This window comes from Candidatus Poseidoniia archaeon (assembly GCA_030748895.1).
GTDB lineage: Archaea > Thermoplasmatota > Poseidoniia > MGIII > CG-Epi1 > UBA8886.
The window spans coordinates 1-42,336 of record JASMLC010000001.1; the positions used below are offsets into that span (position 1 = coordinate 1).

Below are 42,336 nucleotides of genomic sequence, written 5' to 3' on the forward strand. Positions count from 1 at the left end.
AGTCCAGTGACCTGCAGGTTCCCTCGCTCCAATAATTGCAGTGGTACCTCAAGGCGATGATTCCCCGAGTTAGAATCTGCTGGTGAAATATTCTCAGCTTGCAGGATGAGGGTGTGGCTGCCAAGTTCCTGATTTGCAGTCTCAAAGCTGAAATTGAGATCAAGGTTGGCGCCATTCTCCAGGATTAATCCCACTTTTCGTTCTAACAGTCCCTGCACGTTTTCCTCATCTATATAGAGAGCCAAGTTACACGTCGCATTACCGCCTAGGTTCTGCAAGACCACGTCCAACGTAGTGGCCTGTCCCTGAATCGGAGCTGTTGGATTTAGCTCAATATCATTTTCAGCCAGCATGACGTCTGCCTTTTCAGTAGTGACCTGAAAAGGTTGTCTGGCGTCTGTCAGGACATTGAAACCATCATCATGGTCATTACTCCCGTCAAGCAGCAGTATCAGGGTATCACTGCCGGCCTGGGACCCGGTGACGCTCCACTCCAGAATGCGGCTATTTCCTTCGCCTTCCCTCAAGTTGATGATATAGTCGGAAGGGTTATCTATCTCCAGGGTGTCATTCTCCGTACTGAGGATATAATCAACGCGCTCATATCGTGTATACTGGTCCCGAATACCCTCAGCATCGTTCCAGATTTCAGCCAGTATAGTTCCTTCCTCTCCTACTTCGAGTTCAGGTACCACAAGACTACTGACAACAATGTAGCCTTCGTATTCTTCATCATGGTGGCCGTTATGGCATGAATTATCACAAGATGTGCCTCCATGGGTCTGTTCCAGCCCCTCCACAGACAGACTAATCAGCGTAGCGTAGGCAAGTGCCAGAAACACCAGCGCGTGATTCCAGCCGCTGAAAGGAGGTCGGGTAAACTGTAGCAGCAGGGGGAATCTCATCATGGTCACAGAGTCACCATGCTTTTAGGGTTTTCTAAGAAGGCGGTAAAATCTTTACCGACTTTGTAGTTTGTTTACCATGTCGATGAAGGATATATTTCAGCATATTCAGTGACTTTTGCATCTAAAACGGTAATAGCTTACGTAACTTATAATGTAACGGTGACCTATTCAGGGCGACGGCGCAGTGCCATGACGGCAAAAGCTTATTTCTTTTTATTACTAACTTCTAATATTTCTTCTAAATCCAATTGCTTTAACTGTATGAAATCAAAAATCGGATTGAAAAACATTACTGTGATGCCAAGAACTATTAGTACGCTCACAGCACCTATTACAAAGAGATGAGATGAAAGATAATGGGATTCATTTATTATCCAATGCGTTGCTAAACTGGAAATAATAAGGAGTGGTACACCGTACAGAACTATTGCTGCAGCTAGCATCATATTGGATTGCATTCCCTTCTTTTCAGATAATATTAATTGATTATTTATTTCATCAAGTTTTTGAATGATCTCATCCAGTTTTTCATTCAATCCCACATGGTCACCCCAGCACTCTCATCCCTGGACATCCGGCTTCCGCATTTGGGGCAATCATAGTTTTCCTCCTCTCCCTTGTCATAGCGGTCTTTCTGGCCCCAGCCCCTGACATTGGTTCCACCACATTCTCTGCATTTTCCAATATCATCCTTCCATTCCTCTTTCTCGGTCTCGACGGTAATATCACCAATTTCCTTGCAATCATCGCAAGTCACAGTGATAGTCATAGCAAAGAATCCCGAGTCTGGCATACCGGAAACATGCGCTGAATAGCCACAATCACATTTGAAAGTAAAGTAAGCTCCCATATGGTCGCAGAGTCACCATGCTTTAAGGGTTTTCTAAGAGAAGCCGGATGAGGAAGCCTTCTGCAATGACTACGTGAGGCCCAGTTCTTCCTTCAGGGCATCGTCCGGTTGAAGGGCATTGCCCAGCTCCTTGTCCGCAAGTATCTCGTTCAGCGCCTTCTCGGCCATCTGCCCTGCCACTTTCTTCTCGATGATCTCGAGGATGTTGTCGTAGGTCAATGCGACGCCACGGCTGCGGGCCCAGCTCAGGCTGGGCCAGACGCAAGCAGGTCTGTCTCTATCTCGACCAGGGCGGAAACCCCGGCCTCAGTGGAAGCGCTGTCTGTCCTTAATTTCGGGCTTGCCTGAAACCGGCCCAGCTCACGCTGGGCAGCTCGCTTCAGGTAGCCGTTGTGCGAAAAAAGCGACTGTTTGACTCAGTAGTTGTCGCGGCGGGGTGCCCGTTCCTGAGCGGCGTCAACCTTCAAGGTGCGTCCGTCAGCTTCGCTGCCGTTGATGGCCTCGATTGCTGCACTCGCTTCTTCGGCGGTCGACATCTCGACAAAACCGAAGCCGCGGGAGCGGCCACTCATCCGGTCCATTATGACCTTGGCTGACTGCACTTCGCCGTGCTCCCCGAACAGCTGTCCGAGGTCTTCGTCCTTGAACGACCATGGTAGGTTGCCCACGTATATGTTTCTGCTCATTGTTCTATTGCCTGCCTCCTGGCAGGATGGCGGCGCAGGGAGCCTCCATTATAATACTTGGCGTTCCCCCGAATATTGGCTAGCGCGCCAGTGCGCGCGCGATAACAACACGCTGGATTTCCTGCGTTCCTTCGTAAATCTGGGTAATCTTGGCGTCGCGAAAAAAGCGCTCGACCGGGAAGTCGGTCGTGTAGCCGTAGCCGCCCAGCACCTGCACGGCGTGGTCGGCGACCCACATCGCGGTATCGCCGGCGGTCAGCTTGGCCATGCTCGCCTCGAGCGTGTGGCGCGGCGCGCCCTGCTCGTAGTGCTGCTGCTTGGCCCACGCGGCGCGGTAGACCAGCAGCCGCGCCGCTTCAGTGCGCGTCGCCATTTCGGCCAGGTAGTTGCCGATGGTCTGGTGCTGTGCAATCGGCTTTCCGAAGGTCTCGCGTTCCAGTGCATACTTCAGTGCCGCTTCGTAGGCGCCCTGGGCAATCCCCAGTGCCTGCGCGGCAATACCGATACGCGAGTTGTCGAGCGCGTTCATCGCAATCGCGAAGCCCTTGCCGACCTCGCCCAGCACGTTCTCCTTCGGGACACGGCAGTTGTCAAGCAGCAGCGTGGTGGTGTCGCTGGAGCGGATGCCCAGCTTGTTCTCCTTCTTGCCGACCGCGAAACCGTCGAAGTCTTTTTCGATGATGAAGGCGGTGACGCCGCCGTGCTTCTTCTTGCCGTAATCGGGATGGCCAACCACCTTTGCGAACAGCACAAAGACATCGGCGCAGGAGCCATTGGTGACCCACATTTTCTCGCCGTTCAGCACGTAGCAGTCGCCGTCATCAGTTGCCCTGGCGCTCATCGCGGCGGCGTCGGTTCCCGACCCCGCCTCGCTCAGCGAGTAGGCGCCCAGCGTCTCCCCGCTTGCGAGTTGCGGGAGATATTTCTCCTTCTGCGCCTCGCTACCGTGCAGCACGATAGTCAGCGAGCAGAGACCCACGTGCACCGCAACCATGACTCCCAGCGACGGGTCGACGCGCGACAGCTCCTCGACCACGATGGCCTCCGAGACATCGTCGAGCTTCTGCCCGCCATAAGCTTCGGGGATGGTCATCCCGACGAATCCCAGCTCCGCGAATTCCTTGAATTCCGCCACCGGCGGCTGCTGCGCCTTGTCGCGCTCCGCGGCGGTCGGCGCCGCGACGCTTTCGGCGAAGTCGCGCACCATGTCGCGAATCATCTGCTGCTCCTCGGTCGGTGCGAAGTCCATCAGCCCTCCATCAGCCGGATAATCGCCTCGGCCGGCTCGCCGTTGCATTCGCGCAGCGCCTCGAGCGCCGCCTCCTCGGAGACGCCGGCCTGCGCGGCGACCAGCGCCACGTCCTCGGCCGGGATTTGCGCCGCCGCGTCGCCCGCGTCCGCCGCAGTGCCGCTGCCGAGCGGCCGCTCCTGCGGCTCGCCGACGACCTGAAAAGATTTCTGCCCCATCATGTCCATCGCTGTCACGCTCGGCGCGTCAAAGTAGAGTTCCTTCTCCGGCGTGCGGATGATGACTTCGGTCGCGTCGATTTCCTCGGTCGATTGCTTCAGCTGCTTCTGCAGCTTCTTCATCATGCGCGGGTTCATGCGACCCATGCCGGGCATCATGCGGCCGACGAGGCCGGCGCGTGTTTAAGCGCTGTGGCGCCGCTCATAATTTGTAGCGCAGCACCGCCGCCGCGCCGCCCAGCCCCGCCAGGATTTCGCCGCCGTGGTGGTGCGGCGAGACCTCGATGACCTCGGTGCGCGCCTGCTCGGCCAGCGCCAGCAGCCGGCGGCCTTGCGGGGAACGTGTCTCGGGCGCCAGAATCAGTAGCCGCTCGCCGGCGCCCGCCTCCAGCGCCTCGCGCAGCTGCGCCGCGCCGTAGGTCGCCCGGTCGCGCGCGAGCGCGTCACTGAGCGCCGCGACCGCCTCCAGCTCGCGCTGCAGCTGCGCTTGCGCGGCCGCCTGCGGCAGCTTGCCGGTGCGGAGCGCTTCGTGGACGCCCGCCAGGCCACCCTGCCCTGCGGTGACGGCGGTCGCGCCGCCCCACTGCTCGGGCGCGTCGTCGCGCGCCTGCTTCAGCAAATCTTCTTTGAGGAAGCCGGGGCCGATGACAATCAGCGCCGCGGCCGTGGTCGCACCGCCGCTGCCGAGCGCGTCGGCGACGCTGGTGATAACGCGCGCGAAGAACGCCTTCTGGCTCTCGCCGCCGGTGCCCTTGCCGCCGGCGCGGTTCAGCGCCCGCAGCTCGCGGATGCCGTACGGCCTGACTTCAGCCAGCACAACCGAGTCGGCCTCTACCGCGACCGCCAGCGCGCGCACCGCGGGCTGCGCCGCCTCGCGCAGCCGCCGTTTGTGGTGCGGCGCCCATGCGGGTTTGCCGAGCGTCAGGTCGTCGCCCGGTCCCAGCAGCAGCGTGTGGTGCTGGCCGACGTCGCGCTTCGCCTCGGTAATCGGGCCGTGGCAGCGCAGCCGCTGGCCGAACGGCTGGTATTCGACCTTTTCGACCGCGAGCGTCAGCGTCATTTTCTGTTTGGCGCCGCGCCCGGGACGCAGCCGGTCCGCCTGCGTCGCCTCGCGCCGCTCGGTGGAGGCGCGGACGCGGTCGCCCGGCTCGAGCAGCAGGTCAAGGTGGTAGAGGTCGTCCTCGTGCTCGAGTCGCAACCGGACGGCGCCGTCGCGCCTGCGCTGGACGCGCATGCGCGCTATATCTGGACCGTGATGTCCAGATTCTCCGCCAGTTCCTTGTAACGGTTGCGGATGGTGACTTCGGTCACGCCGACGGTTTCGGCGATGCACTTCTGCGTCTTGCGTGAGTTGTAGAGCACCGACGCGACGTAAATCGAGGCCGCGGCGACGCCGGTCGGCCCGCGCCCCGAGGTGAGTTCAGCCTCGACCGCCTGATTCAGGATACGGATGGCGGCGTTCTCGACCCGCCCCGGCAGTTCCAGCTCGCGGCAGAAGCGGTTGATGTAGACGACCGGCGACGCCGGCCGGAGGTTCAGTTTCAGCTCGCGCGAGATGTAGCGGTAGGTGCGGCCGACCTCCTTCTTGTTGGCGCGCGACGCTGCGGTAATCTCGTTCAGCGTACGCGGCACCTCGCAGCGCCGGCAGGCGCCGTAGAGCGCAGCGGCGGCGACTCCTTCGACCGAGCGGCCACGGACTAGGTTCTGGTTAACCGCCCGCCGGTAGAGCATCGCGGCGTCCTCGCGCACCCGCCGGTGCAGTCCAATCTTGGAAGCGAGCCGGTTCAGTTCCTTGAGAGCCATCGCTAGGTTGCGGTCGGCCGAAGTCGAGGCGCGGGTGCGGTTCTGCCACTTGCGCATACGGAACAGCTGTGCGCGGTTACGGGTCGGGACGACGTTGCCGTGGGTGTCGCGGTTGCCCCAGCCGATGTCGGTCGAGAGCCCCTTGTCGTGTACCATCACCGTCATCGGCGCCCCGCCTCGCGAGCGTTTCTCGTTCTGCTCGGCGTCGAACGCGCGCCACTCCGGACCCTGGTCAATGAAGTTGTCATCGACCACAAGACCGCAGCCGCTGCAGGTCATTTCACCGCGATTATAGTCGCGGATGAGATGCTTCGAATCACACTCGGGACAGGCAGTAATTTCCTCAAGTTCAATCTTACTGTCAGATCCCTTGAGTACCATTAGCTCCCGTCATGTCGGCCGTCAATAAAAGCGCTCGCCCTCCGGCCGGCAAATCGTATAACCGGCCGGCCCGCCTGCGCGGCGTATGCCCACTCCGGAGGAGGACCCGCGTGGCTACGCCGAGCGGCGCGGCTGGAAAGTGCTCGAATCGCGCTGGGACGGCTCGGCGCACCTGCTGCTGGTCGAGGAGCGGCCCGACCTCGCTACAGCGTTCGAGGAGCTGCGGCTCGACCTGAAGGGAGAGCCGGGCGGGGTGCGGCTGCACCCGATGCTGCGCCGCGCCGGGGGGGAGCTGCTGCTGGTGCTGTTGCCGCAGACGCGGCGCAAAACTCGCTCCGAGCGCACCAACCTCTATCTGCTGCTGGCGACCATCTTCACCACCACCTGGGCCGGGACGCTCTTCTGGGCCGGCTACGCCGGGAGCTACGAGCTGCGGAGCGGCTGGGACCTGCTGCTCATCCTGCTCCACCCCGAGACGCTCTTCTACGGCTGGCTCACCTTTTCTCTGCCGCTGCTGACCATCCTTGGCATCCACGAGATGGGACACTACGTCTACGCACGCAAGCACAACCTCGACGCGTCGCTGCCCTTCTTCATCCCCATCCCGCCGCCGCTGCTGCTCGGGACCATGGGCGCCTTCATCGCCATCCGCGAGCCGATTCCCAACCGCCGGGCGCTGCTGGATGTCGGCGCCAGTGGCCCCATCGCGGGCTTCCTCGCCGCCCTGCCAATCACGCTGCTCGGCTTCTGGCTCACCGAGCAGGCGGCGCGCGAGGCGCCGGTCGACCCGGGTAACCTGATTTTCCTCGGCACCCCGCTGGCGTTCAACCTGCTCGCCACGCTCGCCGCGCAGTTCATGACGCTGAGCGATAACTACCTCATCCATCCGGTCGCGTTTGCTGGCTGGGCGGGGCTGCTGGTGACTGCGCTCAACCTGCTCCCGGCGGGACAGCTCGACGGTGGCCACATCGCGCGCGCACTGTTCGGCCCGCGCGCGCGATTACTCTCCTATCTCGCCATCGCGGTGATGCTCTTCATGGCGTTCTTCGGCGTGCCGGGCTACTCGGACCCATATTTCGGCTGGGCCATCTTCGCTGGGCTAGTCTATTTTCTCGGTGCCGAGCACCCGCCACCATCGGAGGAAATCACGCCGCTCGACACCCCACGTTGGTTCGCCGCCGGCTTCACCGGTGTAATGCTGCTGCTCTGCTTTGTCCCGTCGCCGCTGATGACTATCCCGTCGCCGTTCGGGCTGGAGATGGAGGCCGCCGAAGGGGAGCTGGAGTTTGCCGCTGGCGGTTCGAACTCGACCATCATCTGGGTCAATAACACTGGCGAGGTGCACGACAACTTGACGCTGGCACTGAAGCTACCGGTCAACTGGAGCGCGACGCTGGACGTGACGAACGTGACCTCCGGCACCGGATGGCTTAATCCTGACAACACCACTTTCAGCGACGTGGCGTGGCAGCCGGACCCGTTCAACTGGACGCTAAACCTGACCGCCGGCGCATCAGCACAGCTGCTACTTGAACTGGTTGCGCCGGCGAGCCTCAGCGAGCCGGCGCAGGCGCTGCTCGAAGCCGACAGCCGTAACGAGGCGATCTACACGCTGCGGCTATCGCTGCTGCCGGAGGCGGAGGCGTGATTCTGGAAGGCCGTATCTGGCATCCGCAGAACGGGCTGACCGAGGGATGCGTCGTCGTCGGCGACGACGGCAACATCGAACGTGTTGCGAAGACCATGGCCGGCCCGAAAGAGCGCGTTCGCGGGATGCTGCTGCCCGCCGGCTTCGACATGCATGTCCACTTCCGCGACCCCGGCTTCCCGCAGAAAGAGACTTGGGCCAGCGGCTCTGCAGCGGCTGCGTGCGGCGGAGTTACCGCCGTCGTCGACATGCCCAACACACAGCCGCCGACCGACTCGCCCGCCGCGTTCGCCGCGAAGGCGGAGCGCGCCGCGGCGGCGTCGGTGGTCGATTTCGGGCTGGGCGTCAGCGCGCGCCCGGGGATTTCGCGCGAAGCATGGTTCGGCAAACTGCCGGCCGCCTTCTGGAAGCTCTATCCCTACGGCAAGTCGTGGGATGATTATCGCGCGACCGCCAACGAGATCACCGCTGCCGGCGGGCGGCCGCTAGTGATTCACGGCGAACACCCATCGCACATCGACATGTCGCCGCCGCGCAAGCTGGCGGAGCACACCGCGCACCGCCGGCTGGCCGAGGCGGAATGCCTGGCGGGGATGCCGGCGTCGCCGCAGCTGCATGTCGCGCATCTCTCGACGGCGGATGGCCTGGCGGGGCTGCCTGCGGGCGCGACCGCGGAGGTCTGCCCGCACCACCTGCTGCTGAACCTTGACGCGTGCGATTCCATCGACTGCAAGGTTGACCCGCCGCTGCGGACGCCGCGCGACAACGCTGCGCTCTGGGCGGGCTTCCGCGACGGCCGCATTGCGGTGCTGGCGAGCGACCACGCGCCGCACCTGCCCGAGGAGAAGGCGTCCGACAATCCGCCGTCGGGGATTCCCGGCGTCGAGACGATGGTGCCGCTAATGCTGCAGCAAGTCGCCGCTGACCGGCTGGCGCTGGGGCGGCTGGTGAACGCGATGGCCGAAGCGCCCGCCGACCGGCTGGGTCTGGCGCGCGGCCGCATCGCGGCGGGGCAACCGGCCGACTTGATTGAGGTCGACCTGAAGGCGGCGCGCCCGGTCGCGCTCGAGCAACTCCATTCACGCGCCGGCTGGAGCCCCTACGAGGGGTGGGACGCCATCTTCCCGCAGCGGGTCTGGCGCCGCGGCGAGCTGGTGGCGGCCGACGGGGAACTGCAGGAAACGGGCGGCGGGCAGTTGCTCTTCACAGCACAACCTTAATACTCCGCGAACGGAGGGGCATGCGATGCGGCTACATCTTGCGCTGGCACTGCTGGCAGCCGGAGCGCTGCTGCTGCTGGCGCAGCCGGCGGAGGGTGCCAGCGCCGACGCCGAGACGCCGCTCTACCTGAAGCGAGACGGTCTCGGTAACACCTTCAAGCTCAACGCCAAGGAACCGCAGGAGAACCGGTTGGGGTGGTGGAGCTGCAGCGAAGAGCTGAACCAGCAGGGGACGTTCTACCCGCTCTCCACGTGGGAACAGGGCCTCGGTGGTCAGGTCGAACTGGGTGAAAGCTATACCTTCACAATCTGGGTGGAGTCGACGAACGTCCAGGAGATCACTATCCGCTCGACATTATACCTCTTCGTCGTCGATGAGGGAGGAAACGCTACCCGACACAACCTCTCACGCGAAGAAGTATCTGAGGAAGCTGAGGCATTCCCGCCAGGCACCACGCTCAACGGAAACTACACAGTTGGGCCCGATTCGGAGCTGTCCCTGGATTATGGTGACTACCATATCGTGCCAGCTTTCTCCACTATAGGAATCGAGCTGGAGACCTCGATTACCTGGGCACCCGACACAGAGAACCGCACAGTTTACATCAAGGCCGACAGCCCCGACTTCAACTCGCAAATCATGGTGCGCATGCAGCCGGTATTCCTCAACCCCGAGGTGTTTTTCAGCAACGACCGCACCGACGAGCCGGGCGAGGATTCGCTCTACATCAAGGCGAGCGTCGTCGACGCGCTCGGAGTCATCGACGACTCGGGCTCCGGTTCGGTGGCGGACCTCGACCTCGGGAGCTTCAGCCTCGAAATCGAGGGCGTTTCCGGTGGGGGCAACTTCAACGACTCGGTCCGCGTCCGCGACCAGCATCCCTTCGCCAAATACATCGAAGGGCGCTGGCAATACCAGCAGGACTCCGGCATCAGCTCCGGTACTTACCAGATTACGATTTCGGTGACTGACATGCGTGGCAACATCTGGGAGGAGTCGGTCTCCTACGACCTGACCGTCGACGAGTTCGCCATCGAGCTTGAGCACGAGGATGGCGGCGGCGGCACTTACGACCTGCAGCTGCCGCGTGGCGGCAAGGTGGAGTACCGCGTCAAGGTCTGGAACCGCGGCAACACCGCCGACAGCTTCGAAATCGAGGTTGACGACGGCTCGCTTCCCAGTGGCTGGGAGGCGACACTGCTGACGCCCGGCGAATTTGACCTGCCGGTCGACCAGTACGATTACGCGCGCGTCCGCATCGAGGCGCCCGACGGCGCCGCTGGCGGCAGCAGCGCGACCGCACGGCTGGAGGTAACATCGCTCAACGACGGCTCGGTCAGCGAGCGCATGGACCTGCGGGCGACGGTGCGCACCTACGGCGCCGCAATCAGCGGGCTCGACGCGCGAATTGCGATTGACCCCGAGGCGCTCGATATCGACGGCCTCTACCGCTTCCCGGTCGGCGTGCGCAATACAGGCAACGACCGCGACAGCTACGACGTCACCGCCATCATCGGTCGCGGCGACTGGACCGTACGCATCGAGGAGGGTGGGCAGGCAGTGAACACCATCACCGTCGACCGCAGTAAGACCAAGCAGCTGGAAATCGTGCTCAAGCCGGTCAATTTCGAGAACAGTATGGGCGACGAGGTCGACTTCCGCTTCAGCGCCGAGTCGGTCCCGCCCGGCGACGGCAGCGCGCTCTTCGAGGCGAAGCTGGTCGTCGAAATCCCCATCGAGCGCGTAATTGACCTGATGATAGTGGCCGTTGACCTGCAAGTCAACGGCCGTCCCTACGCGCAGCTCATGCCGGGCGACCTGCAGGCGGGCGCACCGGTGCAGTTCCAGCTCGTAGTCAAGAATCTGGGCGGCCGCGGTGCCGACCCCTTTAGTGTCAAGCTCTACGTCGCGGGTCGGGTCGAGGCGAGTTACAGTGTTGATATGGGCCTCGCCGGTTTCGGCGAAGCGCTGGTGCTGCTCGAGTGGAGCAAGCCGGCCGCCGGGCTGGCGACGCTGCGGATTACGGCCGACCCCGACCTCGCCATTGATGACGAGCGCAACCGCGCCGACAACAGCTTCTCGCTCTCGCTCGATATCGCCGCCGCCCCGTCGGGTAACGGCGACAGTAGTGGCGACAGCGACGGCTTCTCGATTCCCGGCTTCGGGCTGGCGGGCGCGCTGCTCTCGGCAGCTATCGTAGCGCGGCGCAGGCGGTAATTGTGGGCAACCTCGGCGAGAAGGGGTTCGCGCTGCTGACGGCGGTGCTGCTGCTCGCGAGCGTGGCTTACCTCACGCTGCAGGAAGAGCAGCGGCAGCTGCCGGTGGCGTACGTGCCGGTCTGGAGCCGCATTTACGAAGATTACAACACGACCGGTGACTGGGGCTACGTCCTCGAGCGGGGACCGTATGAGCTGCTCGCGACCGATAACGAGTGGGACTCAACGCACGAGTATATCTCGGTCGATCTGCCGCTCATCGAAGGGGGCGCGGCGACCGACCCGCAATGCCTGCTCAACCCCGATTCGGACAAGTGCCCGCGCATCTCGCTTGCTTACTGGCGACCCGATGTACCGGCCGGGGAGACGGTGCCTGTCATCGTCGAAATCGGCCCCTACTTCGGTGAGGAGGCGGTCAGTACTCCCGACATCACTGTGCCGGGAAGCTGGCTCGGGTACAATATCATCCAGAACCACCTGCCGCACGGCTTTGCCTTTGCGCAGGTTTCAGTCTTCGGCACCGGCGCGAGCAACCACTGCATGGACCTGATGGGATACTCTGAGCAGTTGGGGGTCGACGCGGCGGTGACGTGGCTCGGCTCGCAGGAGTGGAGCAACGGCAACGTCGGCATCATCGGCAAATCGTACGACGGCTCGACTCAGTGGCAGGCGGCGCAGTTCGGCAACCCGCACCTGAAGACCATCGTCCCCATCTCCGGGCTGATTGGCGTGCGCGAGCTGATGTGGCGCAACGGCTCATCCGAGGCACGGGCGCCGTTTATGCACAACGTGGTCTACGGCGGGTTCGGTACCGACGGCAACGACGAGGACCTGCAGAATGCCTGCCCCGACTACGTCGCGGGGCCAATCCACGGCGTCAACGGCTACGTCTTCGGGGGGACCGAGTTCCAGAACGCGCTGGTCGAGGGGTACTGGGAAGAGCGCTACTTCCTGCCCGAGGTGCTCGAGAATTACGAAGGCAGCGTCTACATTATCCACGGCTTCCACGACTGGAACGTCGACCCGCACATGGCGGTCCCGACGCTCAACACGCTCAAGGACCACGGCATCGAGGCGAAGCTTCTGATGGGGCAGTGGGACCACGATTACCCCGACCGCCCTACCTACCTACGGGACCGCAGCGACCCCGGCCGTGGCTCGGAAGCGTTCCCGCAGATGGTGCGCTACGACTGGATGCAGGACCTGCTCGAGTGGTTCACCTTCTACCTGCGTGAAGAGGGGCCAAAGCCGAACATGTGGACTGAAATCCAGGATAATCACGGGCAGTGGCGTGTCACCGACCGCTACCCGCAGGCGGGCGCCGAGCGGCGCGAGTTCGCGCTCGGCGACGCGCTGGCGCACGCGGGCGGCAGCCTGCAAGTATTCCCGGGCAGCCCGGACGTCGTCTTCGAGACCGAGCCGTTTGCAACGGAGTTCCGCTTCGGCGGGCAGCCGCAGCTGCATATCGACGCTACCCCGGAAGGCTCCGGGGGGCAGCTCTACGCGCTGCTCGAGGACTGCGACGGCGATAGCTGCATCCACGTCGGCCACGCCATCATGGACCTGCGCTTCTACGCCGGCGGGACCGACTACCACGTCATCGCGCCCGGCGTGACGCTTAACGCCAAGATGGAGTTCCTGGCGATGGACGTCGTAATCCCGCAGGGCCACACGCTGAAGCTTTCGCTGCGCTCAACCGGTGACGGCTACCTGCCAGCATCCACGTCGGCACCGGTCGCTATTGAACTCGGGGCCAGCAGCGTCCTGCGCGTCGACGTCGTCGACCCGGCCGCGGAGCACTACTTCCTGCCGCCGCAGTGCCGCCATCCTGCCTGTGTGGGCGAGTGAACGGCGGCGCAATGCGCAGTCTCGACGCGCGGTGGGCTTTATGCGCTGCCGGACTGGCGGGCTGATGCTAAAGCCATTGGCGGCCGCGTTCCTGTTCCTGCTCCCCGCGCTGGCGGGCTGTCTCGACAGCGACGAGGCGCGACCGCTCTCTGCCGACGACCTGCAGGTCGCGCCGCAGCTTCTGACCGGCGGCGAGTTTCAGCCGTTGGTGCTGACCGCGCGGCAGACGCTGGCGGTCTACATTCCTTACTTGCTGCTCAACCCGGCGACCGGCTACATCCAGAACTCGACCGTGGTCGACCTGGCGCTGGGCGAGACGGTGCAGTTGCAGGTGCTCGCGCCGCCGCGAATTGACTCGGCCTGGCTGTTCATCGGCGAGAGCGGCCGCCAGCACTGGCCGGCGCGCGACCCCGGTGAGAGCTGGGAGGCGTGGGTCGCGCGCGGGATGCCTGCGGCGACGATGGTCGAGCGCGTCCCGCAGGCGGCGGGGCTTGACGCGCTCAACGCATCGCGCGATAGCGGCGCCGGCCGCGTCGTCCCGCTGCGCGTCCCGGTCGTGCGGCCGCAGTCGCCCGCGTATGCGCTGGAAGAGGGCGGTCGCTTTGCGACCGGGGTCGTCGATGGACGCTCGGTCTTCAACACGATTCGCAAGATAACTGACGACACGCTGGCGCCCGACCCCTACGACGGGGCGGCGGGCTACCTGGACCGCTGGGCGGGGCAGGGTAACCACGCCTACGAGGACGCGGCGCAGTTCCTGATTCGCGAGCTTGAATCCTACGGGCTCGAGGTGCAGGCGCACCGCTTCGAGTTCACCGACATCTTTGGCAACCAGAACCCGGAGGCGTACAACATCTGCGGCTACCGCTACGGCACGCTCTACCCCGACGAGTGGCTCGTCTTCGGCGCGCATTTCGACGTCGCGCCGCCAACCAACGCCGGGCTGCTCGACCCACACGTCACCGGCAGCCGCAGCTACGGCACGCGCGTCGGCGCGTACGACAACACCGCCGGCACCAGCATGGTGCTGAACGTGGCCGAGGCGATGAGCGACTTCGCCAGCCGCCGCACGATGGTCTTCTGCCTCTGGTCGGGCGAGGAGGGGGGCAAGCGCGGCAGCGACTACTGGACCGAGCATTACGTCAAGGGCGACCGTCCCGAAGTCACCGTGACGAACTACGTCAACCTCGACATGGCGGGGGTCAACTGGCCCGGCGGAGGCGGCGCCCCGCACGGCGACCCGGACCCGCAGCCGGCGGAGTCCGGCTACCCCAAGGATACCGAAATCTGGCCACTACGGCTCTACATCGGGCCGTCGGAGGACTACGACGCGGTCAACCAGCCCGGCATGGTGCAGCTGGCGCGCTGGGTCGGCGCTGACGCCATCAACGTCTCGGCGCAGATGGACGTACTGGTCGGCAACGCGAGCGACGCCGCGTCAACCTGGAAATACGATGTCTGGCTGCGACAGGAGCGCCCCGAGGTTATCGTCTACGAAGACACCACGGCCCGCAGCGACCACGCTTCCTTCCAGGAAAATCTGGGCACCATCACCCTCGGCTACGGCGGGCTGGTTGACGGCTACTGGTGCTACCACCAGACCTGCGACACGCTCGAGGAGATGACCGAGTGGATGGATAACTCCGAACCGGCCCGCCCCTACGGCAACAACGCCACCGGAGAAGAAAACATCGTCAATTCGCTGGACATTATCACCTGGTGGGCGCTCTACATGTTCTTCCACCTTGACGAGAAGCCGGTGCTGAATACCTACCTTGACTGATGGCTCCGGGTTACCCTTTTAGCATCTCCCCGGGTGGCGCCGCCACCGGCCGTCCCCACAGGGGACGGCGAGGCATAATTGGGTGACGTAATGCTGGCAGGAATTCCCCGGGAACCGGAAGGCGAGACGCGCGTGGCGATGGTGCCCGACGTCGTCCCCAAGCTGGCGAAGCTGGGGTTCGAGGTCGTCGTCGAAAAGGGCGCCGGCGCGGCCGCCGGCTACGGCGACGACGCGTATGTTGCCAAGGGCGCGACGCTCGGCAGCGCCGCCGACGCGCTCGGCTGCGAGCTAGTCATCGCCATCAACGTGCCGGACTGGGGCGCGATGGCGGCGGGGCAGATGCTGGCGTGCATCGCCGACCCGTTCCGCGACACCGCGCGGGTCGGCGCGATGGCGGCGGCGGGGCTGACGCTCTTCAGCATGGACATGATTCCGCGCCGGCTCTCACGCGCGCAGTCGATGGACGTCAACTCGAGCCAGGACAATCTCGCCGGCTACAGGGCGGTGCTGCTCGGCGCCGCAGCAGTGGGCCGCATGATTCCGATGATGATGACCTCGGCCGGCACGGTCAAGCCGGCGAAGTATGTCGTGATGGGCGCTGGGGTTGCCGGGTTGCAGGCCATTGCGACCGCGAAGCGACTCGGCGCGGTGGTGTGGGCCAGCGACGTGCGGCTCGCCGCCAAGGAGCAGATTGAGTCGCTGGGCGGCAAGTTCATCCTCGTCGAGGGTATGGAGGACTTCGAGGACGAGTCGGGCTACGCGAAGCCGCTGACGCCCGAGTTCATCCAGAAGGTCAACGACACCGTCTGCGAAGTCGCGCGCGACGCCGACGTGGTGGTTACCACCGCGCGGCTCTTTGGCCGCGCGGCACCGATTACCGTCCCGGCCAGCGCGGTCGAGGCGATGAAACCGGGCGCGGTCGTCGTCGATATGAACACCGCCAGCGGCGGCAACTGTGACCTCTCCGAAGCCGGGAAGACGGTGGTGAAGCACGGCGTCACGATTATCGGCGAAGCCAACCTGCCCGGGACGGTGCCGCACACTGCGTCGCTGCTCTACGCCAATAACCTGACGAGCTTCGCCGCAGCGCTGGTCAGCGACGGGAAGCTGGCGCCGGATTTCGAGGACGAAATCCTGGTCGGAGCCCCGCAAGGCGATGCGTTCCACGTCCCCGGTATGGGCGGCGTGCTGGTCGCCCACGCTGGCGAAATCCACGCCGCGCAGTCGCGACTCCGCGAGGCGGCAGGATGATTGAGCTGACGCTGGCGGCGCTGGTCGCGGCGGTGACTGTTTTCGTGCTTGCCATCTTCTTGGGATTCGAGCTTATCAGCAAGGTGCCGCCGACACTGCACACCCCGCTCATGAGCGGCGCGAACGCGATTTCCGGCATCACGGTCGTCGGCGCGCTGCTGCTGAGCAACGTCGCACTCACCGACGGCAACGCGCCGCTGGCGGCGAAGCTGGCGTTCGTGGCGCTGGTGCTGGCGACGATTAACGCCGTCGGCGGATTTCTCGTGACGAACCGCATGCTGCAGATGATTGCCGGCCGGAGGCGCAAGTGATAGACGCCGCAATCTGGGACATCGGCTACCTTGTGGCGGCGCTGCTCTTTATTCTGGGGCTGAAGAAGCTGAGCCACCCGCGCACCGCACCGACGGGGAACCTCTACGGCGCGAGCGGGATGCTGCTCGCTGTTATTGTCACGCTAGCGCGTATAGAGGACTCTGGGACCGGTATCATCGGCTGGGAGCTCATCATCGGCGGGCTCGCGCTCGGCGCCGTCATCGGCACCTGGATGGCGCTGCGTGTCGAGATGACCGGCATGCCGGAGATGGTCGCACTCTTCAACGGCTTCGGCGGCGGTGCGTCGGCGCTGGTCGCGCTCTCGGAAGTGCTCAAGCGTATTGATGCCGGACCAGGCGGGGACCTCCTTGGCGGAATTCCGTCAGATGATACCACGCTCTGGGTACTCTGGATAGCGATTGGCCTTGCGGGGCTGGTCGGCTGGATTACGCTTTCCGGCAGCCTGGTCGCGATGATGAAGTTGAAGGGTGGATTCAGCCTGCCGGGCGGCAAATGGGTCAGGTTCCCGACCTGGGGACCGCCGTGGCTCAACGCCGTCAAGGTGCTGCTGCTCATTGCCTGCTTTGCATTCATCTGGCTCTCAATCCAGGAGCCAACCAACGCGCAGTGGATTTACGGGCTGATTGGCTGCGCATCGCTGCTCGGCATCCTGTTCGTGCTCCCCATCGGCGGCGCCGACATGCCGGTCGTCGTCAGCCTGCTCAATTCGCTCTCCGGCATCGCCGCCGCGTTCACCGGTTTCGTGCTGATGAACAACGTGCTGATTATCGCCGGCTCGATGGTCGGCGCGGCGGGGCTCATCCTGACTTTCATCATGTGCAAGGCGATGAATCGTGAGCTGCGCGACGTGCTCTTCAAGGCGTTCGGCGGCAGCGGCGACCGCGAAACGGTCACCCGCACGAAAGTCGGCAGCGACCCCGACGAAGTCGCGATGCTCTGCGACGGGATTTCCAAGTGTATCATCGTTCCCGGCTACGGGATGGCGGTCTCGCAGTGCCAGCACCAGGTGCGCGAGTTCGCCGAAATTCTCGAGGCGCGCAATTGCGAAGTAAAGTACGGCATCCACCCGGTCGCGGGGCGCATGCCGGGCCACATGAACGTGCTGCTGGCCGAGGCGAACGTGCCGTACGAGCAGCTAATCGAGCTGGAGCACATCAACTCCGAGTTCGCCGACACCGACGTTGTGCTGGTTGTCGGCGCCAACGACACCGTCAACCCCGCCGCGCGCAGCGGCGAGGGGCCGCTGGCAGGGATGCCCATCCTCGACGTCGACAAGGCGCGCGTGGTCGTGATGGTCAAGCGCTCGCTCTCGGTCGGCTACGCCGGCGTCGACAACGACCTGTTCTACGAGGACAATACGATGATGCTCTTCGGCGACGGCAAGGAAATGATGACGCAGCTGGTCCAGGCGATGAAGGAGCTATAGTTCCCGCAGCACGGTTCCCCGCTCTTCGTCCAGCACCAGTTCCCACACATGGGGCAGGTGGTCCTTGACGGACTCGATATGCGTCACCAGGATGACCTGTCCGACTGACCGTGCCATGCGCTCGAGCCCTTCCAGCACCCGCCGCTGCCGCAGCTCGTCCTGCGAGCCGAGCACCTCGTCGAGCACCACCAGCCCCATCTCGGTCCCGGCGCGCTCGGACAGCAGCTGCGAGATGCTCAACCGCAAGGCGAGGCTGAATGCATCAGCCTCGCCGCCCGAGAAGCGGTCGAGCGAGTGCGCCTCGACCCCGTCGAACACCTTCAGGCTGTAGTCGCTGCCGTCAATCTCGACCTGCGTGTAGCGCCCGTCGGTGAGCTGCGCCAGCCGGCGCGAAGTGTGCGCCGCCAGCGTCGGGGCGATGCGGCTGGTGATGTGGGAGCGGAAGCCTTTCAGCAATTGCTCGAGCAGCCCAAACCGCTCCAGCTCCGCCTCGGCGTCGCCGATTTGCGCCTGTGCGCGCTCGACTCGCTCCAGCTCGGCCTGCTTCGCCTCCAGCTTCCCGGCGTGCGCCTTCAGCTCCCCGCGATGCCGTTCGAGCGCCAGCTTCGCCTCCGACAGCGCGGCCGCCACCGCCTCGCGCTGCTGCCGCGCATTGGCGTGCGCCTGCGGGTCGAATTCCAGCTTCGTGAGCGCCGCGTGCGCCGCTTCCTGCTCGGTGCGGGCCGCCTGCTCTCCCGTCTGTAGCTCGGCCAGCTGCTGCTCCAGCTCGGGCTTGCGCGCCAGTACCTGCTCAAGGTCGCGCAGCCGCGCCAGCTGCGCCGCGTGCTCCGCTTCCGCGCCACGCAGCTTCTCTTCCTGCTTGCCGAGCGCCGCCCTGCGGCTGGCGGTCGCCTCGCGAGTTTGCGCCAGCGCTTCGAGCGCCGCGCGCGTTTCCCGCTGTTGCTGCTCGAGCGCCCCGATTTCGCCCGCGATGCGCTCCATCAGCGCCGCGCCATGCTCGCCGAGCGGCCGCTCACAGGTAGGGCATTCGCTCTCGGCGCCCAGTTCGTGAATCTCTCGCAGGTGTTTTTGTCCGTTCACCAGCTCGCGGCCGTTGGCCGCGAGCGCGGCATCCAGCTTCCCCTTCCCGGCGGCGAGTTCCTGTAGCTCTTTTTCGACCGCAGCCTGCTTTTCCCGCAGCGCCGCCAGCTTCCCGGGAGCGTCGCTGGCAGCGGTCGCCGTGCGGAGCTCAACGGCTTCCTTTTCTTTTTTATAGCTATTGTCAAGAGATTTCTGCGCATTCTGCAGCCGCTCTCCAGCCAGTTTCAGCGCACTCTGCGCCGCGTCGCGACGCTTCTCGGCAGCGCGATATTGCTCGGCGTTCGCCTCCGCCTGCTCCCACGCCTTGACCGCCTGCGCGTCCTGTTGCGTGGCCGTTCCCAGCGCGGTTTCCAGCGGCTCGCCCGCCTTACCGAGCGCTGCCGAGCGCTCCTGTAGCGCGGCCAGCTCCGCCGCGAGCCGCGGCTGGAGCGGCTCGCCGTTGCGCGCGACTAGCTGGCTGCGCAGTCCCTCGAGCCGGTTGCCCAGGTCGCGCTTCTGCTGCCGCGCTCGCTGGCCCGCTTCCCTGACGTCGGAAATCCGCAATAGCCGCTCAACCGCCTGTCGCCGCGGCTCGCTCGACATGCTGACGAACTTGTCCAGCTCGCCTTGACGCGTGAAAATCGAAGCGTAGAAAGTCTGGTAGTCCATCCGCAGCAGTCGCTCGGCGACGTAGTCGGCGACCTCGCGCGCACCTTCGGCCAGTAGCTCGTCACCGCGCGCCAGCTCGGCGGTCGTCGATGACGGCTTCAGCACCCGTTCGAGCCGGAATGCCTCGCCGCCAAGATCGAACTCCAGCCGCACCCGACAGGGGTCGCTGGCGCCGATGGTGGCGACCGCCTCCGCCCGCGTGCGCACCGCTGGTGTCCCGTAGAGCGCCCACGCGACCGCCTCGAGCAGCGACGACTTGCCGGCGCCGTTGTGGCCGACGATGCCGAGCACCCCGTCGGGGAACTCCACTTGCAGGCGACGGATGGAACGGTAGTTGCGGATGGCTAGTGAGCGCAGCCTCACTGGTTGCCCCCGAGCAGTTCTGCGGCGTGCTCCAGCAGCCAGTCGCGGTCGGCCGGCTTTTGCAGGGGCTGGCCAGTCAGGTAGTCGCGGAACTCCTCCAGCAGCGTTCCCAGTTCGGGCGCCGCCTGTAGTTCGACGGTCGTGTCGCTGAACTCGGGGTTTAGCGCGTAGTTGATGGCGCCGCCCGCAGCATGCAGCAGCGCCCGCCGGTCAACCGTCGCCCACTCCTCACGCGAGACGTTCCAGATGCGCTGCCGGACTACCTTGTCGTCGGGGGCGGTCGCCTCGAGTTGTGCGAGCAGCCGCTCGGTCAGCCCCTCCCCGCCACCGCCAGCAGCTATGTCCTGGCAGTCATAACTTAATGTAACGAATTGTCGGCACGCAATTTCGTGGTGCTCGACCTGCGGGCCGGGCAGCTCGACGATAGCGTAGCCTTTCGGCTCTTTTTCCTCGGAGAAGGAGAAGCGTTCGTTGGAGCCGCAATACCAGGTGTTGTGCCCCAGCGCGGTGAATTCGTGGTAATGCCCTAGTGCGACGTAGTCCCAGCCGCCCTGTAGCGTCGCGTCGGGGAGTGCCGCCTGGTTCAGCTCGCTGTTGCGGAACTCCTTGATTCCGGAAACGGCGCCATGCGTGACGAGCAGGTTCAGCTCCGCGTCGGGGTCTGGCCGTGCCTCGCCGACGCGCTCCGCCAGCTGGCCCGAGTGCGCCACGGCCGTAACGAGCAGGTCGCCGATGGCGACCTGCTCGGGCTTCCCCGCGAAGAGCGGGTGGATGTTGGGAATCCGCCGTAAAAGCCGGAAGACGTGGCCGGTCTCGCGCAGCCGCGGCGTCTCGTGGTTGCCGGCGACGATGATTGTCGGGAGCCCCGCTTGCGAGAGCCGGTGCAGCCCCCCGAGCGCACGGTCGATGGCGCGGTTGCTCGGCCGCACCCGGTCGAACAGGTCGCCGGCGTGGATGACCACGTCCGGTCTGGCGGCGATGGCCGCCTCAATCAGCCGGTCCCACGCCGCGTAAACATCGGCCTCACGCAGGTTCAGCCCCGCGTCGGGTTCGCCTTCGGGGACGTGGCGGCTGTAGGCACGGTATCCCAAGTGGGTGTCTGCGCAGTGGAAAATCTTCACGGAGGGGCGAGCGTCCCGGGTCTATTAGGAATTCCGGCGGGCTAACCCTATTACGCGCCGCTCGCTCGCGACCCGTGGCGACTATCGTACTCGTCGAGCCGCAGCATCCCGGCAACGTCGGCGCCGTCGCGCGAGTGATGGCCAATTTCGGCTGCCGCGAGCTATTGCTGGTCGGTGGCTGCGAGATTGACGACGACGCCATGGCGCGTGCCAAGGCGGGGCGACCACTGCTCGAATCCGCGCGGCGCGTCGATTCGCTCGCCGAAGCGCTGGCTGATGCGCCGCTCTCGGTCGCGACCAGCGGCATCGTCCCCGAAGGTGACAGTCGCTGGCAGCGCGAGCCGCACTCGGTCCGGGAGCTGCCCGACTTGCTCGACGGCCGTGAGCCGGCGCTGGTGTTCGGGCGCGAGAATCACGGGCTTGACCGCACCGAGCTGGCGCTCTGCGACCTGACCGTGCAGGTGCCGACCAGCCCGGAGTATCCGGTCCTGAACCTGTCGCACGCCGTCGGAATTCTGCTCTACGAACTGTTCAGTCGCGACGTCTTCCAGCGCCCCTATCGCCCCGACCTGATTCCCCGTCGGGAAGTGGACCTGCTGGTCGAGCGCATCATGGAGGCGGTGCGGGCAAGCCGCTTCGCCGAGCGGCGGCTGCCGCGCGCCGAGACGACACTGCGCCGCATCCTGGTGCGAGGCGAGATTGACGAATGGGACTACGAGACGCTGATGGGGATGTTCAAGGAGCTGCGGCCCCTGCGGAGGCGAACGTGAGCTACGTGATGGTGACCGGGCCGATGGGCGCCGGCAAGTCGACGCTGATGCGTTCGCTGCCGGAGCAGGCATCCTTCGCGCCCCCGCCCGGCGTGCCGGAGATGTTCCTTGACCATGCCTGTAGCTGTCGCACCCTGCAACTCTACGAAATCGACGAGCCGACCGCGCTGGGCGCGCGCTGGGCCGATTGGCTGCGCGCAGCCGACGCGTTCCTGCTGATAGCAACCGCGGCGGCGGGACCGGAGTCGGTCGCGCCGCTACTGGCGCACCTGCGCGGGACCTGTCCCGAAACGCCCTGCCTGCTTGTCGCCAGCCGCTGGCCGGACGGCAGCCGCGAAGCGTGGGAATTGCCGGGCGTCAGTGCGTTCGAAATGCTCGCACCGGGCACGGTCCTCGACGAGGACCGCGCCCTTGCGGAGCCGGCCGATATCGAGCGCATACTCGCCCGGCTGCACAGCTTACTGGAGGGCGAGTGAAGCCGGCGCAGCAGCAGCAGGTGCTCGAGCTGCTGCTGCGGCTGGCGCGCGAGAGCCTGGGCGAGCAGGATTTCGCGGCGCTCTTCGACGGGGAGCCGACGCGCATCAGCGAGGTCACGCTGGCGCTGCGCGACAACGAGCCGTTCCTGCGGCTGCTGCGAAGCCGGTTGGCAGCGGTTTCCCGCGTGGCCGGGGCGCTCGAGCTTCCCGGGGCCGGGCGGCTGGCGGAGTGGCTGGGCGACGACTGCGACCCCTGCCTGGTTGACCGTGCTGTTGAGGGCTACGACCTGCTCTACCGCATCCTGCTCGAGCTGGACGAGCTGCTGCTCTGGACCGGCTGGCCGCTGCTCGGGACGCTCCACGACCCGGCTGCCGCCCTGAAAGAATAAATCCTTTTATGGGGGTCGACTGCGCCGTCGAGGCGTATGAAAGAGAAGGCAGTCTACTCGTTCGGCGGCGGCAGTGCCGACGGCGACGCGACAATGAAGAACCTGCTCGGCGGCAAGGGAGCCAACCTGGCCGAGATGGCACAGCTGGGAATCCCGGTCCCGCCTGGCTTTACGATTACGACCGAGGTGTGCAACTGGTTCAACGACCACGACCGCACTTACCCCAAGGCGCTCGACAGCAGCGTACGCAAGGCGCTCGCTGCCGTCGAAGCGGAGCTCGGGCTGGAGTTCGGCGACCCCGCACAGCCACTGCTCGTCTCTGTGCGCTCCGGCGCCCGTGCGTCGATGCCGGGGATGATGGAGACGGTGCTCAACGTCGGGCTGAACGACGAGACGCGCGAAGGGCTGATTGCGGAGAGCGGCGACGCGCGCTTCGTCTACGACGCGCAGCGGCGGCTAATCCAGATGTATTCCGATGTGGTGATGGAAAAGGCGGCTGGAATCGAGCCGGCCGAAGGCGAAGGTATTCGGGCGCAGCTGGAGCACGAGCTGGAAAAGTTCAAGGAAAAGCGGGGCGTCACCGACGACACCGACCTTTCAGCAGACGACTTGAAGTTACTCGTAGTTACGTACCGGGCTAAAGTCCTGGAAGTCCTCGGGAAGGAGTTCCCGGAGGACCCGTGGGAGCAGCTCTGGGGCGCGATTACCGCTGTCTTCCTGTCGTGGAACGGCAAGCGCGCCATTGCCTACCGGAGTATCGAGGGACTGCCCGACGAGTGGGGCACCGCGGTCAACGTGCAGGCGATGGTTTTCGGCAACCTTGGCGAGGAATCGGCGACCGGCGTTGCGTTCACCCGCAACCCCGCCACCGGCGAGAACGCCTTCTACGGCGAGTGGCTGGCGCAGGCGCAGGGCGAGGACGTCGTCGCCGGCATCCGCACCCCCAATCCGCTCAACAGCCACAGCCGCACCGAGTATTCGGGCAATCTGCCCAGCCTGGAGGACGTGCATCCTGTCCCCTACGGCGAGCTGGATGAAATCCAGTGCTCGCTCGAGAAGCATTATCACGATATGCTCGACATCGAGTTCACCATCCAGTCCGGCCGCCTGTGGATGCTGCAGTGCCGCATCGGCAAGCGCAACGGCCCCGCCGCGGTGCGGATGGCGGCCGAGATGGAGCAGTCGGGGCAGATTTCGGCCGCAGAAGCGGTGATGCGCGTCACCCCGTCGCAACTCGACGAGCTGCTGCACCCTATCGTCGACCCCGATGCCGAGAAAGTGGCGACGCTGCTCGCGAGCGGCCTGCCGGCCGGCCCGGGCGGTGCGACCGGGCGCGTGGTATTCACCGCTGACGATGCGGTCGAGTGGGCCGGTCGCGGCGAGCAGGTGGTGCTGGTGCGCGAGGAGACTAACCCCGAGGATGTCGCCGGCATGCGCGCCGCCGTGGCAATCCTGACCGCGCGCGGCGGGATGACTTCGCACGCGGCGCTGGTCGCGCGCGGCTGGGGGATGTGCTGCATCGTCGGCGCAGGCGACCTGGAAATAGACGCCCCCGCTAGGCGATTCTCCGTCGGGGGCCACACCGTTGCGGAGGGCGATACAGTGACGCTCAACGGCACCGCCGGCAAGGTCTACGAGGGCGAACTGCCGCTAATCGAGACCGATGCTTCGAGCGAATACATGACTCATTTCCTTTCGCTCTGCGACCAGCATCGCAGGCTGAAGGTGCGCACCAACGCCGACACGCCGGCCGACGCGCAGCGCGCGCTCGATTTCGGCGCCGAAGGCATCGGGCTGTTCCGCATCGAGCACATGTTCTACGGCGAGGGCTCCGAGGAGCCACTGTTCCACCTGCGCAAGATGATTATGGCCGGCTCCCCGATGGAGCGGCAGGCGGCGCTCGACGAGCTCTACCCGCACATGAAGGGCGACATCCGCGAGACGCTGCGCGCGATGGCGGGGCTGCCGGTAACCATCCGGCTGATGGACCCGCCGCTGCACGAGTTCATCCCGCACGAGCCGCAGGGGCAGGCGCAACTCGCCGATGCTTTGGGCATCGACGGCGCCGAGCTGGCGCGACGCGCTGAGCAGCTACGCGAGACCAACCCGATGATGGGGCACCGTGGCGTGCGGCTGGGAGTTACCTACCCCGAAATCACCGAGCTGCAAGCGAAGGCCGTGCTGGTTGCTGCCGCGGAGCTGCAGGCCGAGGGTGTCGCGGCGCTGCCGGAAATCATGGTGCCGTTGACCGCGGCCGAGGCGGAATTCGTGCATCAGGACCGGCTCGTGCGGCGTGTCGCCGACGCGGTCGAGGCGGAGCACGGCTGCAAGCTGGATTACCTGGTGGGGACCATGATTGAAATCCCGCGCGCGACGCTTGTCGCCGGCAGGATTGCCGAGACCGCTGAGTTCTTTTCCTACGGCACCAACGACCTGACGCAGATGACCTTCGGCTTCAGCCGCGACGACAGCGGCGGCTTCCTGCCCGAGTACGTCGGCCAGGGCATCCTGCCCGCCGACCCGTTCGCGACGCTCGATGCAGGAGTCGGCGAACTGGTCACAATCGGTATCGAGCGCGGCCGCGCAACCCGCCCCGACCTGAAAATTGGCATCTGCGGCGAGCACGGAGGCGACCCCGCGTCGGTCGCCTTCTGCCACGCGGCCGGGATGGACTACGTCTCCTGCTCGCCGTTTCGCGTGCCGATTGCGAGGCTGGCGGCAGCGCAAGCGGTGTTGAATGGCTGAAGACACTTCCATCAGCGCGAAGCGGCTGCTCGAGTTCAGCGTCGGCCTGGGAATAGTGACGCTCGTCGCGACCTACGTTGTCGGCACGACTGGTGGGCGCGTAGCGCCTTTCATCCCGATTATTTCCGAAATGCCCTTCGCCGGACCGGAGTCCAGCTTCTACGGTCCCGGGCTCGCCATTAGCATCTTCTCGTTCATCCTGCTGGCGCAGGTGTTCCACCGCGTTTTCGCGCCGCAGGCCCAGGCGCTTGGAGGCAACTGGGAGTCGTGGAACGATATGGCGCGGGCACTGGCGACTTTCGGGGGCGTCTGTGGGATTATCACGGTCAACTTCCACTGGAACAGCTACGCCCTGTTGCACGGTGCTGCGGCGCTGCTGTTCTTCACTTCGTTCCTGCTCTGGAGCACCTTCGCCTGGCGGCTGCTTGAAAAGTCAGGTCGGAGCCACACCGTCAGGCGATACGCAGTCTTTGCGGGCTGGCTATTCTACCTGTTCATGCTAGTCTTCAGCGCGCTCGACAGCCAGGAACTGGTGGCGGACGGCGAGGGGTTCTTCTATCGTATGGAAAATCCACCAATGGTTGGCGATGAGCGGTCGCTCTACCTGAACCTGATGGCGCTCTGTGAGTGGAGCATGGTCTTTTCGTTCTACACTGGCGCACTGACCTTCCGGCGTGAGCTGGAAGGCGTGCGGCTCTAGCCGCTTCCCGCATCCAGTGCGATCGCGCGCGCGGTGAGCTCGCGGATACCGCTCTCGTCGATTTCCGCCCCCGGGAAGAGCTTGACGTGCCGCATTCCCTTTCCCGTTCCTTCGAGCAGTCCGCGTGGGTCATCCAGTCGGGCGCCAAAGAAGAAGAAGAGGTCCACGTGCTGGCTGAAGGCGCCCAGCCCACAGACGTTGCCGTTGCCGGACCAGTTGGGAGCACCCCACTTGATGCCTTCGCGCAAGCCGGGTGCTGCGGAGCGCAGCAGGTCGCACGCGCGCTCGCAGAGCGGCCGCAGCAATAGCTCAGCTTCTTTTATATATTCGTCGACGGTCGTTACTTTCTTGCAGCTCATCGCTTTGCAGGTGGCCGCGCGTGCCGGTTCTCCGGCCCCCGCGCTCGCACCCCTGACGAGCGCAGGCGGGCAGCGCGTAAAACCCTTATAGCGTGAGTGGCTCGCCCGGCCGTTGGGGAACGTCGACGAAGAGCTGCTGTACGCTATCCGGGCGATGGAGGTGCTGTTGCAGTCGGGTGTCGGCATCGCAGAGGCGATGAAGCACGTTGCCGATGAAGACTACGGCGACCTTTCGATCGAGTTCGGGCGAATTTTCAAGGCAGTTGACAGCGGTGCTGGTCTGGGCGAGGCAGTGCGGAATCAGATGCGCGCTACCTCGTCGGCAGGGCTGCGGCGCACGCTCTCGGTGCTGGCGATGTCCATTGAGCAGGACACCAACGTTATCGACCGGTTGCGCTCGATTGCTGACAAGGAATCCCGCTCGCGCCGCGTCGAGCTGCAGGCGTTCGTTGAATCCCTCAGCGCGGTCTCCGAGCAGTTCCTGATAATATCGGTGCTGGTGCCGATTATCGTCGTGATTATGGCTGTGATTGACGCGCTGGTTGGCGGCGCTGGCGGGGCGTTTGGCGGTAATATGCCGCGGATGCCACCCGCCTGCACGCCCATCCTGTTCCTGCTGGCGATGCTGGCGATTGCAGGGCTGATTGTGCGCACCCGCTCGCAGGAGCCGAAGATATGAGTCTGCACGAAATGCTGGACCCTTTCTTCGCTGGCATTGACGGGATTCCGTCAGCCATCGGGGCACTGGTCTGGACCGCGCTGGGTCTCTGGGCGGTCGGGAGCTACATCATTTATCTGCCGCTGAAGCGGCTCTTTGCCGAGCGTACCGAGCTCGAGAACGTTTGGCCCGAGGTGCTTGGGGAGCTGGCGGAGAACCTGCGCGCCGGGATGGGAGTTGAGTCGGCGCTTGACGCAGTTGCCAGCGCCCGCAGCGACCGCATGGGCGAGATGCTGCGGCAGGCGGTCACGGAGATGCATGACACTTCATTCACCGAGGCGATGCGGGACTTCGCAGAGCGCAGCCGTTCGCCGATGATTTCGCGCGTCGTGAGTATCCTCAACGTGGCGCTGGTCTCCTCGGGCAGCTTCTCGGAGACGCTCGAACTGCTCTCGGAGGAGTTCTGGGAAATATACCTGCTGCGCAAAGAACGCATCGCCAAGACCAAGGGCACTGCAGATTTCATCCTCTGGTCGGGCGCGCTCATCTGTCCTGCGCTGCTCGGCTTCATCGTCGCCGTCTTTGGCTCCGGGACCGTCGGTAGCTTCCAGCTTGTAATCGAACTCGGGAGCCTGAACCAGATGCTGTTGCTCTACGTAATGGTGCTCGGCGCCGCGGGAGTCCTGATGCAGTCGGTCATCCTGCAGACGATGCGCACCGCGCTGCTGCGCATCCCGCTCTACATGCTGCTTGCCAACACCACGCTTTTAGTAGCGCTGAAGCTGCCGGCAGAGTTCCTATGAGCCAGGGCAAGCTAATCGCAAAATATCCCAATGCCCACGTCATTGAGCAGGCGGGGCAGGACCTGCTGGTCTATCGCGTACTGAAACTGAACCGCTCAACCAGTTACGGGCCACTGCGACCGCTGCTCGAGGATGACAACCTGGAGGAAGTGATGTTCAACAACCCCTCCCGGCCGGTGATGGTCTACCATCGCCAGCACGGCATGTGCGTCACTAACATCAGCATGAGTGAGGAAGAGGCAGTAAAGGTAATCCAGAAAATCGCCGCCTACGTCGGGCGCAAGATTGGATTGGAAAACCTGCTTCTCGACGGGCGGCTGCCCGACGGCAGCCGCGTCAACGCCACGCTACCGCCCGCGTCGCCCGGTGGGCCGACACTCACGATTCGCAAGCAGACGCAGGACCCACTTACCTTCGTCGACCTGATAGGCTTCGGCACGCTGACGCCCCGGCTGGCGGCACTGTTGTGGATGTTCGTCGACGGGATGGGCGCCGCGCCGTGCAACATTCTGGTTTCAGGCGGCACCGCCTCTGGTAAGACCTCGACACTGAATGTGCTGGGGCTCTTCATCCCGTCACAGGTGCGGCTGATTACGATTGAGGATGTCTCCGAAATCCAGCTGCTCCATGAGCACCACGTCCAGCTGGAGACGGTCAATCCGGCCAAATCGGGTGACCCGGAACTGGACATGGACGCGCTGCTGAAGAATACGTTGCGCATGCGCCCCGACCGGCTGATTGTGGGCGAGGTGCGCGGCCCCGAGGCGCGCACGCTATTCACGGCGATGAATACTGGCCACGACGGCTGCATGGGCACGGTCCACGCCAACACCGCACAGGAGTCGGTGCAGCGGCTGGTTAACCCGCCGATGTCGGTGCCTCCCATCATGCTCAACGCGCTGCACCTGATTATCATGCAGAGCAAGCTCAACGTCGGCGGGCAACAGGTACGCCGCATCACCGAAGTTTCGGAGATGGCAGGCCTCGAGGGTGACAAGCCGCGGCTCAACACGATTTTCCGCTGGGACCAGGGCAAGGGACAACTGGTCGAGACCGGCGTCCCGAGCAAGCTGCGCGAGCGCATCGCAAAGGCAGCCGGCGTCTCGCCCGCCAAGTTCGACGAGATGGCGCGCAACCGGCAGAAAATCATCGAGACGCTGGTTGACCGCGGGATTTCCGACATCACGCAGGTCTCGCGCGTCGTGCAGAACTACTACCAGAAACTGGGCCGCTGATGGCGCGCACGTACGCTGAGGCGGGGGTCGATATCGACGCTAGTGACCGCGCTACCGCCGCGCTGGTGGCGCAACTCGGCAGCGCGACGCGCGAGGGCGACGGCGCCCCCGTCAAGCTGGAGAACGGCTTTGCAGGGCTGGTGCAGCTCGGCAACGGGGCGCTGGCAGTCTGCACCGACGGGGTCGGCACCAAGCTGATGCTGGCGCGCGAGCTGGGCAGCCTCGACACGGTCGGCATCGACTGTGTAGCGATGAACGTTAACGACCTTATCTGCGTCGGCGCCGAACCGCTCTCGTTCGTTGACTACGTCGCGCTCGAGGAGCCTGACGCGGAGCTGATGGCGCAGCTCGGCGCCGGCCTCGCCGAGGGGTGCCGGCAGGCCAACTGCACGCTCTCGGGCGGTGAGACCGCGGTGGTGCCGGAACTGGTGCGCGGTTTCGACCTGGCGGGAACGGCAGTCGGCTGGGTTTCGCACGAGACGATTATCGACGGCTCGCGCGTTGCCGTCGGCGACGCGCTCATCGGCCTCGCCTCTTCCGGGCCGCACTCGAACGGCTACACGCTCATCCGGCGGCTGTTCGATGGCGACCCCGAAATCGGTGCGCAGTTGGTGGCGCCGACGCGCATCTACGTCCGTTCGGTGCTGGCGCTGCTGGCGGCGGTGGAAGTGCACGCGCTGGCGCACATTACCGGCGGGGGGCTCGACAACTTGTCACGCATGAATCCCGGCTTTCACTATGTCGTCGACAACCCGCTGCCGGTCCCCCCAGCTTTCGACTGGCTCCAGCGCAAGGGCGACATCGCTTCGGCAGAGATGTATCGCACTTTCAACATGGGGCTGGGGATGGTCGTCGCCGTCGCCACCGAGGACGTCGACCGGGCGCTGGAACTGCTCGCCCGCGAAGGCGAAACGGCGCAGCTGATCGGCCATGTCGCCGCCGGCGAGGGCGTCGCGCACGCCGCGCTTGACTAGGACTGCCGCAGGTAGTTCAGCGCCGAGCCGGCACGGAACCACTCCACTTGTTGCTCGCTGAGGCTGTGGCGGCAGACGAATTCATCGCGCGTGCCGTCAGCGTGCGCGACGGCGACCGTGAGCCGGCTGTCGGGAGCCAGTTCATTGAGGCCGGAGATGCTAAGCCGGTCGTCGGCCCGCACCAGCTCCCAGTCGGCCGGCTGCTCGACGGTGAGCGCCAGTACCCCCTGTTTCTTCAGGTTGGCTTCCGCGATGCGCGCGAAGCTGCGTGCGATAATCGCGCGGCAGCCGAGGAAACGGGGCGACATCGCGGCGTGCTCGCGCGACGAGCCTTCGCCGTAGTTGGTATCGGCAACGACGACCCACCCCTGCTTCGCAGTATGGTAGGCGCGCGCCACCTCGGGCAGCGGTGCCTGCTCGCCCGTCAGGCTGCTGACGGCCATGCCCCGCTCGTCGGTGAAGGTGTTGCTGGCGCCGATGTAGGTGTTGCCCGAGATATGGTCGAGGTGGCCGCGGTAGCGCAGCCACGGTCCTGCCGGCGAGATGTGGTCGGTGGTGCACTTGCCCTCAACCTTCGCCAGCACCAGCAATCCCTCAAGATCGCCTGCGGCCGGCGGCGCAAATGGCTCGAGCAGCTGTAACCGCTCGCTGGCGGGGTCCACCTCGAGCTCGACAGCGGAGCCGTCGGGAGGCGGTGCGACAAAGCCCCGGAGGCTGGTCTTGAAACCGCCCGCGGGCAGGTCGCTACCGGTCGGCGGCGCCAGCCGGACTTGCTTGCCGTCGCTACCCGCAAGCTCGTTGCGTAGCGGGTCGAAGTCAAGCCGACCGGCGAGAGCCATGGCGGTCACGACCTCGGGACTGGTGAGGAACGAGAGCGTGGCATGGTTACCGTCGTTGCGACCGCTGAAATTGCGGTTGTAGGATGAGACTATCGAGTTCACCTCCCCGTCGGAGATATCGTCGCGCCGCCACTGCCCGATGCAGGGGCCGCAGGCGTTCGCCAGCACGGTGCCGCCAATCGCCTCCAGCGCCGCCATCTGCCCGTCGCGCCGGATGGTGCGGTCAATCGTCTCCGAGCCGGGAGTGATGTAGAACGGCACCTTCGCGCGCAGCCCCAGAGCGGTCGCCTGGCGGGCGACCGCGGCGGCGCGCTCCATATCCTCGTAGGAGCTGTTGGTACATGAACCGATTAGTGCCGCATTAAGCTCGAGAGGCCATCCCGCCTGGCGGGCTTCCGCGCCCAGCCCGGAGACGGCACGCGCCAAATCCGGGGAGTGGGGGCCGACGATGAGTGGCTCGAGCGTCGAGAGGTCGATTTCGATTACCCGGTCGAAGATCTTTTCGGCCGTCGCCTCGATTTCGGGGTCGGCGCGCAGCTCCGCACCGTGCTCGCGGGCGAGCTGCGCTAGTTCCCCGCGGCCGGTCGCCGCGAGATATTCCGCCATGCGTTCGTCGAACGGGAAGAGTGAAGTGGTCGCGCCGACTTCGGCACCCATGTTGCAGATAGTCCCCTTGCCGGTGCAGGAGATGCTCTCGCAGCCGGGTCCGAAGTACTCGACGATGTGACCAGTGCCGCCTTTGACCGTCAGGGTTTCGCACACTTTCAGGATAACGTCCTTGGGCGAAGCCCAGCCGCTGAGTGCTCCGGTCAGGTGGACGCCGATGAGTTGCGGCCAGCGGATGTTGAAGGGCAGTCCCGCCATCACTTCCATGGCGTCGGCACCGCCGACGCCTATGGCGACCATCCCCAAGCCGCCTGCGTTAGGTGTGTGAGAGTCGGTGCCAATCATGAAACCGCCGGGGAAAGCGTAGTTCTCTAGGACTATCTGATGAATAATGCCGGCACCGGGCTTCCAGAAACCTATACCGTATTTCGCGGAGGCGGACTTCAGGAACGCGTAAACTTCTGCGTTCACATCGTTGGCCGCAGCAAGGTCGCTATCGCAACCGCTGCGCGCCTGGATAAGATGGTCGCAATGCACCGTCGACGGCACCGCCACCCGTTCGCGCCCCGCGAGGGCGAATTGCAGCAGCGCCATCTGCGCCGTGGCGTCTTGCATAGCGACGCGGTCGGGCCGCAAGTTGACGTAGCTCCCACCACGCTGCGGTAGCTCCTGCCCCGGGGCAAGATGCGCAAAGAGGGTTTTCTCGGCTAGCACCAGCGGCCGTCCCAGCTGCTTGCGCGCGGCAGAATGGCAAGCCGCCAGCGAGTCGTAGAATTGCTGCACGGCACCGGGGTCAGACATGGATGGCGCCCCCCCGGTCGGCGACTATGTATGGTTTTCGCTTCGCGTGCCGAGCACCCAGAAGATGATTGCCAGCATCCAGAAGACGAACGCGCAGGGGGTCGAGAGCGAACGGCCTGAGGCTGGCACGATGTATTCGCCACTCCCGGTTGCCAGCACTACTCCCGCCAGCAGGCACGCCAGCGAAGTGGCGCGTATCGCCAAATCCTCGGCCCGGCTCACCAGCGGTCCCAGATGCCTTTCTTGACCATCTCGAGGACGTAGAACGAATTGTAGACCAGCGACTTGCGCCAGCCCTGCAGGTTCATCTTCTCCCAGTCGACGGTATCGCCATCTTTCACCTTGCGCATCGCCATTTCGAAGGCGCGGTTACCGAGCAGCGCGAAGATACCGCGCCGCGCGATGTCCGCCTTCTTGCGGTTCCGGAACTGCGCCTTCCACATCTGGTCGTAGTTTCCGCCGTTGCTGAGCGCACGCTGCGCCAGCACGCCCGACTCGATGGCGTAGTTCATTCCGAAGCCGCGCCACGGGTCCTGGAAGCCAGCCGCCTCGCCCGTGTAGTAGGCGCCGTCGCGCACTGCCGAGCGCGGGAACTCGGCGCCACCCTGACCGCCGACGGTGCCGGTCGGCTTCGCGCCGTCGATGATGTCGCGCAGCACCTTGCGCTCCTCCACCGCTTTATATAGCAGTCGTCGGACTTTTCTGGTGTGCGAACGCGAGCAGCAGTTCATCACTTTGATGGTATCGTCGTCCATTGGGATGATGTAGAGATACCAGCCGCGGGGTGAGTATTTTTCGTCGTGCATGTAGAGGAACTGGTCGCGCGGGAAATCCGAATTTTCGTAGTAGGCGCCGAAGGCGGCCATATCGGTGCGGTAGGAACCGGTGGCGACGATGTCGCCCGCCTGCGGCTTCGGCCGCGACTTGTAGTGGAACTTGACGCCTTCCTGTTCCGCCTCCACCGCCAGTCCGCGCTCGAGCGAGCCTTCCCCGCCGCGCAGGATGAGCGGCAGTGGCTGCTTCATGGTAATCGTGAGGTCGCGTGTCGGTGTGCAGCAGACGAACTTCTGCGCGTCGCGGTAAGTGAATTTCGGTTCTAGCCCCCAGCGCTTCAGGTAGGCGGGCGCGGTCGAATCGGCCCACGGCATGTCGGGCCGCTCCTTCAGCAGCACCTGGTAGTTGGCGTGGAACTGCTCACCCACTTCGCGGCGCGCCTCGTGTACTTCGACCCGCTCGCCCTCTTTCGCGAAGTTGACGGCTGCCGCCAGCCCCGAAAGGCCGCCGCCGATTATGCGCCTCATGCGGGAGTCCGGGTGGTGTTGCGCTGCGGCTCGGCCGGGTAGGTCAGCGCGCCGACGGGGCAGACGCGGATGCAGAGCAGGCAGTCGGTACAGTTCTCGTCAATCCAGATATCACGGTCATTAAACTCGAGGAACATGGCGTTGGTGGGGCAGACGCCGACGCAGGCGCCGCAGAAGATGCAGGTGTCGCGCGCCAGGTCCGGCTTCACCGGCAGGCGCTGGCCGTGCGGGTCCCACTGCTGGCCGGGCGGCAGCGGCCTGCCGTGCGCCCAGCGGCGGCGGGTGGCGCGCTGGCCGTCGGGGTGGAAGGTGGTTTCCCAGCCGTGGCGCTGGCCGTCAACGTAGCTGGTTTCATGCTTTGGGGTGCCGTCAGGCCAGCTCTCGGTTTCGCTGCTCTTGTCCGGGGCCACGCCGGCCGACCGCTCCGCTATCTAAAATTCTTTGCTCGTCTCCCCCCAGCTATTTAGCCGCGCGTGGACTGCCGCAATTTCATGGCCGACAGTTTCTGGGAGCAGCCCGTCGCTAGCGGTCCGCAGCCCGCTTCCGGGTCGCGCTTCGACGTCATCGTTGTCGGGGGCGGTCCCGGCGGCGCGGCCGCCGCCGGCTACGCGGCGCTGGCGGGCCAGCGGGTGCTGCTGCTCGATAAGGCAATATGGCCCCGCGACAAGACCTGCGGTGACGCCGTCGGCGGGAAATCGCTCGCGCGCGTCGAGGAGCTGGGGGTGCGCTCGCGCATCGAGGCATCGCCGCACTTCAGCATCACCGGCGTGCTCTTCAGCAGCCCACGCGGCGATGAGCTGCGCGTTTCGCGGTCGGACGGCCAGCTTTCGGGCTATGTGCTGCCGCGGCGCCAGTTCGACTACATCATGTTCCAGCGCGCCGTCGAACTGGTGCAGCAGGCGGGCGGCGCGGTGGTGCAGGGCTTCGCGGTGCGCGAGGTGCTGTTCGACAACACTGCCAACGGCCCCGACCCCGGCCCCGGCATGGGGGATTTGCGGCGCGTCATCGGCGTCGCGGGCGATACTGGCGACCGCGCCAGCCCGCTTTCGTTCAGCGCGCCACTCACTATCGGCGCCGGCGGGGTGCGCTGTCCGGTCGCGACTGCGGTGGTGCAGGAGATCTACGACGGGCGCATGGTCGACCGCGAGAAGCTGCACTACAGCGCCGCCTTCCGGCAATACTGGCGCAACGTCGAGGGCGCGACCGCCGACTCAGGGCCGGTCGAGTTCCACTACATTGACGGGGTGCTGCCGGGCTACTTCTGGATTTTCCCCGTCGGTGGCGGAGTGTGCAACGTCGGCTTCGGCATCGCGCTGCGCGACCTTGAGCTGCACGACCGCAAGCTGCGCGGACTACAGGAATACATCATCAACGAGGTGCCACGCTTCCGCGACCGCTTCGCGCAGGCTGAACTGATCGCGGGGAGCAGCCGTGGCTGGCAGCTGCCGCTCGGCTCACCGCGCCCCGGCGAGAAGCTACAGCCGCGCCGCGCGTTTGCGGCCGGGGCGATGCTGGTTGGCGACGCCGCTTCGCTGGTCGACCCGTTTACCGGTGAGGGTATCGGCAACGCGCTGCTCTCGGCCAAGCTAGCGCTGGGCCACTTCGACCGCGAGGAACACGCGCGCGGTTTCCCGCTCGAGGCGGGCGCGCGCTACCAGCGCGCGCTCTGGAAGCGGCTGGGATACGAGCTGCGCAATTCCTACAAAATCCAGCGGCTGTCGCGCCACCGCTGGCTGCTCAACTGGTTCATCGGCAAGGCGCGCCGCAAGGCGGAGCTGCGGCGCGTCCTGACCGAGAGCCTGATGTCGCGCGAGGCGCAGGCATCGCTCACGAGTCCGTTCTTTTTGTTGCGTCAATTACTTTTCTAGTCGCAGTCGGCCCCAAGCCGCTTATGGCTCTGTCGCATCGCACTGCGGTGCTCCCCGATTCCGAGCTGCGGCGCTACGCCCGTCACCTGATGCTGCCCGGCGCAGGGCTGGAAGGCCAGCAGCGGCTGAAGGCGGCGCGGGTGCTGGTGGTGGGAATGGGCGGACTGGGCTGCCCGGCCGCGCAATACCTGGCGGCTGCAGGTGTCGGCCGTCTGACGCTGGTTGACGACGACCGGGTGGAATTGAGTAACCTGCAGCGGCAGCCGCTCTACACCGAGGTCGACATAGGGCAGCCGAAGGCGGAGGTGGCGGCCACCCGGTTGCGCGCGCTGAATTCCGCCATCCGGGTCGAGCCGCTGGTAGAACGCGTCACGGCCGCCAACGTGCTGGAGCTGGCGCGACAGCACGACCTGGTGCTCGACGGCACCGACAGCCTGTCCGCGCGCTATTTGCTCGCCGACGGCTGCCATCTGGTGAGGGTCCCGCTGGTCCACGCGGCGCTACGCCGTTTCGAGGGGCAGGTGGCGCTCTTCCCTTCGGGGGGGCCGTGCTACCGCTGCCTGTTCCCGCGGCCGCCGCCACCGGAAGTGGTCGAGGACTGCGCCACGGCGGGAGTGCTGGGGGCGGTGCCGGGGCTACTGGGAAGCTTGCAGGCGCTTGAGGCACTGAAGTGGCTGCTGCGGATTGGCCCGCGCGAGGCGAGGCTGCTACTGCTCGATGGCCTGGCGGGGACGGTGCAGCGGGTGGCGCTGGCGCAGCGCCCCGACTGTCCGCTCTGCGGCGAATCGCCGACGATTACCGTGCCGACGGAGGAGCCGCTCACCTGCCGGCCGGGAGAGTTGGCGCCGGAGGAGTTGCAGGCGGCGCTGGAAGGTCCAGCGCCGCCGCTGCTAGTGGACCTGCGCGAGCCGTGGGAGCGGAAGCTGGTGCTCATCCCGGGCGAGGAGCTGCACCTACCCTTCAAGCAGCTCGCGCAGTGGCAAGGAGAACTGCCGCGCGAGCGGGAGTTGCTGCTCTACTGCCGCACCGGCATCCAGTCGGCGATGGCGCTGCGGCAGCTACAGCAAGGGGGCCGCGAAGCGCGCCACCTGACGGGCGGCATCGCGGCGTGGCTGCGGGAGACAGGTCAGCAGGAGCGACTCTACTGATGCGACTCACTGTCAAACCATTTGCCCAGTTGCGCGAACGGCTCGGTACCGAAGCGCTCGAGCTGGAGCTGCCAGCGGGCGCCACCGTTGCGGAGCTGCTGGAGCGGCTGCTCGCCGAGCATCCCGCGCTGGCGCCCTTCCGCGAGAGCTTGCTGCTGGCGCGCGGCGCCGAAATGCTGGAGCCCGGCAGCGCGCTGGCCGAAGGCGACACGGTAGCGCTCTACCCCCCCTTCAGCGGCGGCTAGAGCAGATCCACTTCGACCTGCTCGCCGGTACCGGCGCCGGCGCCAGCCGGAAGCGCCACCACCCCGTCGGCCAGCGCCATCGACATAATCGCGCCCGAGCCGCGGTAGCAAGGGGTGGCGCGCAGCGCGTCGCCCGCCCCTTCCAGCCGCACCAGCATGAGCTGGTCGCGCCCCTGCACCGCTCGCACGGCGGCGGCAAGCGTCGCCGTCCGGCAGCGTCGCAAGTCGGGCGGTAGCCGCGCCATCTGGCGCAGTGCGGGACGCAGGAAGAGCCACGCAGTCAGCAGGCACGACGTCGGGTTGCCCGGCAGCCCCAGCACTAGCGCGCCGTCCAGCCGGCCGCAGAGCATCGGCTTCCCCGGTTTGACGGCGACGCCGTGGAACTCGATGCTCCCGAGCCGCTCCATGGCGGGCGCCAGCAGGTCGCGCTCGCCGACGCTGGAGCCGCCGGTGACCACCACGATATCGCTGCTCCCGGCCGCCGTACAGAGCGCCTTTTCCAGCACTCCCTGCTCGTCGCCCAGCACTGGCGTGCGCTCCGCTACTCCGCCCGCCTGCTGTACCAGCGGCACCAGCGCGGGGGCGTTGGAATCGTACACCTGCCCCGCTTCCAGCGGGCGGCCCGGTGGCACCAGTTCGGTGCCGGTCGGCAGCACCATTACCCGCGGGCGGCGGAATACCAGCGCCTGCGCCAGCCCCAGCGCCGCCAGCACCCCCACCCGGGCCGGCGTCAGCACCATCCCCGGCGAGAGCACTTCGTCGCCGGCACGCATGTCTTCGCCCCGCGGGACGACGTGCTTGCCCCGCTCCACCGCGACGCGCACCAGCACGGCATCGCCTTCGCGAGCAGTATCCTCGACCTTCACCACCGCCTCCGCGCCCTCCGGTAGCGGCGCCCCGGTGGCGACCTGGATGCAGCTGCCGGCGCCAAGCGTGCCGCGCGGCAGGTGGCCGGCGTGGACCGCCTCGAGCAGCGCCAGCCGCACTGGCTCCGCAGGCGTCGCGTCGGCTACATCAGCCGCCCGCATCGCGTAGCCATCCATCGCCGAGCGGTCGAAGCCGGGCACGTCGCGGTCGGCTACCACCGGCGTCGCCAGCACCCGGCCGGCCGCTGCGGCCAGCCCCACACCCTCGCTCGCTTCCAGCGGCTGCGCGGCCGCCAGCACCAGCTCCCGCGCCCGCGCCAGCGAAATCAGCTCGTCGAAGGGTCTGAACCCCATCTTAGACCTCCAGCGCCGTCCGGAGTAGTGACGGCATGGTACGGTTGAGACCATGGGCGACCCAGGGGCCAAGTCCTGCCCGGCGCACGCCCGTCCGATGGAGCATTTCTCTCCATTCCAGCCTTTCCACCCAGCAGATAGCAGCTAAGGGCAGCAGCACGAAGAGCAGCAGCTTGCCCAGTCCGTAACCCGGAGCACCCAGTATCTCGGAGAGGAAGAAGGTGAGGGGATACAATACCACCATCAGGACTCCAGCGGCGAAAAGCATGGCCACCGGCCGCAGGGATTCCTGTTTCCATTTCAGGCAGTATCCCAGGGGGATGAGCAGGGCTGCCAGCAGCAGGGCCACTGGCCATTGGCCGAAGGAAATCATCCATCTCCCTTCCGGCCCGGCGCCCAGGCTCCCTTTTTATAATAATTATCGAGAAAAATCATGCCTTTCCCAGCTCCCCCACCATGTGTCCCAGCTCCGGCAGGATGAGCTGCTCCAGTGCCAACCGGCACGCCGCCTCGGAACCCGGCAATGCAAAGAGCAGCTTGCCGCGCGCGACGCCCGCCAGCGTGCGGGAGAGCATCGCGGCCGCGCCGATTTCGTGGAACGAGAGCTGCCGGAACAGCTCGCCGAAGCCGGGCAGCTCGCGCTCCAGCAGCGCACCGATGATTTCGGGCGCCGAATCGCGCGGCGCGATGCCGGTGCCGCCGTTCAGGATAATCGCCTGCGCCGGTCCCGCCAGCGCCGCTTCGAGCGCCGCCCGGATGACGGGTGGGTCCTCCCGCACCAGCACCCGGCCGGCGACGGAGTGGCCCGCCGCCTCGAGCAGTGCGACGATGGCGTCGCCGCTACGGTCTTCCGCCGGGGTGCGGCTGTCGCTCAGCGTCAGCACCGCGACCGCGACCGTGCGGGGAGCGGCAGCATGGTGCTCGCGGTGGCCCATTATTTTCCGCCCTTCAGCTTCTCCACCACTTCCACGTCGTAGATGCGGGTTTCGGGATACTGCCCGGCAGCATCCTTCTCGAGCGGCTTGACCAGATCCCAGACGCAGAGTAGCCCCGCCATCACGCCGGTCAGTGCCTCCATCTCGACACCAGTGCGGTACATTGCGGCAACAGTAACGCGACATTCCACTGCGTTACCCTCCAGCGTGAATTCTACCTCCACGCCGCTGATTGGTAAGGGGTGGCAGAGTGGCAGGATTGCGGGCGTCGCCTTCACCGCCTGGATGGCGGCGACGCGGCCGGTGGCGAACGGGTCGCCTTTCGGGACTTCGCCGTCGGCGATGGCGGCCGCCGTCGTGGGCCGCAGCCGCAGCCGCCCCCGGGCGGTGGCGCGTCGCGCCACTTCCTGCTTGTCGCTGATATCAACCATTCGCGCCACAGTTCACCTCATGTTGCGGCGCGACCCAGCGTGTGCCGTCCGGGGCGTGCTCCTGCTTCCAGATGGGCACCCGTTGCTTGAGCGTGTCGATGAGCCACTCGCAGGCGCTGAAGGCGTCAGCGCGATGGGCCGCCGCGGCGCAGCAGACCACAATCAGCTCGCCCGCCTCGAGCAGTCCCACCCGGTGCACTAGCGCCGCGTCGTGGATGGCAAATCGCTCGCACGCCTCGCTGCGCAGCGTTTCCATCTGCGCCAGCGCTGCCGGTTCGTCGGCGCTGAACTTGATGCGCTCCACCACGCCCGCCTCGGTCACGCCTTTGACGGTGCCGGTAAAGGTCACCACCGCCCCGACTTCCGGTCCGCCCAGCGCAGCCGCGAGCTCCGCGGGGTCGCACGCTTCTCGCTGCAGCCGCACCTTTGGTGGGACCATGCCGCCGATAATGACGGCCGGGTTAATAGCAGTCGGCTTCAGGCCCATACCTCCGCCAGCAGCACTACGAGCGGAATAGTCACCAGCGCCAGCAGTGTAGTCCCGAGAATGCCCAGCGAGAGCCGCTGCATGTCGCTGCCGCAGTAGGCGCCGACGACGTAAGTGGTGATGGCCGAAGGCATGCTGCTCGATATCAGCACCACCGCCGCCAGTTCTCCGCGGAGCCCCAGCGCCAGCACCAGCGCTGCTGCGGCAGCCAGCCCGGTGGCCATACGGGCGACCACCAGCGGTGGCAGCAGGCGCCGGAAGTCCGCGCTTTCCAGCCGTGACGCGCGGCTCAATTGCATCCCGAGCGTCAGCAGCAGCACCGGCTTCCACGCCCCGCCCAGGATTTCCAGCGTGCCGTCGGCCACCGCCGGCAGCCCCGTTCCAGCGCGGTTCAGCGCCAGCCCCAGCAGCAGCGCCCAGATGAGTGGTAGCCGCAGCGCAGCGGCAGCCCCTTCGCGCAGCTGCTCGCGGCCGCCGCCCGCCAGCGCCGGCCCGACGGTGTAGAGCAACGCCTGCACCGTAATGTAGAAAAGCATCGCCAGCAGGAATCCCTGTTCGCCGTAGAACTGGTCCGCCACCGAAGTTCCCAGCGACCCGGCGTTCATGAATCCCGAGCCGAGCACCAGCGCGCTGCTGGCGGCCGCCGGCAGCGCCAGCCACCGCGCCAGCCACCACGCCACCGCTGTCGAGGCCGCTACCACCACCACCGCTGCCAGCACCGGCTCCCACGTCAAGGCGAACTCCGCCTGCTGGGTCGCAAGCAGGATTTTGGCCGGCACCAGCAGGTAAATCAGCAGCCCCCCGAGGTCGCGCAATGTCTTTTCTTTCACCCCTAGTCGCCGGCCGGCGAGGAAGCCTAGCGCCAGCAGCGCGAAGAGCGGGACGAGCTTGCCAACCACCCAGAAAATGAGCATGTGCCTAGCGCTGGTCGATCGACGACCAGTTATTAAACTCCGACTCGCCGCCCGGCAGCTTGAGAAAGCGTTCCAGGTCGGCAGGCGTATTGAGGTTCAGCGCCACTTCGCGCCGCTCTACGAGCGTATGCGGTAGCTCGCTGAGCAGCCGCTGCGTGCGGCGTTCTCCCTGCGCCAGCAGCCGCTCCGCCGCTGCCAGTGCCGCTTCGCGCCAGTAGACCGCCACCAGCGGTTGCGGCTGCTTCCACGTCGCTACCGCCGCGTCGCCGTCATCGGCGACGCGGCGCAATGCACGGTAGGTGGCGGGTGCCAGCAGCGGCAGGTCGCACGGCGCGACCGCCACCAGTTTGCCGCGTACCGCCGCCAGTCCCGCCGCCAGCCCGACCAGCGGCCCGCCGTGCGGGACCGGATCACCCACCCAGTCGCATCCCGCGGGCGCCCAGTCGGGACGCTCGCCCGGCGGCCCCACGACCGTCACCCGCTGCACCACCTGCGCCAGCACTGCGGCGGTGCGGGCGGCGAGGGTTTCACCTCCGATTTCGAGTGACTGTTTGGGTTGCCCCAGACGACCGCTCCGCCCGCCCGCTACCAGCAGCGCGGAGTCCATCAGCCCCCAATGCGGAACATCTCGACCTTGCGTGGCCGCTCGCCTTCGGGCAGCAGCGCGCGCTCTTCCGAGTAGCGGTCGCCGCGCGCACGCCAGATAGAGGCGAGCCGCGCGCGCAATTCGTCGTCGCTCGCGCCCGCTGTCAGCAACGGTCGCAGGTCGTGGCCGTCGCTGGCGAAGAGGCAGGTGTAGAGCTGTCCGTCAGGCCCCATGCGCATCCGGTCGCAGTCGTGGCAGAAAGGGCGTGTGACCGAGGCGATGACGCCGATTTCGCCCCCGCCTTCGACGTAGCGATAGCGGCGCGCCACTTCGCCGGCCCGTTCGGGGGTGACCGGCGTGAGGGGAGCTTCGGCGTCAATCATGGCGATAATCTCGTCGGCCGGCACGACCTGTTCGGGACTCCAGCGGTTGAGGTTGCCCACATCCATGTATTCGATGAAGCGCATCACGTGCGGCGTCCCGCGGAAGTGGCGCGCTAGCTCTACCACCGAACCGTCGTTGACGCCGCGGATGACGACACAGTTGAGCTTCAGCGGCCCGAAGCCGGCGCGCTCGGCTGCGGCAATGCCGCTGAGCACTCGCGCGACGTCCAGCTCGCGTCCGTTCAGCTGCTGGTAGACCTGCGGGTCGAGCGAGTCGAGGCTGAGATTGAGCCGCTGGAGCCCCGCACGGCGCAGCTTCCCGGCCTGCGGGGCGAGCAGGTAGCCGTTGGTCGTGAGCGCCAGGTCATCGAGCCCCGGAATCGCCGCGAGCATCTGCACCAGCCGGTCGAGGTCAGTGCGCAACAGCGGC

Annotated in this window: 43 protein-coding genes and 1 pseudogene (1 of these 44 only partly in view); 20 read left to right on the plus strand and 24 right to left on the minus strand. The window is 65.8% G+C overall.

Annotation, left to right across the window (positions count from 1 at the left end; translation table 11 throughout):
* From QGG57_00005 to QGG57_00045, 9 genes and pseudogenes are all read right to left on the minus strand, one after another.
* A partial coding sequence (locus tag QGG57_00005) for a hypothetical protein (protein MDP7006569.1) occupies nucleotides 1-905 on the minus strand: 905 nt, incomplete at its 3' end.
* Nucleotides 906-1,111: 206 nt separating this feature from the next.
* Nucleotides 1,112-1,450, minus strand: a complete 339-nt coding sequence (locus tag QGG57_00010; GenBank protein ID MDP7006570.1) for a hypothetical protein — start codon at nucleotides 1,448-1,450, stop codon at nucleotides 1,112-1,114.
* Nucleotides 1,441-1,758, minus strand: a complete 318-nt coding sequence (locus QGG57_00015; GenBank protein MDP7006571.1) for a hypothetical protein — start codon at nucleotides 1,756-1,758, stop codon at nucleotides 1,441-1,443. The genes QGG57_00010 and QGG57_00015 overlap by 10 nt, the downstream gene beginning before the upstream one ends.
* Nucleotides 1,759-1,827: 69 nt before the next feature.
* Nucleotides 1,828-1,977 carry a hypothetical protein gene (locus tag QGG57_00020; protein ID MDP7006572.1) on the minus strand — a complete coding sequence of 50 codons (150 nt, stop codon included), beginning with the start codon at nucleotides 1,975-1,977 and terminating at the stop codon, nucleotides 1,828-1,830.
* A 197-nt stretch (nucleotides 1,978-2,174) separates the two neighbouring features.
* Nucleotides 2,175-2,444, minus strand: coding sequence for an RNA-binding protein (locus QGG57_00025; protein ID MDP7006573.1), 270 nt, complete (start codon nucleotides 2,442-2,444; stop codon nucleotides 2,175-2,177).
* A 79-nt stretch (nucleotides 2,445-2,523) separates the two neighbouring features.
* A complete protein-coding gene (locus QGG57_00030; GenBank protein ID MDP7006574.1) occupies nucleotides 2,524-3,693 on the minus strand; it encodes an acyl-CoA dehydrogenase family protein in 1,170 nt (389 codons plus the stop codon).
* Nucleotides 3,693-4,070 (minus strand): nascent polypeptide-associated complex protein, encoded by a 378-nt coding sequence (locus tag QGG57_00035; protein MDP7006575.1) that lies wholly within the window; start codon nucleotides 4,068-4,070, stop codon nucleotides 3,693-3,695. Before QGG57_00035 ends, QGG57_00030 begins: the two co-directional genes overlap by 1 nt.
* A 43-nt stretch (nucleotides 4,071-4,113) precedes the next feature.
* Nucleotides 4,114-5,145 carry a hypothetical protein gene (locus tag QGG57_00040; GenBank protein ID MDP7006576.1) on the minus strand — a complete coding sequence of 344 codons (1,032 nt, stop codon included), beginning with the start codon at nucleotides 5,143-5,145 and terminating at the stop codon, nucleotides 4,114-4,116.
* Between the two features lie 5 nt (nucleotides 5,146-5,150).
* Nucleotides 5,151-6,065: pseudogene (locus tag QGG57_00045) on the minus strand (transcription initiation factor IIB).
* Between the two features lie 115 nt (nucleotides 6,066-6,180).
* Between QGG57_00045 and QGG57_00050 the strand changes: the two are divergent.
* From QGG57_00050 to QGG57_00085, 8 genes are all read left to right on the plus strand, one after another.
* On the plus strand, nucleotides 6,181-7,743 hold the full coding sequence (locus QGG57_00050; GenBank protein MDP7006577.1) for a site-2 protease family protein: 1,563 nt from the start codon (nucleotides 6,181-6,183) through the stop codon (nucleotides 7,741-7,743).
* Nucleotides 7,740-8,963, plus strand: coding sequence for an amidohydrolase family protein (locus QGG57_00055; protein ID MDP7006578.1), 1,224 nt, complete (start codon nucleotides 7,740-7,742; stop codon nucleotides 8,961-8,963). Before QGG57_00050 ends, QGG57_00055 begins: the two co-directional genes overlap by 4 nt.
* A gap of 25 nt (nucleotides 8,964-8,988) precedes the next feature.
* Nucleotides 8,989-11,181, plus strand: a complete 2,193-nt coding sequence (locus QGG57_00060) for a CARDB domain-containing protein (GenBank protein MDP7006579.1) — start codon at nucleotides 8,989-8,991, stop codon at nucleotides 11,179-11,181.
* A 2-nt stretch (nucleotides 11,182-11,183) separates the two neighbouring features.
* On the plus strand, nucleotides 11,184-13,028 hold the full coding sequence (locus QGG57_00065; protein MDP7006580.1) for a CocE/NonD family hydrolase: 1,845 nt from the start codon (nucleotides 11,184-11,186) through the stop codon (nucleotides 13,026-13,028).
* A gap of 64 nt (nucleotides 13,029-13,092) precedes the next feature.
* A complete protein-coding gene (locus QGG57_00070) occupies nucleotides 13,093-14,811 on the plus strand; it encodes a M20/M25/M40 family metallo-hydrolase (protein MDP7006581.1) in 1,719 nt (572 codons plus the stop codon).
* Between the two features lie 90 nt (nucleotides 14,812-14,901).
* On the plus strand, nucleotides 14,902-16,062 hold the full coding sequence (locus tag QGG57_00075; protein ID MDP7006582.1) for an NAD(P) transhydrogenase subunit alpha: 1,161 nt from the start codon (nucleotides 14,902-14,904) through the stop codon (nucleotides 16,060-16,062).
* Nucleotides 16,059-16,373, plus strand: a complete 315-nt coding sequence (locus QGG57_00080) for an NAD(P) transhydrogenase subunit alpha (GenBank protein MDP7006583.1) — start codon at nucleotides 16,059-16,061, stop codon at nucleotides 16,371-16,373. Before QGG57_00075 ends, QGG57_00080 begins: the two co-directional genes overlap by 4 nt.
* Nucleotides 16,370-17,821 carry an NAD(P)(+) transhydrogenase (Re/Si-specific) subunit beta gene (locus QGG57_00085; GenBank protein ID MDP7006584.1) on the plus strand — a complete coding sequence of 484 codons (1,452 nt, stop codon included), beginning with the start codon at nucleotides 16,370-16,372 and terminating at the stop codon, nucleotides 17,819-17,821. The genes QGG57_00080 and QGG57_00085 overlap by 4 nt, the downstream gene beginning before the upstream one ends.
* On the opposite strand, the gene QGG57_00090 is transcribed toward QGG57_00085, so the two are convergent.
* Together QGG57_00090 and QGG57_00095 are read right to left on the minus strand one after the other, a co-directional pair.
* Nucleotides 17,816-19,912 carry an SMC family ATPase gene (locus QGG57_00090; GenBank protein ID MDP7006585.1) on the minus strand — a complete coding sequence of 699 codons (2,097 nt, stop codon included), beginning with the start codon at nucleotides 19,910-19,912 and terminating at the stop codon, nucleotides 17,816-17,818. The two genes, QGG57_00085 and QGG57_00090, sit on opposite strands and share 6 nt — an antisense overlap.
* Nucleotides 19,909-21,033 (minus strand): exonuclease SbcCD subunit D, encoded by a 1,125-nt coding sequence (locus QGG57_00095; GenBank protein ID MDP7006586.1) that lies wholly within the window; start codon nucleotides 21,031-21,033, stop codon nucleotides 19,909-19,911. Before QGG57_00095 ends, QGG57_00090 begins: the two co-directional genes overlap by 4 nt.
* A gap of 74 nt (nucleotides 21,034-21,107) precedes the next feature.
* On the opposite strand from QGG57_00095, the gene QGG57_00100 reads away from it, so the two are divergent.
* From QGG57_00100 to QGG57_00120, 5 genes are read left to right on the plus strand one after another with little or no spacing between them, the layout of a single operon-like run.
* The gene (locus QGG57_00100) at nucleotides 21,108-21,803 is read left to right on the plus strand and encodes a TrmJ/YjtD family RNA methyltransferase (GenBank protein MDP7006587.1); all 696 of its coding nucleotides are present in this window, start codon (nucleotides 21,108-21,110) and stop codon (nucleotides 21,801-21,803) included.
* Nucleotides 21,800-22,279, plus strand: a complete 480-nt coding sequence (locus QGG57_00105; GenBank protein ID MDP7006588.1) for an ATP-binding protein — start codon at nucleotides 21,800-21,802, stop codon at nucleotides 22,277-22,279. The genes QGG57_00100 and QGG57_00105 overlap by 4 nt, the downstream gene beginning before the upstream one ends.
* Nucleotides 22,276-22,668 carry a hypothetical protein gene (locus QGG57_00110; protein ID MDP7006589.1) on the plus strand — a complete coding sequence of 131 codons (393 nt, stop codon included), beginning with the start codon at nucleotides 22,276-22,278 and terminating at the stop codon, nucleotides 22,666-22,668. Before QGG57_00105 ends, QGG57_00110 begins: the two co-directional genes overlap by 4 nt.
* 36 nt (nucleotides 22,669-22,704) lie before the next feature.
* The gene (ppdK, locus tag QGG57_00115) at nucleotides 22,705-25,413 is read left to right on the plus strand and encodes a pyruvate, phosphate dikinase (protein ID MDP7006590.1); all 2,709 of its coding nucleotides are present in this window, start codon (nucleotides 22,705-22,707) and stop codon (nucleotides 25,411-25,413) included.
* Nucleotides 25,406-26,113, plus strand: coding sequence for a hypothetical protein (locus QGG57_00120; GenBank protein ID MDP7006591.1), 708 nt, complete (start codon nucleotides 25,406-25,408; stop codon nucleotides 26,111-26,113). The genes ppdK and QGG57_00120 overlap by 8 nt, the downstream gene beginning before the upstream one ends.
* Here QGG57_00120 and QGG57_00125 read toward each other — a convergent pair.
* Nucleotides 26,110-26,472 carry a DUF1801 domain-containing protein gene (locus QGG57_00125; GenBank protein MDP7006592.1) on the minus strand — a complete coding sequence of 121 codons (363 nt, stop codon included), beginning with the start codon at nucleotides 26,470-26,472 and terminating at the stop codon, nucleotides 26,110-26,112. The two genes, QGG57_00120 and QGG57_00125, sit on opposite strands and share 4 nt — an antisense overlap.
* A gap of 112 nt (nucleotides 26,473-26,584) precedes the next feature.
* On the opposite strand from QGG57_00125, the gene QGG57_00130 reads away from it, so the two are divergent.
* The 4 genes from QGG57_00130 to purM are packed head-to-tail and all read left to right on the plus strand — an operon-like array spanning nucleotide 26,585 to nucleotide 30,142.
* Nucleotides 26,585-27,151, plus strand: coding sequence for a type II secretion system F family protein (locus QGG57_00130; protein MDP7006593.1), 567 nt, complete (start codon nucleotides 26,585-26,587; stop codon nucleotides 27,149-27,151).
* Complete coding sequence (locus tag QGG57_00135; GenBank protein MDP7006594.1) at nucleotides 27,148-27,933, plus strand: type II secretion system F family protein; 786 nt, start codon at nucleotides 27,148-27,150, stop codon at nucleotides 27,931-27,933. Before QGG57_00130 ends, QGG57_00135 begins: the two co-directional genes overlap by 4 nt.
* A complete protein-coding gene (locus QGG57_00140) occupies nucleotides 27,930-29,168 on the plus strand; it encodes a CpaF family protein (GenBank protein ID MDP7006595.1) in 1,239 nt (412 codons plus the stop codon). The genes QGG57_00135 and QGG57_00140 overlap by 4 nt, the downstream gene beginning before the upstream one ends.
* Entirely contained in the window at nucleotides 29,168-30,142 is a 975-nt protein-coding gene (purM, locus tag QGG57_00145; protein ID MDP7006596.1) for a phosphoribosylformylglycinamidine cyclo-ligase, read from the plus strand. Before QGG57_00140 ends, purM begins: the two co-directional genes overlap by 1 nt.
* Here purM and QGG57_00150 read toward each other — a convergent pair.
* The 4 genes from QGG57_00150 to QGG57_00165 are packed head-to-tail and all read right to left on the minus strand — an operon-like array spanning nucleotide 30,139 to nucleotide 34,099.
* Entirely contained in the window at nucleotides 30,139-32,388 is a 2,250-nt protein-coding gene (locus QGG57_00150) for an aconitate hydratase (protein ID MDP7006597.1), read from the minus strand. The genes purM and QGG57_00150 overlap by 4 nt on opposite strands.
* 24 nt (nucleotides 32,389-32,412) lie before the next feature.
* Nucleotides 32,413-32,610 (minus strand): hypothetical protein, encoded by a 198-nt coding sequence (locus tag QGG57_00155; protein MDP7006598.1) that lies wholly within the window; start codon nucleotides 32,608-32,610, stop codon nucleotides 32,413-32,415.
* Entirely contained in the window at nucleotides 32,607-33,689 is a 1,083-nt protein-coding gene (locus QGG57_00160) for an NAD(P)-binding protein (GenBank protein MDP7006599.1), read from the minus strand. The genes QGG57_00155 and QGG57_00160 overlap by 4 nt, the downstream gene beginning before the upstream one ends.
* Nucleotides 33,686-34,099, minus strand: a complete 414-nt coding sequence (locus tag QGG57_00165) for a 4Fe-4S binding protein (GenBank protein ID MDP7006600.1) — start codon at nucleotides 34,097-34,099, stop codon at nucleotides 33,686-33,688. The genes QGG57_00160 and QGG57_00165 overlap by 4 nt, the downstream gene beginning before the upstream one ends.
* An 81-nt stretch (nucleotides 34,100-34,180) precedes the next feature.
* On the opposite strand from QGG57_00165, the gene QGG57_00170 reads away from it, so the two are divergent.
* From QGG57_00170 to QGG57_00180, 3 genes are read left to right on the plus strand one after another with little or no spacing between them, the layout of a single operon-like run.
* Entirely contained in the window at nucleotides 34,181-35,557 is a 1,377-nt protein-coding gene (locus QGG57_00170; GenBank protein ID MDP7006601.1) for an NAD(P)/FAD-dependent oxidoreductase, read from the plus strand.
* Nucleotides 35,558-35,604: 47 nt separating this feature from the next.
* Nucleotides 35,605-36,705 carry a molybdopterin-synthase adenylyltransferase MoeB gene (moeB, locus tag QGG57_00175; GenBank protein MDP7006602.1) on the plus strand — a complete coding sequence of 367 codons (1,101 nt, stop codon included), beginning with the start codon at nucleotides 35,605-35,607 and terminating at the stop codon, nucleotides 36,703-36,705.
* Entirely contained in the window at nucleotides 36,705-36,950 is a 246-nt protein-coding gene (locus tag QGG57_00180) for a MoaD/ThiS family protein (protein MDP7006603.1), read from the plus strand. The genes moeB and QGG57_00180 overlap by 1 nt, the downstream gene beginning before the upstream one ends.
* On the opposite strand, the gene QGG57_00185 is transcribed toward QGG57_00180, so the two are convergent.
* The 8 genes from QGG57_00185 to moaA form a co-directional block, all read right to left on the minus strand.
* Entirely contained in the window at nucleotides 36,947-38,170 is a 1,224-nt protein-coding gene (locus QGG57_00185; GenBank protein ID MDP7006604.1) for a molybdopterin molybdotransferase MoeA, read from the minus strand. The two genes, QGG57_00180 and QGG57_00185, sit on opposite strands and share 4 nt — an antisense overlap.
* 1 nt (nucleotide 38,171) lies before the next feature.
* Nucleotides 38,172-38,519 (minus strand): hypothetical protein, encoded by a 348-nt coding sequence (locus QGG57_00190; GenBank protein MDP7006605.1) that lies wholly within the window; start codon nucleotides 38,517-38,519, stop codon nucleotides 38,172-38,174.
* 82 nt (nucleotides 38,520-38,601) lie between these two features.
* Nucleotides 38,602-39,105 carry a molybdenum cofactor biosynthesis protein B gene (locus tag QGG57_00195; GenBank protein MDP7006606.1) on the minus strand — a complete coding sequence of 168 codons (504 nt, stop codon included), beginning with the start codon at nucleotides 39,103-39,105 and terminating at the stop codon, nucleotides 38,602-38,604.
* Nucleotides 39,105-39,536, minus strand: a complete 432-nt coding sequence (gene moaC, locus QGG57_00200; protein ID MDP7006607.1) for a cyclic pyranopterin monophosphate synthase MoaC — start codon at nucleotides 39,534-39,536, stop codon at nucleotides 39,105-39,107. The genes QGG57_00195 and moaC overlap by 1 nt, the downstream gene beginning before the upstream one ends.
* Complete coding sequence (locus QGG57_00205; GenBank protein ID MDP7006608.1) at nucleotides 39,529-40,023, minus strand: molybdenum cofactor biosynthesis protein MoaE; 495 nt, start codon at nucleotides 40,021-40,023, stop codon at nucleotides 39,529-39,531. The genes moaC and QGG57_00205 overlap by 8 nt, the downstream gene beginning before the upstream one ends.
* Nucleotides 40,014-40,937, minus strand: a complete 924-nt coding sequence (locus QGG57_00210; GenBank protein MDP7006609.1) for an AEC family transporter — start codon at nucleotides 40,935-40,937, stop codon at nucleotides 40,014-40,016. The genes QGG57_00205 and QGG57_00210 overlap by 10 nt, the downstream gene beginning before the upstream one ends.
* Nucleotides 40,938-40,941: 4 nt before the next feature.
* Nucleotides 40,942-41,544, minus strand: a complete 603-nt coding sequence (locus tag QGG57_00215; protein MDP7006610.1) for a molybdenum cofactor guanylyltransferase — start codon at nucleotides 41,542-41,544, stop codon at nucleotides 40,942-40,944.
* On the minus strand, nucleotides 41,544-42,336 hold the 3' portion of the coding sequence (moaA, locus tag QGG57_00220; protein ID MDP7006611.1) for a GTP 3',8-cyclase MoaA. Its footprint extends 305 nt past the window's final position; the window shows 793 of its 1,098 coding nt (coding positions 306-1,098); its start codon lies beyond the right edge, outside the window; the stop codon is at nucleotides 41,544-41,546. The genes QGG57_00215 and moaA overlap by 1 nt, the downstream gene beginning before the upstream one ends.

Coding starts and splice junctions, on each gene's coding strand:
- QGG57_00185 (MDP7006604.1), bottom strand. CDS start 38,170: ATGGGGTTCAGACCCTTCGACGAGCTGATTTCGCTGGCGCGGGCGCGG.
- QGG57_00215 (MDP7006610.1), bottom strand. CDS start 41,544: ATGGACTCCGCGCTGCTGGTAGCGGGCGGGCGGAGCGGTCGTCTGGGG.
- QGG57_00030 (MDP7006574.1), bottom strand. CDS start 3,693: ATGGACTTCGCACCGACCGAGGAGCAGCAGATGATTCGCGACATGGTG.
- QGG57_00150 (MDP7006597.1), bottom strand. CDS start 32,388: ATGTCTGACCCCGGTGCCGTGCAGCAATTCTACGACTCGCTGGCGGCT.
- ppdK (MDP7006590.1), top strand. CDS start 22,705: ATGAAAGAGAAGGCAGTCTACTCGTTCGGCGGCGGCAGTGCCGACGGC.
- moaC (MDP7006607.1), bottom strand. CDS start 39,536: ATGGTTGATATCAGCGACAAGCAGGAAGTGGCGCGACGCGCCACCGCC.
- QGG57_00125 (MDP7006592.1), bottom strand. CDS start 26,472: ATGAGCTGCAAGAAAGTAACGACCGTCGACGAATATATAAAAGAAGCT.
- QGG57_00040 (MDP7006576.1), bottom strand. CDS start 5,145: ATGCGCGTCCAGCGCAGGCGCGACGGCGCCGTCCGGTTGCGACTCGAG.
- QGG57_00025 (MDP7006573.1), bottom strand. CDS start 2,444: ATGAGCAGAAACATATACGTGGGCAACCTACCATGGTCGTTCAAGGAC.
- QGG57_00135 (MDP7006594.1), top strand. CDS start 27,148: ATGAGTCTGCACGAAATGCTGGACCCTTTCTTCGCTGGCATTGACGGG.
- QGG57_00080 (MDP7006583.1), top strand. CDS start 16,059: ATGATTGAGCTGACGCTGGCGGCGCTGGTCGCGGCGGTGACTGTTTTC.
- QGG57_00035 (MDP7006575.1), bottom strand. CDS start 4,070: ATGATGCCCGGCATGGGTCGCATGAACCCGCGCATGATGAAGAAGCTG.
- QGG57_00140 (MDP7006595.1), top strand. CDS start 27,930: ATGAGCCAGGGCAAGCTAATCGCAAAATATCCCAATGCCCACGTCATT.
- QGG57_00205 (MDP7006608.1), bottom strand. CDS start 40,023: ATGGGCCTGAAGCCGACTGCTATTAACCCGGCCGTCATTATCGGCGGC.
- QGG57_00070 (MDP7006581.1), top strand. CDS start 13,093: ATGCTAAAGCCATTGGCGGCCGCGTTCCTGTTCCTGCTCCCCGCGCTG.
- QGG57_00075 (MDP7006582.1), top strand. CDS start 14,902: ATGCTGGCAGGAATTCCCCGGGAACCGGAAGGCGAGACGCGCGTGGCG.
- QGG57_00180 (MDP7006603.1), top strand. CDS start 36,705: ATGCGACTCACTGTCAAACCATTTGCCCAGTTGCGCGAACGGCTCGGT.
- QGG57_00195 (MDP7006606.1), bottom strand. CDS start 39,105: ATGGGCCACCGCGAGCACCATGCTGCCGCTCCCCGCACGGTCGCGGTC.
- QGG57_00160 (MDP7006599.1), bottom strand. CDS start 33,689: ATGAGGCGCATAATCGGCGGCGGCCTTTCGGGGCTGGCGGCAGCCGTC.
- QGG57_00060 (MDP7006579.1), top strand. CDS start 8,989: ATGCGGCTACATCTTGCGCTGGCACTGCTGGCAGCCGGAGCGCTGCTG.
- QGG57_00050 (MDP7006577.1), top strand. CDS start 6,181: ATGCCCACTCCGGAGGAGGACCCGCGTGGCTACGCCGAGCGGCGCGGC.
- QGG57_00015 (MDP7006571.1), bottom strand. CDS start 1,758: ATGGGAGCTTACTTTACTTTCAAATGTGATTGTGGCTATTCAGCGCAT.
- QGG57_00120 (MDP7006591.1), top strand. CDS start 25,406: ATGGCTGAAGACACTTCCATCAGCGCGAAGCGGCTGCTCGAGTTCAGC.
- QGG57_00210 (MDP7006609.1), bottom strand. CDS start 40,937: ATGCTCATTTTCTGGGTGGTTGGCAAGCTCGTCCCGCTCTTCGCGCTG.
- QGG57_00170 (MDP7006601.1), top strand. CDS start 34,181: ATGGCCGACAGTTTCTGGGAGCAGCCCGTCGCTAGCGGTCCGCAGCCC.
- purM (MDP7006596.1), top strand. CDS start 29,168: ATGGCGCGCACGTACGCTGAGGCGGGGGTCGATATCGACGCTAGTGAC.